This is a genomic window from Tardiphaga sp. GW822-FHT04G09 (genome assembly GCF_058800725.1).
Genome location: NZ_JBXAMO010000002.1, coordinates 340,003 through 396,884, shown reverse-complemented (window position 1 = coordinate 396,884; position 56,882 = coordinate 340,003). Strand labels below are relative to the sequence as shown.

49 protein-coding genes, 1 pseudogene and 1 riboswitch (2 of these 51 only partly in view) are annotated in these 56,882 nt (G+C 62.5%); of the genes and pseudogenes, 22 read left to right on the top strand and 28 right to left on the bottom strand.

Annotated elements, in window-relative coordinates:
- Positions 1-697: the 5' portion of an ABC transporter substrate-binding protein gene (locus tag AC1RLZ_RS05595; protein ID WP_371421833.1), read on the bottom strand. It extends 554 nt beyond the left edge of the window; only the first 697 of its 1,251 coding nucleotides appear in the window; its start codon is at positions 695-697; its stop codon lies off the left edge, out of view.
- Between the two features lie 81 nt (positions 698-778).
- Positions 779-1,597, bottom strand: a complete 819-nt coding sequence (locus AC1RLZ_RS05590) for a putative hydro-lyase (RefSeq protein ID WP_493187806.1) — start codon at positions 1,595-1,597, stop codon at positions 779-781.
- Between the two features lie 119 nt (positions 1,598-1,716).
- On the opposite strand from AC1RLZ_RS05590, the gene AC1RLZ_RS05585 reads away from it, so the two are divergent.
- From AC1RLZ_RS05585 to AC1RLZ_RS05575, 3 genes are read left to right on the top strand one after another with little or no spacing between them, the layout of a single operon-like run.
- Positions 1,717-2,649 (top strand): LysR family transcriptional regulator, encoded by a 933-nt coding sequence (locus tag AC1RLZ_RS05585; protein ID WP_371421831.1) that lies wholly within the window; start codon positions 1,717-1,719, stop codon positions 2,647-2,649.
- Between the two features lie 40 nt (positions 2,650-2,689).
- The gene (locus tag AC1RLZ_RS05580; RefSeq protein WP_493187805.1) at positions 2,690-3,937 is read left to right on the top strand and encodes a Zn-dependent hydrolase; all 1,248 of its coding nucleotides are present in this window, start codon (positions 2,690-2,692) and stop codon (positions 3,935-3,937) included.
- A 15-nt stretch (positions 3,938-3,952) separates the two neighbouring features.
- Positions 3,953-4,861, top strand: a complete 909-nt coding sequence (locus tag AC1RLZ_RS05575; RefSeq protein WP_493187804.1) for an NAD(P)-dependent oxidoreductase — start codon at positions 3,953-3,955, stop codon at positions 4,859-4,861.
- Between the two features lie 71 nt (positions 4,862-4,932).
- Here AC1RLZ_RS05575 and AC1RLZ_RS05570 read toward each other — a convergent pair whose 3' ends face one another.
- Entirely contained in the window at positions 4,933-6,009 is a 1,077-nt protein-coding gene (locus AC1RLZ_RS05570; RefSeq protein WP_371421828.1) for a tartrate dehydrogenase, read from the bottom strand.
- Between the two features lie 145 nt (positions 6,010-6,154).
- On the opposite strand from AC1RLZ_RS05570, the gene AC1RLZ_RS05565 reads away from it, so the two are divergent.
- The gene (locus tag AC1RLZ_RS05565; RefSeq protein WP_493187803.1) at positions 6,155-6,934 is read left to right on the top strand and encodes an SDR family oxidoreductase; all 780 of its coding nucleotides are present in this window, start codon (positions 6,155-6,157) and stop codon (positions 6,932-6,934) included.
- Between the two features lie 168 nt (positions 6,935-7,102).
- Here the strand turns inward: AC1RLZ_RS05565 and AC1RLZ_RS05560 are convergent, their stop codons facing one another.
- The 3 genes from AC1RLZ_RS05560 to AC1RLZ_RS05550 all read right to left on the bottom strand — a co-directional run bounded on the left by AC1RLZ_RS05560 (position 7,103) and on the right by AC1RLZ_RS05550 (position 11,777).
- Positions 7,103-7,990 (bottom strand): 4-(cytidine 5'-diphospho)-2-C-methyl-D-erythritol kinase, encoded by an 888-nt coding sequence (locus tag AC1RLZ_RS05560; RefSeq protein WP_493187802.1) that lies wholly within the window; start codon positions 7,988-7,990, stop codon positions 7,103-7,105.
- 40 nt (positions 7,991-8,030) lie between these two features.
- Entirely contained in the window at positions 8,031-9,818 is a 1,788-nt protein-coding gene (locus AC1RLZ_RS05555) for a tetratricopeptide repeat protein (protein ID WP_493187801.1), read from the bottom strand.
- Positions 9,819-10,118: 300 nt separating this feature from the next.
- The gene (locus AC1RLZ_RS05550; protein ID WP_371421824.1) at positions 10,119-11,777 is read right to left on the bottom strand and encodes an electron transfer flavoprotein-ubiquinone oxidoreductase; all 1,659 of its coding nucleotides are present in this window, start codon (positions 11,775-11,777) and stop codon (positions 10,119-10,121) included.
- Between the two features lie 155 nt (positions 11,778-11,932).
- Here AC1RLZ_RS05550 and AC1RLZ_RS05545 point away from each other — a divergent pair, with 155 nt between their 5' ends.
- Positions 11,933-12,760 (top strand): uracil-DNA glycosylase, encoded by an 828-nt coding sequence (locus AC1RLZ_RS05545; protein ID WP_493187800.1) that lies wholly within the window; start codon positions 11,933-11,935, stop codon positions 12,758-12,760.
- Between the two features lie 109 nt (positions 12,761-12,869).
- On the opposite strand, the gene AC1RLZ_RS05540 is transcribed toward AC1RLZ_RS05545, so the two are convergent.
- From AC1RLZ_RS05540 to AC1RLZ_RS05525, 4 genes are all read right to left on the bottom strand, one after another.
- Positions 12,870-14,378, bottom strand: coding sequence for a glycosyltransferase family 39 protein (locus AC1RLZ_RS05540; RefSeq protein ID WP_493187799.1), 1,509 nt, complete (start codon positions 14,376-14,378; stop codon positions 12,870-12,872).
- Between the two features lie 82 nt (positions 14,379-14,460).
- Positions 14,461-15,186: a ribonuclease HII gene (rnhB, locus tag AC1RLZ_RS05535; RefSeq protein ID WP_493187798.1), complete on the bottom strand. Its 726-nt coding sequence runs from the start codon at positions 15,184-15,186 to the stop codon at positions 14,461-14,463.
- Positions 15,187-15,261: 75 nt separating this feature from the next.
- Positions 15,262-15,720 carry a VOC family protein gene (locus tag AC1RLZ_RS05530; protein WP_493187797.1) on the bottom strand — a complete coding sequence of 153 codons (459 nt, stop codon included), beginning with the start codon at positions 15,718-15,720 and terminating at the stop codon, positions 15,262-15,264.
- A gap of 111 nt (positions 15,721-15,831) precedes the next feature.
- Entirely contained in the window at positions 15,832-16,995 is a 1,164-nt protein-coding gene (locus AC1RLZ_RS05525; RefSeq protein ID WP_493187796.1) for a PA0069 family radical SAM protein, read from the bottom strand.
- Between the two features lie 200 nt (positions 16,996-17,195).
- On the opposite strand from AC1RLZ_RS05525, the gene AC1RLZ_RS05520 reads away from it, so the two are divergent.
- Together AC1RLZ_RS05520 and AC1RLZ_RS05515 are read left to right on the top strand one after the other, a co-directional pair.
- On the top strand, positions 17,196-17,765 hold the full coding sequence (locus AC1RLZ_RS05520; protein WP_493187795.1) for a glycosyltransferase family protein: 570 nt from the start codon (positions 17,196-17,198) through the stop codon (positions 17,763-17,765).
- A 5-nt stretch (positions 17,766-17,770) separates the two neighbouring features.
- Positions 17,771-18,256: pseudogene (locus AC1RLZ_RS05515) on the top strand (GNAT family N-acetyltransferase); the annotation flags it as partial.
- A gap of 86 nt (positions 18,257-18,342) precedes the next feature.
- On the opposite strand, the gene moaB reads toward AC1RLZ_RS05515, so the two are convergent.
- Both moaB and ypfJ read right to left on the bottom strand, forming a co-directional pair.
- Positions 18,343-18,903 carry a molybdenum cofactor biosynthesis protein B gene (moaB, locus tag AC1RLZ_RS05510; protein ID WP_493187794.1) on the bottom strand — a complete coding sequence of 187 codons (561 nt, stop codon included), beginning with the start codon at positions 18,901-18,903 and terminating at the stop codon, positions 18,343-18,345.
- 5 nt (positions 18,904-18,908) lie between these two features.
- Positions 18,909-19,847, bottom strand: a complete 939-nt coding sequence (ypfJ, locus tag AC1RLZ_RS05505; RefSeq protein WP_493187793.1) for a KPN_02809 family neutral zinc metallopeptidase — start codon at positions 19,845-19,847, stop codon at positions 18,909-18,911.
- Positions 19,848-20,086: 239 nt separating this feature from the next.
- Between ypfJ and AC1RLZ_RS05500 the strand changes: the two genes are divergently transcribed.
- Both AC1RLZ_RS05500 and AC1RLZ_RS05495 read left to right on the top strand, forming a co-directional pair.
- Positions 20,087-21,220: a site-specific DNA-methyltransferase gene (locus tag AC1RLZ_RS05500; RefSeq protein WP_089262407.1), complete on the top strand. Its 1,134-nt coding sequence runs from the start codon at positions 20,087-20,089 to the stop codon at positions 21,218-21,220.
- Positions 21,221-21,366: 146 nt separating this feature from the next.
- On the top strand, positions 21,367-22,047 hold the full coding sequence (locus AC1RLZ_RS05495; protein ID WP_493187792.1) for a glutathione S-transferase family protein: 681 nt from the start codon (positions 21,367-21,369) through the stop codon (positions 22,045-22,047).
- A gap of 54 nt (positions 22,048-22,101) precedes the next feature.
- On the opposite strand, the gene AC1RLZ_RS05490 is transcribed toward AC1RLZ_RS05495, so the two are convergent.
- Positions 22,102-22,530: a nuclear transport factor 2 family protein gene (locus AC1RLZ_RS05490; RefSeq protein ID WP_493187791.1), complete on the bottom strand. Its 429-nt coding sequence runs from the start codon at positions 22,528-22,530 to the stop codon at positions 22,102-22,104.
- Between the two features lie 91 nt (positions 22,531-22,621).
- Between AC1RLZ_RS05490 and AC1RLZ_RS05485 the strand changes: the two genes are divergently transcribed.
- The gene (locus AC1RLZ_RS05485; RefSeq protein ID WP_493187790.1) at positions 22,622-23,545 is read left to right on the top strand and encodes a LysR family transcriptional regulator; all 924 of its coding nucleotides are present in this window, start codon (positions 22,622-22,624) and stop codon (positions 23,543-23,545) included.
- 156 nt (positions 23,546-23,701) lie between these two features.
- Entirely contained in the window at positions 23,702-24,037 is a 336-nt protein-coding gene (locus AC1RLZ_RS05480; RefSeq protein ID WP_493187789.1) for a hypothetical protein, read from the top strand.
- Positions 24,038-24,114: 77 nt separating this feature from the next.
- On the opposite strand, the gene AC1RLZ_RS05475 is transcribed toward AC1RLZ_RS05480, so the two are convergent.
- The 3 genes from AC1RLZ_RS05475 to AC1RLZ_RS05465 are packed head-to-tail and all read right to left on the bottom strand — an operon-like array spanning position 24,115 to position 26,093.
- Complete coding sequence (locus AC1RLZ_RS05475) at positions 24,115-25,440, bottom strand: methyl-accepting chemotaxis protein (RefSeq protein ID WP_493187788.1); 1,326 nt, start codon at positions 25,438-25,440, stop codon at positions 24,115-24,117.
- The gene (locus AC1RLZ_RS05470) at positions 25,403-25,939 is read right to left on the bottom strand and encodes a PAS domain-containing protein (RefSeq protein WP_371420721.1); all 537 of its coding nucleotides are present in this window, start codon (positions 25,937-25,939) and stop codon (positions 25,403-25,405) included. Before AC1RLZ_RS05470 ends, AC1RLZ_RS05475 begins: the two co-directional genes overlap by 38 nt.
- 22 nt (positions 25,940-25,961) lie before the next feature.
- The gene (locus AC1RLZ_RS05465) at positions 25,962-26,093 is read right to left on the bottom strand and encodes a hypothetical protein (RefSeq protein WP_493187787.1); all 132 of its coding nucleotides are present in this window, start codon (positions 26,091-26,093) and stop codon (positions 25,962-25,964) included.
- A 50-nt stretch (positions 26,094-26,143) separates the two neighbouring features.
- On the opposite strand from AC1RLZ_RS05465, the gene AC1RLZ_RS05460 reads away from it, so the two are divergent.
- Positions 26,144-27,433: a flavin-dependent oxidoreductase gene (locus AC1RLZ_RS05460; RefSeq protein ID WP_493187786.1), complete on the top strand. Its 1,290-nt coding sequence runs from the start codon at positions 26,144-26,146 to the stop codon at positions 27,431-27,433.
- Positions 27,434-27,568: 135 nt separating this feature from the next.
- Complete coding sequence (locus AC1RLZ_RS05455; protein WP_493187785.1) at positions 27,569-29,317, top strand: diguanylate cyclase; 1,749 nt, start codon at positions 27,569-27,571, stop codon at positions 29,315-29,317.
- Here AC1RLZ_RS05455 and mutY read toward each other — a convergent pair whose 3' ends face one another.
- Positions 29,318-30,430 carry an A/G-specific adenine glycosylase gene (mutY, locus tag AC1RLZ_RS05450; RefSeq protein ID WP_493187784.1) on the bottom strand — a complete coding sequence of 371 codons (1,113 nt, stop codon included), beginning with the start codon at positions 30,428-30,430 and terminating at the stop codon, positions 29,318-29,320.
- 27 nt (positions 30,431-30,457) lie between these two features.
- Here mutY and AC1RLZ_RS05445 point away from each other — a divergent pair, with 27 nt between their 5' ends.
- The 3 genes from AC1RLZ_RS05445 to AC1RLZ_RS05435 all read left to right on the top strand — a co-directional run bounded on the left by AC1RLZ_RS05445 (position 30,458) and on the right by AC1RLZ_RS05435 (position 32,101).
- Positions 30,458-30,937, top strand: coding sequence for a DUF721 domain-containing protein (locus tag AC1RLZ_RS05445; protein WP_371420717.1), 480 nt, complete (start codon positions 30,458-30,460; stop codon positions 30,935-30,937).
- Between the two features lie 106 nt (positions 30,938-31,043).
- Positions 31,044-31,700, top strand: coding sequence for a DsbA family protein (locus AC1RLZ_RS05440; protein WP_493187783.1), 657 nt, complete (start codon positions 31,044-31,046; stop codon positions 31,698-31,700).
- A 56-nt stretch (positions 31,701-31,756) separates the two neighbouring features.
- Positions 31,757-32,101, top strand: a complete 345-nt coding sequence (locus AC1RLZ_RS05435) for a DMT family transporter (protein WP_371420715.1) — start codon at positions 31,757-31,759, stop codon at positions 32,099-32,101.
- 563 nt (positions 32,102-32,664) lie between these two features.
- On the opposite strand, the gene AC1RLZ_RS05430 is transcribed toward AC1RLZ_RS05435, so the two are convergent.
- Positions 32,665-33,702, bottom strand: coding sequence for a hypothetical protein (locus AC1RLZ_RS05430; RefSeq protein ID WP_493187782.1), 1,038 nt, complete (start codon positions 33,700-33,702; stop codon positions 32,665-32,667).
- Between the two features lie 825 nt (positions 33,703-34,527).
- Between AC1RLZ_RS05430 and smc the strand changes: the two genes are divergently transcribed.
- The 3 genes from smc (at position 34,528) to AC1RLZ_RS05415 (ending at position 39,521) form a co-directional block, all read left to right on the top strand.
- A complete protein-coding gene (smc, locus tag AC1RLZ_RS05425; RefSeq protein ID WP_493187781.1) occupies positions 34,528-37,992 on the top strand; it encodes a chromosome segregation protein SMC in 3,465 nt (1,154 codons plus the stop codon).
- 88 nt (positions 37,993-38,080) lie between these two features.
- Positions 38,081-39,073: a small ribosomal subunit Rsm22 family protein gene (locus tag AC1RLZ_RS05420; RefSeq protein WP_493187780.1), complete on the top strand. Its 993-nt coding sequence runs from the start codon at positions 38,081-38,083 to the stop codon at positions 39,071-39,073.
- 67 nt (positions 39,074-39,140) lie between these two features.
- The gene (locus AC1RLZ_RS05415) at positions 39,141-39,521 is read left to right on the top strand and encodes a COG4315 family predicted lipoprotein (protein ID WP_493187779.1); all 381 of its coding nucleotides are present in this window, start codon (positions 39,141-39,143) and stop codon (positions 39,519-39,521) included.
- 298 nt (positions 39,522-39,819) lie between these two features.
- Here AC1RLZ_RS05415 and AC1RLZ_RS05410 read toward each other — a convergent pair whose 3' ends face one another.
- The gene (locus AC1RLZ_RS05410) at positions 39,820-42,804 is read right to left on the bottom strand and encodes an autotransporter family protein (protein ID WP_493187778.1); all 2,985 of its coding nucleotides are present in this window, start codon (positions 42,802-42,804) and stop codon (positions 39,820-39,822) included.
- Between the two features lie 284 nt (positions 42,805-43,088).
- On the opposite strand from AC1RLZ_RS05410, the gene AC1RLZ_RS05405 reads away from it, so the two are divergent.
- The gene (locus AC1RLZ_RS05405; RefSeq protein ID WP_493187777.1) at positions 43,089-43,649 is read left to right on the top strand and encodes a LemA family protein; all 561 of its coding nucleotides are present in this window, start codon (positions 43,089-43,091) and stop codon (positions 43,647-43,649) included.
- A 26-nt stretch (positions 43,650-43,675) separates the two neighbouring features.
- The gene (locus tag AC1RLZ_RS05400; RefSeq protein WP_493187776.1) at positions 43,676-44,830 is read left to right on the top strand and encodes a M48 family metallopeptidase; all 1,155 of its coding nucleotides are present in this window, start codon (positions 43,676-43,678) and stop codon (positions 44,828-44,830) included.
- Positions 44,831-44,838: 8 nt separating this feature from the next.
- Here the strand turns inward: AC1RLZ_RS05400 and AC1RLZ_RS05395 are convergent, their stop codons facing one another.
- The 7 genes from AC1RLZ_RS05395 to AC1RLZ_RS05365 form a co-directional block, all read right to left on the bottom strand.
- Complete coding sequence (locus AC1RLZ_RS05395) at positions 44,839-45,471, bottom strand: hypothetical protein (protein WP_493187775.1); 633 nt, start codon at positions 45,469-45,471, stop codon at positions 44,839-44,841.
- A gap of 111 nt (positions 45,472-45,582) precedes the next feature.
- On the bottom strand, positions 45,583-46,569 hold the full coding sequence (gene acuI / locus AC1RLZ_RS05390; RefSeq protein ID WP_493187774.1) for an acrylyl-CoA reductase (NADPH): 987 nt from the start codon (positions 46,567-46,569) through the stop codon (positions 45,583-45,585).
- A 140-nt stretch (positions 46,570-46,709) separates the two neighbouring features.
- Complete coding sequence (locus AC1RLZ_RS05385; protein WP_493187773.1) at positions 46,710-47,219, bottom strand: 6,7-dimethyl-8-ribityllumazine synthase; 510 nt, start codon at positions 47,217-47,219, stop codon at positions 46,710-46,712.
- A gap of 81 nt (positions 47,220-47,300) precedes the next feature.
- Positions 47,301-47,453, bottom strand: a riboswitch (FMN riboswitch).
- A gap of 65 nt (positions 47,454-47,518) precedes the next feature.
- Positions 47,519-48,769, bottom strand: a complete 1,251-nt coding sequence (locus AC1RLZ_RS05380) for an MFS transporter (RefSeq protein ID WP_493187772.1) — start codon at positions 48,767-48,769, stop codon at positions 47,519-47,521.
- Positions 48,770-49,034: 265 nt separating this feature from the next.
- Positions 49,035-50,456, bottom strand: a complete 1,422-nt coding sequence (locus tag AC1RLZ_RS05375) for a cell wall hydrolase (protein WP_493187771.1) — start codon at positions 50,454-50,456, stop codon at positions 49,035-49,037.
- Positions 50,457-50,996: 540 nt separating this feature from the next.
- Positions 50,997-53,969 carry a pyruvate, phosphate dikinase gene (gene ppdK / locus AC1RLZ_RS05370; protein WP_493187770.1) on the bottom strand — a complete coding sequence of 991 codons (2,973 nt, stop codon included), beginning with the start codon at positions 53,967-53,969 and terminating at the stop codon, positions 50,997-50,999.
- 118 nt (positions 53,970-54,087) lie between these two features.
- Positions 54,088-54,246, bottom strand: coding sequence for a DUF3096 domain-containing protein (locus AC1RLZ_RS05365; RefSeq protein WP_081421867.1), 159 nt, complete (start codon positions 54,244-54,246; stop codon positions 54,088-54,090).
- Positions 54,247-54,492: 246 nt separating this feature from the next.
- Here AC1RLZ_RS05365 and AC1RLZ_RS05360 point away from each other — a divergent pair, with 246 nt between their 5' ends.
- Complete coding sequence (locus tag AC1RLZ_RS05360; protein WP_493187769.1) at positions 54,493-54,858, top strand: DUF1236 domain-containing protein; 366 nt, start codon at positions 54,493-54,495, stop codon at positions 54,856-54,858.
- Between the two features lie 268 nt (positions 54,859-55,126).
- Here AC1RLZ_RS05360 and AC1RLZ_RS05355 read toward each other — a convergent pair whose 3' ends face one another.
- Both AC1RLZ_RS05355 and glyS read right to left on the bottom strand, forming a co-directional pair.
- Positions 55,127-56,224 (bottom strand): hypothetical protein, encoded by a 1,098-nt coding sequence (locus AC1RLZ_RS05355; protein WP_493187768.1) that lies wholly within the window; start codon positions 56,222-56,224, stop codon positions 55,127-55,129.
- A 319-nt stretch (positions 56,225-56,543) separates the two neighbouring features.
- Positions 56,544-56,882: the 3' portion of a glycine--tRNA ligase subunit beta gene (gene glyS, locus AC1RLZ_RS05350; RefSeq protein WP_493187767.1), read on the bottom strand. It continues 1,920 nt past the right edge of the window; the window shows 339 of its 2,259 coding nt (coding positions 1,921-2,259); its start codon lies beyond the right edge, outside the window; it ends in the stop codon at positions 56,544-56,546.

Sequence of the window (56,882 nt, the reverse complement as noted above, 5' to 3'; positions counted from 1 at the left end):
CTTCGGCGGTGAGCGACGGCGAATTGGCGCGATACTTGATGTCGGCGACGATCTTGTAACCGCGATCGGCAGCGAGCTTGAGCTGCGCATTGGCCGAGTCGGTACCGAAGATCGTGTCTTCATGGAACAGCGCCAGCGTTTCGATCTTCTGGCCCTTCTTCTTCAACGCATCGAAGAAGTCGAACATGGCAGTGGAGAACATCTCGTCATGCGGCGCGGCGCGGAAGTAATACTTCAAACCACGGCGATGCAGGCTCGGCGACGAGTTGTCGGCAGACAGGAACGGGATCTGGTAGCGTTCGCAGATCTGGCTGACGGTGACCGCGACGGCACTCTGATAGGTGCCGACGATGGCCGAGACTTTCTCCTGCGTGATGAGGCGCTCGGCTTCGGCGCGGCCCTTCTGCGGATCGGCCTGATGGTCGGCGAAGACGAGACGCACCTTCGCCCCGCCGAGGCCGGTGAAGCCTTCGCCCTTTGCCATCGGCAATGCGAAATCGTAGTCCTTGTTGATGATGTCGGCAGCAGTTTCAAAGGCCTTCTGCGCATCGACGCCGATCTGCGCGCTGGCGCCGGACAGCGGATAGATCACGCCGATCACGACTTCCTTGACCTGCGCGCGCGCTGGCTTGGCAAGAGGCAACAGCGCGGCAGAAGCGGCGCCTCCGAGCAATACGTTTCGGCGAGAAATCGTCATGTCTTTGTCCTTTGTGACCGGCGGCTATCGATGAAACTAATCAAGGTTACGGTAAAGCCCGAAAGATCGGCAAGCTGCTTCTTATAAAACAGCCAAATGCTTATTCTTGAGATCAGTAACGAGCATCACGCCCGGTGCATGTGTAATTGCGAACGGTACACGCGCTGCAGCAATGACGGCCTGAGGCGTGACGCCGCAAGCCCAGAACACCGGGATTTCGTCGTCGTTGATACGCACGGCATCACCGTAATCAGGCTTGTTGATATCCTTGATGCCGATCGACTGCGGCAAACCCAGATGGACCGGCGCACCATGCACTGCGGGAAAACGCGAGGTGATCTGGACGGCGCGGATCGCATCAGCCGGCTTCAGCGGTCGCATCGACACCACCATCGGCCCGGCGAACGGGCCGGCGGATTTGCAGGCGATGTTGGTGCGATACATCGGCACCAGCACATCCTGCTCGATGTGGCGGATCGGCAGGTCGTCGGCCATCATCGCTTCTTCGAACGAATACGAGCATCCGATGACGAAAGATACGAGATCGTCGCGCCAGTATTTCGTCACCTCGTAAGGGCGATCGATCGCCTCGCCGTCCTTCCAGACCACATATTGAGGAATGTCAGTGCGGATATCGAGATCGAGACCGAGCGCAGGAATGCCGGGATTGCCCACATCCGACATACCGATGATCGGACACGGCTTCGGATTGAGCTGGCAGAAGCGATGGAAGGCCGCGGCCTGGGCTTCTGGCAGGATAACGAGGTTACCTTGGACATAACCGGGGGCGACGCCGGCGGTGCTGCCATATTTGCCGGCCCTGTAAGCGCGGCGGGCTGCGGCGCTTGGCAAATCCGAGGATCGATTGTCATTTTGCTGCGGTGCCGAAGAAATAGCCATCTTACCACCCTGCCTAATTCTGCCTCGACACGCACTGAAACTCAGGGCTAGTATAATGTCTAATCGTTGTTTTTAATCAGCATGCATAAATTCTACTTATCGAAAGCCGGATCGCATCCATGGCGGACTTCAAGGCGCTGGAGACCTTTCTCTGGGTGGTCAATCTCGGCAGCTTCCGCGGGGCCGCCCAGAAGCTCAACACCACCCAGCCGGCGATCTCCCAGCGTATCGCGCAACTTGAACACGAGATGGGGGTGCGGCTTCTGCAGCGCGATCGTCGCATAGCGTCGCCCACCCCGTCAGGCCGCCAGATGCTGGTCTATGCCGAGAAGCTGATCGGCTTGCGCTCGGAGATGATGGCGGCAGTCGGTGATCGCTCCGCGATGCGCGGCGTGTTGCGGCTCGGCGTCGCCGAAACGATCGTGCACACCTGGCTGTCGAAGCTGATCAAGAGCGTCAACGAGGCCTATCCCAACCTGTCGCTTGAGATCGAGGTCGACATCACGCCGAACCTGCGCGCGCGGCTGCTGGCGCAGGAGATCGAACTCGCATTCCTGATCGGCTCGGTTGCGGCATCGAACGCCCAGAACAGGGTGCTGTGCGACTATGAGGTCGGCTTTCTCGCCAGCCCGGCACTCGGCCTCAGCGGCAAGACGCTGACCGTGCACGATCTCGCCAAGCATCCCATCATCACCTTCCCGCGCAAGACGCAGCCTTACGAGATCGTGCGCTCGCTGTTCAATCTGCCGGAACTCCCGCCGATCCGCCTGCATGCCAGCGCCTCGCTCGCCACGGTCATCCATATGGCGATCGAAGGCCTCGGCATTGCCGTGATCCCCACCGCCATCGTGCAGAACGAACTGGCCGACGGACGCCTGCAACTCCTCACCACCAACCTGCAGATGCAGCCGCTGACTTTTGCGGCCAGCTGGCTCAGCTCGCCGGACACGGTCGCCATCGAACTCGTCGCCGGGCTTGCCGCGAAGCTGGCGCAAGAGAGCGCCTTGCAGGGCCGCCATTTGGTTGACGTTGCGGCATCGCCGCGTCATTGAAAAGAAGCCTCCTCAACGCGAACTTCTCGGGACAGACCGCATGACCAAGCTTGGCGACAACCTCAAAATCAATTCCGCGCGGCTCTGGGACACGATCAACGAGACAGCGAAATTCGGCGGCACACCGAAAGGCGGCGTGCGACGCCTGACGCTCGGGCCTGAAGACAAACTCGTGCGCAACTGGTTTCGCAAGGCCTGCGAAGACGCCGGTCTGGAGGTGCATGTCGATGCGCTCGGATCGATGTTCGCGCTGCGCAAGGGCCGCGACATGTCGAAGGCGCCGATCGGCATCGGCTCGCATCTCGATACCCAGCCGACCGGCGGCAAGTTCGACGGCATTCTGGGCGTGCTCGGCGCGCTCGAAGTGGTCCGCACGCTGAACGATGCCGGCATCGAGACCGACGCGCCGATCTGCATCGCCAACTGGACCAATGAAGAAGGCTCGCGCTTCGCGCCCGCGATGATGGCCTCGGCCGCCTATGTCGGCGACTTCACCACCGACGATATTCTGTCGCGCAAGGACATCGCGGGCGTCACCGTTGGCGAGGCGCTCGACGAGATTGGCTATCGCGGCGATGTCCCCGTCGGCACACAAAAGTTCTCCGGCTTTGTCGAACTGCACATCGAACAGGGGCCGATCCTCGAAGCTGAGAGCAAGACCATCGGCGTGGTCGAAGCCGGTCAGGGCGTGTTGTGGTTCGACGGCAAGATCACCGGCTTCGAAAGCCATGCCGGCTCGACTCCGATGCCGCTGCGCAAGGATGCGCTGGCGACCTTGTCCGAGATCGTACTGGCCACCGAACGCGTGGTCACCGACGTCGGCGCCCTCGGCACCATCGGCGAGGCCGTGATCGCCAATCCCTCGCGCAATGTGATTCCTGGCGAGATCGCTTTTACCATGGATCTGCGCAGCGCCGATGAAGGCAAGCTCGACGCCATCGAGAAGGGCGTGCGCGAAGCGATCGCAACCATCGCCGCGAAGCGCAAGGTCGAGGTCGCCTTCGACAAGGTCTGGCACAAGCCGCCGACGCACTTCAACAAGGACTTCGTCAACGCCGTCGAAAGCGCTGCGGAATCCCTGGGCTACTCGCATCGCCGCATCACATCCGGCGCCGGCCACGATGCCTGCAACCTCAACAACATCATGCCGACGGCGATGGTGTTCATTCCGAGCAAGGACGGCATCAGCCACAACGAGCTGGAAAGCTCCACCCAGGACGATTGCGCCGCCGGCGCCAATGTCCTGATGCATACGGTGCTGGCGCTCGCCGGCGTTTCGTCGAAGTAATCAGGGAACATGACAATGCGCGGCGTATTCGTCGATGCCAGCGAAGAACTGGCAAATATCCTGGAGCGGCTCACGCAGCCGGGCGACATCGCGATCAAGATCAATCGCGACGAGGACATCAAGTCCACAGACCTGCCGAAGGTGCTGGACGGTGCCGAGATCGCCATCGTCGATCACACCTATGTGCCGACCGATGTGGCCAGGCAGTGCACCGGCCTGAAGCATATCGTATTTCTCGGCACCGGCGCGCGCAGCTACATGCATATCGAAGAGCTCGCTGAACTCGGGATCGAGGTGCATTTGATCCGCGGTTATGGCGACACCGCTGTCGCTGAATGCGCCATCGCGCATATGTGGGCTGCTGCGCGCGGCCTTGCCCAGCAAGACCGTGAAATGCGGGCCGGCAACTGGCTGCGCGATGAAGGCATGGAGCTGACCGGCAAGACCATCGGCCTGATCGGCTTCGGCGGCATCGCTGCGGAAGTCGCACGCATCACGCTCGGCTCGGGCATGAAGGTGCTGGCATGGAACCGATCGCCGAAGAGCTATCCCGGCGTCGAATTCGCCGCCATGGAAACGGTGTTGGCGAAGAGCGACGTGGTCTCGATCCATCTGCTGCTGAACGACGAAACCCGCGGCATGATCACGCGCGAACGCATCGCGCAGATGAAGAAGGGCGCGATCCTCGTCAACACCGCGCGCGGCGCGGTGGTCGACGAAGCGGCGATGATCGATGCGCTGAGGTCAGGCCATCTGCGCCATGCCGGTCTCGACGTTTTCGAGATCGAGCCGCTGCCGGCAGGCCATGTGCTGACGACGATCCCCAACGTGACGCTGTCGGCGCATTCCGCATTCCGGACGCCGGAGGCCAGCATCAATCTGATCGCCGCGGCGTGGAAGCATTGCCGGCGGATTGCAGGTTAAGCGCTACGAACTCCCAAAATGAAAATGCCCGGCACAAAGCCGGGCATTTTTTGCACATCAGTAACTGCAGCTTATTCGATCATCTCCGCGACAGCCTTGCCGCACGCGCCCGTATCGGCCTGACCGCCGAGATCGCGTGTGCGCAGCGTGCGTTCCCCGAGCGTGCGCTCGATCGCCTTGACGATGGAATCCGCAGCTTGCTTCTCGCCGAGATGCTCGAGCATCATCGCGCCCGACCAGATCATGCCGATCGGGTTAGCGATGCCCTGCCCGGCGATATCCGGCGCCGAACCGTGCACCGGCTCGAACACCGACGGGAAATCGCCGGTCGGATTGATATTGCCCGACGGCGCGATGCCGATGGTGCCGGTGCAGGCCGGACCGAGATCGGACAGGATATCGCCGAACAGGTTGGACGCCACCACGACGTCGAACCAGTCCGGATGCATCACGAAATTCGCGGTGAGAATGTCGATGTGATACTGGTCCCACTTCACGTCGGGGTAGTTTTGACCCATCGCCTTCACGCGTTCGTCCCAATAGGGCATCGTGATCGCGATGCCGTTGGACTTGGTCGCGGAGGTCAGGTGCTTCTTCGGCCGCGACTGCGCGAGGTCGAACGCAAATTTCAGGATGCGATCGACGCCGGTGCGGGTCATCACCGTCTGCTGGGTGACGAATTCACGGTCGGTGTCCGGGAACATGCGGCCGCCGACGGATGAATACTCGCCCTCGGTATTCTCGCGCACCACCCAGAAATCAATATCGCCGGGCTTGCGGCCGACCAGCGGACAGGGCACGCCGGGCATCAGCCGCACCGGACGCAGGTTGACGTATTGATCGAACTCGCGCCGGAACTTGATCAGCGAGCCCCACAACGAAATGTGATCCGGAATCTTCGCTGGCAGGCCGACGGCGCCAAAATAGATCGCGTCGTGCTTGCCGATCTGTGCCTTCCAGTCGTCCGGCATCATCTGGCCGTGCTTCTCGTAATAGTCGTAGGACGAGAAGTCGTAATGATCGAAATGCACCTTCACGCGGTGCTTCTTCGCCGCCGCTTCCAAAACGCGCAGGCCTTCCGGCATCACTTCCTTGCCGATGCCGTCGCCGGGGATGACTGCGATCCGATATTCTTTTTGTGCGCTCACGAGCAGGTTTCCTTCGCCAGTAATTCAGGCCCAGATGTGGACCAATCCCGGCCCGCGATCAACGCTGCACTGCAACGTTGACCGGTTTCGCCGCAGGGGCCTAACTCTGTCGCAGACACTCCATCCAGCAATCCAGAGGCATTCCATGGATCTTCATCTGCGCGGCAAGCGCGTCCTGATCACCGGCGCATCCAAGGGCATCGGCGCAGCCGCCGCTGAAGCCTTCGCCGAGGAAGGCTGCGATCTCCGCCTCGCCGCCCGCAATGTCGAGCAGATGCAGGCGCTCGCCGATCGGCTGCGATCCAGCCACCAGATCGATGTTGCCGTTCATGGCGTCGATCTCCGCAAGCCCGAGGACCTCGCCGCACTGGCGGCTGCCGCCAGCGATATCGACATTCTCGTGAACAATGCCGGTGATATTCCCGGTGGATCGCTCGACAGGATCGACGAGCCGACCTGGCGTCATGCCTGGGATCTGAAGGTGTTCGGCTTCATCAATCTCACGCGACTGGTCTATGCGCAGATGAAGGCCCACGGCCACGGCGTCATCATCAACGACATCGGCGCGGCCGGCGAGAAATTCGACGCCAGCTATATCTGCGGCAGCGCCGGCAATGCCGCGCTGATGGCCTTTACGCGGGCGCTGGGCGGAAAGAGCCTGAAGGACAATATCCGCGTCGTCGGCATCAACCCGGGTCCCGTGGAAACCGAGCGCCACATCACGCTGATGAAGACCCGCGCCAAGGCACAGTTCGGTGACGAGAACCGGTTCCGGGAATTGCAGCAGGGCCTGCCGCTCGGCCGCGCCGCGAAGCCGCGCGAGATCGCCGACTTGATGACGTTCCTGGCGTCCGATCGTGCAGGCTATACGACCGGCGTGATCTATACGGTGGATGGCGGCTACAGCGCTGGATGGGGCAGCTAGTCGCTTTTCTTAACCTCGCCCCGCTTGCGGGGAGAGGTCGGAGCACGAGCGGCAGCGAGTGATCCGGGTGAGGGGGAGCCAGTGTTTCACTCGCTGGCTCCCCCTCACCCGTCGCGGACTTCGTCCGCGCCACCCTCTCCCCGCAGGCGGGGCGAGGGGAAAAGCGCGCTAGCTCAGCGCGCCGGCATGCACCCACCACTGCGGGTAAGCGAGTTGGATGGCGCCGGCCGCGCGCTGCGCGTCGGCGTCGTTGCCGAACAGCGCAAAGCAGGTCGCGCCCGAACCCGACATGCGGGCCAACCGAACACCTTCAGCAGCGCGCAAGGCCGATAGCACCGTGTTGATCACAGGCTCGACCTTCAGTGCGGGCGCTTCAAGATCATTGGTTCCGGCATTGAGCGCATCGATCCATGCATCGAGTGAGCCGCCTTCATTCGGCCAGGTGGCGCGCTTCAGCACATCCTTGACGCCTACACGCAGCTCGCCATTCTTCAGGCCTAGCTCCTTGAACACATCCTTGGTCGCCACCGGCACGCGCGGATTGACCATCACGCAAGGCAGACGCGGCAGGCTGAGCGGCAGCAGGTTTTCGCCTACGCCCGTCATCACGCAGGCCTGCGACTGCACGCAAACAGGCACATCGGCGCCGGTCAGGCGCGCTACTTCGAGCACGCGGGGATCGTCCATTTCGAGATTGTTGGCGCGTACCAAGAGGCGGAGCGCTGCGGCAGCATCGGCTGAACCGCCGCCAATGCCGGCGGCAACCGGCAAGTGCTTGTCGAGCGCAAAACGCCCGAATGTGAGACCCTCGACACGCTCGCCGAGCAGCCGGGCGGCCTTGATAACGAGATTGTCGGCAGTATCACCGCATTCCAGCGCGCGCGGACCGGTAGCGGTCAGCGACAGATCGCCGCCGGCATCCAGCGTCAGGCGATCAGCACAATCAGCAAAGGCCACGACGCTTTCGAGATCATGATAGCCGTCAGCCCTACGGCCGATGACGCGCAGGGTCAGATTGACCTTGGCGCGCGCATCTTCTTCGAGAACCGGACGCATGGAGCCGGACTCGTTCGCAGACTTGCCCCCAATCATTGAATCAGCCGCCCTTGCCGTCTTCTTTTTTCTTGTCGTTGGACGCAGCCGACGACGATGGCTCGTCCGACAGACCGTTTTCCATCTTGGCTTCGATCTTCGGAATCTCTTCGGCTTCCGGCTTCAGATCCTTGGCGTGCTGCCACTGGAACTTGGCTTCCAGTTTGCGGCCGACGCGCCAATATGCATCGCCGAGATGGTCGTTGATGGTCGGATCTTCCGGCTTGAGATCGATGGCACGTTCGAGCTGCTTCACGGCATCGTCGTAATTGCCGATGCGGTAATAGGCCCAGCCGAGGGAGTCGACGATGTAGCCATCGTCCGGACGCTGATCGACGGCACGCTTGATCATCTTCATGGCGTCGTCGAGATTGATGCCCTGGTCGATCCAGGAATAACCGAGATAGTTCAGCACATGCGGCTGCTCGGGCTGCAACTCGAGTGCCTTGCGCATATCGACTTCAGCCTTGGCCCACTGTTTGGACCGCTCCAGGCAGATTCCCCGGAAGTAGTAATACACCCAATTCGGCTTGTCCTGGTTCGCAGCGATGACGTCGATGCCCTTGGTATAGGTCTCGCTACAGTCAGCAAACTTCTTGCGGCCACGCTCGATATTGCCGAGCGCCATAATGGCTTCGAGATCCTTCGGATCGTCGGCGACGACGCCCTTGAGAATCTTGATGCCTTCGTCGCTGCGATCCGCCGCATCGAGATCGGTGGCCTGCTGGATCTGGGCGTTGCGCTTCAGCGCTGAATTGGCAGGCACGCGCTCATAGACCTTGATGGCCATCTGCGGCTTCTTCACCGACTCATAGAGATCGGCAAGCGACAGCAGCGCCAGCGAGTGATCCGGCTTGAGGAAAAGCGCGAGCTGCAGATAGACCAGCGCGAGATCCTCGCCGCCGCGGCGGGTCAGCGACGCACCGATGCCATAGAGCGCTTCGGCAGCGCCGGCCTGCGGGCTGTCCACCAGTGGCGCCAGCTTCTTGCCGGCCTTGGTCTCGCGGATGCCTTCCAGCACCAGCGGGTGACGGGCGAGCTTCTTGTTGAAGGTCTCGTAGATATTCAGCGCGGCGGCATCGTCCTTGTTGCGCGATGTCCAGCGGCCATAGGCATCGACCACGCGCAGCGCGGAATCGTCGAGCTTGTAGGCGCGCTCGAACCGGGCGCCTGCATCCTTCTGCTTGTTGGCAAGATCGAGGATCAGGCCGGCATGCAGATCCTTGAATATCGGATACCATTCCGGACCGGCCAGCTTGTCGATATTGGCAATCGCCGTCTTGCTGTCACCGGCGCCATAGCCGGCCCAGGCCGACAGCAGCGTCGCCACGAGGTCGGTGATCGGGCCGCGCACCGACTGGTTGATGTTGGTTTGCGCAGCCGAATATTTCTTCAGCTTGAGATCGCGCACGCCCACGACGAGACGGGCAACGCGGTTCGACTTGTCGATGGTCAGGATGCGATCCGCGAGCTTCACGGCCTCGTCGATATCGCCATCGGCGAGCGAGGAGATGAAGGCGCGATCGAGCAGTTCGTTGTTCTTCGGATCGGTGCGCAGCGCGGAGCGGTAAAACGCCGCAGCCGAGGTGGCGTCGCGCTCGACGCTGGCATGGCGGGCGGCGAGATAGCTGCCGGCGGTGGTGAGCGACTTCAGATCGCGGGAGGTAGGGAATTGGGCAGCGGAGCTATCGCCGGTATGATCCGGGGTTTGCGCCAGCAGCTGGCCGGGCATCGCGAGAACGGCGAGCGTGGCGGCCGCGAGCGTCAAACGATTGAAACGGATGGACAACATAGGGTTCGCCTAGCTCCAGGATTTACGGGCAGGATATCGAGCGGGACTGCGAGACAGGCTCGGATGCGCAGCCGACCCGGCAATAGCGCGCACGCCGACAATGCCGCGTTTGGCGGTCAATCGCAAGGATCGGGCGCGCGGTCACACCAGTGGCACCTTGAAGCCTGTCAGCAATTGGGGCCGCCGGATTGCGCCACTATCCCTGAAAACGCTCGCACTGTGGCGTTATCGTGACCTCGACCCGGAGTGGCGGCCAGCCGACAGGCGTGGCCGCTCACACAATCGTAATCGAAGCGCTGGTTACATCGCCTCGTAGTTCGGGCCGCCGCCACCTTCCGGCGGCACCCAGGTGATGTTGCCGTTGGGATCCTTCACGTCGCAGGTTTTGCAGTGGACGCAATTCTGCGCATTGATCTGGAATCGAACGCCGCTCGCCTCTTCCACCCACTCATAGACGCCTGCCGGGCAATAGCGATTCGACGGGCCGGCGAATACGTCGTGCTCCGACGACTTCTGCAGCGCCATGTCGGCAACCTTGAGATGGATCGGCTGGTCTTCCTCGTGGTTGGTGTTCGACAGGAATACCGAGGACAGGCGATCGAAGGTGATCTTGCCGTCCGGCTTCGGATAGACGATCGGTTGATACTGCTTGGCGGGCTTGAGCGTCTTGCGGTCCGGCTTCTCATGCTTCTGGGTGCCGAACAGCGAGAAGCCGAACGTGTTGCACCACATGTCGAAACCACCAAGCGCGTTGCCCAGCAGGGTCCCGAATTTGGACCACAGCGGCTTGGCGTTGCGAACCGGATAAAGATCCTTGCCGATCGAGGACGAGCGCCAGCCGGTCTCGTATTCCATCAATTCGTCATTGGCGCGGCCTGCGGCCAGCGCGGCGGAGACGTGTTCGGCGGCCTGCATGCCGCTGGCCATGGCGTTATGCACGCCCTTGATGCGCGGCACGTTGACGAAACCCGCGGCGCAGCCGATCAGCGCGCCGCCCGGGAAGACCAGCTTCGGCACCGACTGGTAACCACCCTCGGTGATCGCACGCGAACCATAGGCCAGGCGCTTGCCACCCTCGAAGGTGTCGCGGATCAGCGGATGGGTCTTGAAGCGCTGGAATTCCTCGAACGGATAGAGATAGGGATTTTCGTAGTTCAGATGCAGCACGAAGCCGACAGCCACGAGGTTATCGTCGTAGTGATACAGGAACGTGCCGCCGCCGACGTCATTATCGAGCGGCCAGCCGAACGAGTGCTTCACCGTGCCCTTCCGGTGCTTGGCCGGATCGATCTGCCAGACTTCCTTGATACCGATGCCGAACTTGCCGGGCTCGCAATCCTTGTCGAGGGCGAACTTGGCGATGATCTGCTTGGTCAGCGAGCCACGCGCGCCTTCGGCGAACAGCGTGTACTTGCCCAGGAGTTCCATGCCGCGGGTGAATGAATCCTTCGGCTTGCCGTCGCGGCCGATGCCCATGTCGCCGGTGGCGATGCCACGCACCGCGCCGTTCTCGTCGTACAGTGTCTCGGCAGCCGCAAAGCCCGGATAGATTTCGACGCCCAGCGCTTCAGCCTTGGCGCCGAGCCAGCGGCAGACCATGCCGAGCGAGGTGATGTAGCAGTGATGATTGTTCATCAGCGGCGGCATCAGGAAGTTCGGCAGCTTGAAGCCACCGGTCTTGGTCATGAAATAGAACTGGTCATCCTTGACCTGGGTCTTCAGCGGGCAGTCCGCATCCTCGCGCCAATCCGGGATCAGCTTGTCGAGATTGACGGGATCGATCACCGCGCCGGACAGGATATGCGCACCGACTTCGGAACCCTTTTCGACCACCACGACGGACAGGTCCGCATTGAGTTGTTTCAGCCGGATCGCAGCCGACAGGCCCGATGGCCCCGCGCCGACGATCACGACGTCAAATTCCATGGACTCACGCGGCGGTAGTTCTTCAGTGCTCATGATATTGATCTCAGACCCGTTTCCAACCCGATCAGAACGCTTCTAAGGGTGTTGTTTCCCATTTTTGAGGTAAGAACAACCACCGAAATGCACAGGGGCCGTTTCGCTGGGCGGCGATCCGGCCTAGATTGCTGGCATGCCTGTGATCCCCGGCCATGACGCCTGAGCCCCACCCCAGTGTTGCGCAACTGCTCGCCTTCTATCTGGAGGCCGGGGTCGATTGCGCATTGATGGACGAGCCGGTGAACCGGCTGTCCGACGACCTGCCGGTGCCTGCCCGGGAGCTGTCCGATGCCGGGCCGAAGCGGCCGCCGCTGACCGGCATGCCCCCTCCACCGCCGCGCCCACCTGCCCGCGTCGAGGTCGCCCCCGACGTGGCGATTGCTGCCGCCCGCGACGCTGCCCGCACCGCGCCCTCGCTCGAGGTGCTGCGTGGCATGCTGGAGACATTCGACGGCTGCGCGCTGAAATCGACCGCGACCCAACTGGTGTTTGCCGACGGTAATCCACAGGCACGGATCATGTTTGTCGGCGAGGCGCCGGGCCGCGACGAGGACATCGAGGGCCTGCCCTTCGTCGGCCGCTCCGGCAAATTGCTCGATCTGATGATGGGGGCGATCGGGCTGAAGCGCACCGACGTCTATATTGCCAATGTCATTCCGTGGCGGCCGCCAGGCAACCGCACGCCGACGCCGCAGGAAACGCAGATCTGCCTGCCCTTCATCCGGCGCCAGATCGAACTGGTGAATCCGGACATCCTCGTCACGCTCGGCAATCCGTCGACGCAGACGCTGCTGCAGACCCGCGACGGCATCATGAAGTCCAGGGGACGCTGGGTCGACTACGACACCGGGACGCGCAAGATCAAGGCGCTGGCGACGTTCCACCCCGCTTATCTGCTGCGCTCGCCGTCCTACAAGCGCATGACCTGGATGGATCTGCGCTCGATCGCCAAGGCGCTGGAAGCGCCGTCGGGGAAATAGGCCCAGTCCTCATCCCAGCCTAAACCTAAGTGGGTTTAGGCGAGATGAGCCAAGCAACTCATGGTTCGAGACGGCGCAAGAGGCGCCTCCTCACCATGAGTGCCTGAGACTAAAGGGTCTTCGGCCGCACGATCGCCCAGCCGATCCGCAACAAGGGCTGCCGGCCGTTCACCAGACGCTCAAAGGCGCGCGGCACTTCAGGCACGAGATCGGGGAAACGCTGCGTGATCTCGGCAGGCGGTGTGCCCACCGTATCCGCTGCGCGCCACACGACAACACCGCCGCTCTCGGCGAACTTCGCTGGCGTGATCCACGGCGTGCGCGAAGGCACGGCATCATTCAGCAGATGCGGCCGTGACGCGCTCATGCCGATCAATGCGGCGAGTTGCGCATCGCCCGCGACCGCCGACAGTGGACGATTGGTGCGACGCTCGAAACTTTCACCGAAGAAGCGCCCGATCTCGCGTGCGGGAAGCGCTGTGACATCTTCGGGACCATCGACCCAGGGCAGAATCACGAGGCTTGCGAAAGCTGCCAGTGCCGGAGCGATAATCGCAAAGGCCCAGACCTTGCGCAGGATCCGCTGGCGCCGCAACGCAATCAGGTCCCCCGACGCCACGACGACGGCGAGACCCGACATGACCAGAGCGATGCCGGCACCGCCGACCACGCGATCGAGGCCGTAGAGGGCCGCAAACAAGCTGCCGAGCAGTCCCGGCGCGAGCGCAAAGAAAAACACATAGCCACGCGCCAGCGGATCGACCGGCGGGCGGAAGATGATCGGAGCTTCCTCGCTCTTCGGAACGATGCGGCCCCAGTTCATCACCGTGAGCACTATTGCGCCGGTCATTGACGCAAGCAGCCAGGCCATCAGCACGCCCCACTGCCGTGCTTTGCCGGCAAGATCATCCAGTTGCGGAAGGGCTGGCAAGACCGGTGCACCGGCCCGGATAACCCACATCGCCCATGGCAATGTCAGCACCGCGATGACCAGCAACGCATAGAGCGGGTCGAACGACGTCAGGTTACGCCGGCCGCGCGATGTCGCCAGACCGAAGATGAGCGGCAGCGGAAGCAACCACATGGCATGGGGCGTCGTCAGCAACAGCAGACCTGCCTCGATGGACAGCGCGAACCAGGCATTGCGTCGACCCTGCCCGATCGCCAGCCAGGCATGCAGCAGGAACATCGCCCAGAGCGGACGCGCGAGAATCAGCGGGCCGAACTCGATGCCGGGCGTGCTGAAAGCCGTAACAGTCATCGTCAGCAACACGGCGATCACGGCCTGCGGGCCGCCAACGATAGTCCTGCCCAGCTGATAGACCGCACGGAAGGTGAGGACGGCGCAGATTTGCGCCAGCACATAGACACCGAAGACGTGATTGCCGGCGGCCCGGAACGCGATGTCCGCCAGCCAGAACGCCAGCGGCGGCCCCAGATGGGTGCCGACCTGATATTCCCGGCCATAGGCCAAGACAGTGGCGAGATCGCCGGGCGGACCGCGATAGAGCAGCAGGGGGACAAACAGCCAGATCGCCGCCTGACACAGCACGACGATCCAGAACACCAGCCGCGGCCGGGCGCGGATCAGTTCGACGATCAGGGAGGTGAAACGCATTGAACGTCTGAACCGGCCAGCAGGGAATGAAGCGTGCTCAGGTGATACGGCGCGGAGCCGGGAGAGGCAACCGCCTGTCGGCTCAGGCAGATATCTCGATATCGATGGTAGTATGGACCTCGATCAGGCCTGCAGCACGGACGCCAGCCTGATGACGCGCACGCGCCGCAGCAACGGGAGCGAACAGGCTGCGATGATGAATGCTGGGCCCCAGTTCATTCAGCGCGGCCATATGCTGCGGCACGCCATAACCCTTGTGCACCTCGAAACCGTAGCCCGGGCAATCCTCGGCAAGCCGGCACATCAGCCGGTCGCGCGAGACTTTTGCGATGATCGAGGCTGCTGCGATGGACACGACCAGCGCGTCGCCACCAATGACGGCCTCGCAATCGGCCATCGTATCGATCCTGTCGCGGCCATCGACGAACACATGCTTCGGCGCATCCGGCAGCGACGCGACTGCGCGGGCCAGCGCCCAGAGCGAGGCCCGCAGGATATTGTCGCGGTCGATCCGGGCGGGTGACGCATAGGCAACGGCAAATGACGACGTGGCGCAGATTTCCTCGAACAGCGCCTCGCGCTTGCTCTCTGTCAGCTTCTTGGAATCATCGAGGCCCCTGGGGATGTTTTTCGGGTCGAGTATGACCGCCGCCGCCACCACCGGGCCGGCCAGCGGACCACGGCCGGCCTCATCGCAGCCCGCCACCGGCCAGATGCCTTTCTTGAGCAACGCGCGCTCGCGCGTGAAGCTCGGCGCTACTGCTATCTTGCGCGGCTTGGCCGGCGCTTTCTTCTCATCCCGAATCATCGGGGGATCGTGCTGAAGCAGCTCTCGGGGTGCAACCGGGAACTCAGGATCATGCCCGCTATTCAGGTCGGGCCTTCAATCGTCCAGATGCACCCGCCGGTCGTCGCCGACCTCGATACCTGGGGCCACAACCACATCCCAGGCGTGTCCGTCCGGATCGGCAAAGTAGCCTGAATAGCCGCCGTAGTCGGTCTTGCGCGCCGGCTTCAGCAGCGATCCGCCACAATCGACGGCGAAAGTGAGGACCGCATCGACCTCGTCTTCCGAGCGACAATTCCACGCCAGCGTACTGCCGCGAAACGCCTGCGGCCTTGGATGGTCAGGCAATGTCGCATCCTGCGCCAGTTGTTCCCACGGAAACAGCGCGAGAACGCTGGCGCCGGTGTCGAAAAAGGCGATGGCGTCGCCAGAGGCACGGGCCTTTCGCGTAAAGCCCAGCGCTTCGTAGAAGGCAATGCTCCTGCGCATATCCGCGACGCCCAGCGTGATCACCGTCATGCGCGCGATCGGCGCGGCTGGTTTCTTCGTTGTCATGCGCGTCGCTCCTGGACCCACTCTATAGATCGAAAAGAGGGACGCTGGCAGGCTCTGGTTTCCTGCCAACGTCCCCTCTCCACCACTCCGTACGCTGCGAGACCTGCGGAGTTAGAACAGATTCAATTGCTTCCCAGCACCGGCCGGCTTCTCGAAATGATCGAGGGTCAATTTCGAACGACGCTTGTTGAGACCAAGCTTCGTGCAGGCTATCTCGAAGCGGCGGCCAATCATCCAGGCCATCGGTCCGGTGCCCTTCATGCGGGTGCCCCATTGCGAGTCGTAATCGCGGCCACCGCGCATTTCGCGGATCAGCGTGAAAACATGCCGATAGCGGTCCGGATAATTCGCGATCAGCCACTCGCGAAACAGGTCGCGCACTTCCATCGGCAGCCGCAGCAACACGTAGCTGGCTTCCTTGACGCCGGCATGAGCGGCGGCATCGAGGATGCGCTCGATTTCGCTGTCATTCAGTGCGGGGATCACCGGCGCCACCATCACCGTGGTCGGAATACCAGCCTCGGATAGCTGCCGCAAAGCTTCCAGCCGCTTCGACGGCGTCGACGCGCGCGGCTCCATGGTGCGCGCGAGCTTCGGATCGAGCGACGTCACCGACAGCGCCACCTTGACCAGATTCCGTTTCGCCATCCGCGCCAGAATATCGATATCGCGCGTCACCAAAGCCGACTTGGTGACGATGCCGACGGGATGACCGGCCTTCTCCAGCACTTCGAGAATGCCGCGCATCACCTGACGCTCGCGCTCGATCGGCTGATACGGATCGGTATTGGTGCCGATCGCAATCATCTTCGGCTCGTATTCGGCGGCGGCCAGCTCCTTCTCGAGCAGCGCCGGCGCATCGGGCTTCACGAACAGCTTCGACTCGAAATCCAGCCCCGGCGAGAGCCCGAGATAGGCGTGGGTCGGCCGGGCGAAACAATAGACGCAGCCATGCTCGCAGCCGCGATAAGGATTGATCGAACGGTCGAAGCCGATATCCGGCGATTCGTTACGTGTGATGACCTTGCGCGCCGTGTCAGTGGCAACCACGGTCTTGAATGGCGGAAGCTCGTCTAGGCTCTGCCAGCCATCGTCGAAGGCGACCCGGGCCTCGGCCTCGTAACGCCCGCTGTCGTTGGACTGGGCGCCGCGCCCCCGTCGCCGCTGCTTGTCGATCGCCACCGCGATCTCCGGAAAAGGGGAAAGCGCACCCGCCGGTTTATCGGAGGGCGCCGGGACCGGCGGGTGCTTGAGGGCAGCGATCTGGCGACTCATGAAGCCACGATAGCGCAGACATAGAACAAATCAAGAACATAAATGGGGATGGCGCACAGGGCAGGCACTGTGCATTCTCCGACCGCCCTTTGGACGACCGCGCGGGCTTGCCCCAAATTGCCGCGGCTGACAGTGCTGCGTAGAGTATGACGAAATGATAACGCAGTTGGGTGCTTGTTAGAGGTATCAACCCGAAATCCATGCTGAGCGTGATTATCCCCACCGAAGGCATCGAACAGCCCGCTGTTGCGACACTGGCAGCGCTGGTGCCGGGCGCGGCTGCCGGCGTGATCCGCGAAGTGCTGCTGGTCGATCGTGCCGGCACCGATGTCATCGAACGCGTCGCCGATGTCGCTGGCTGCGGCTTCCTGACCTCGCAGGGCTCGCGCGCTGCGGCGATGGCCGCCGGCGCCAAGCAGGCGCGTTCGCCGTGGCTGATGTTCCTGCTTGCGGGTGCCGTGCTCGATGCCGGCTGGATCGAGGAGACCCAGCAATTCATCCAGCGCGTCTCGACCAGCAATCGCCCCCGAGCGGGCATTTTCCGCTATGCGCGCTCACCCTATGATGAGTCCGGATTTGGCGATGGCCTGAAACATATGATCCGCGTGATCACTGGCCCCAAGGCCGATCAGGGACTCTTGATCGCACGCGACCATTACGACCGGCTTGGCGGCTACGCCCCCGATGCCCGGCGCTCCGAGGCCCGGCTGCTGCGTCAACTCGGGCGGTCGTCACGCACCCTGCTGCGCAGTCGGATCATCGTCGCCTGACCATGCCAGCGGTGTTACGCGATCTCCAGCCCGGCGATATCGACTGGGTCATCCGCAGCCACGGCGAACTCTATGCGAGTGAATACGGATTCGACGCGTCCTTCAAAGCGCTGGTGGCAGACATCGCCGCAGAATTCGTCGCATCATGCGATCCTGCGTGGGAGCGATGCTGGATCGCCGAGATGGATGGCGCGCCCGTCGGCTCGCTGTTTCTCGTGAAGGCATCCGACGACATCGCCAAGTTTCGGCTCCTGCTGATCGATCCCAAGGCGCGTGGACAAAAGCTCGGCCAGCACATGGTGACGGAAGCCATCGCCTTTGCGCGGCAATGCGGTTATCGCAGGATCACCCTGTGGACCCAGAGCAATCTCGGCGCGGCGCGAAAAATCTATCAGGATGCCGGCTTCGCATTGGTCGCCACCGAGCCGCATCGCAGTTTCGGGCAGGATCTGATCGGCGAGACCTGGGACCTCGACTTGCAGGATGGGTAGAGCGCGGCGCATCGCGCCGAAGCAAAGCCATCAATCAAGCGCCGGAGGCGATGGGTTTCGCGAAGACGCTCTACCCATCCTACAGATCAGGCCGACGCGCCCTTCGCTTTCGGGCGTCGCAGATGCTCGTCCAGCCGCGGCATGATCTCGACGAAATTGCACGGCCGCGTGCGGTAATCCAGTTGCGCCGCGAGAATGCCGTCCCAGCCGTCGCGGCAGGCGCCGGGCGAGCCCGGCAGGCAGAAGATAAATGTCGCGCCGGCAGTACCGGCGGTCGCGCGGCTCTGGATCGTCGAGGTGCCGATCTTGGCGTGGCTCAACATGTGAAACGCAATCGAGAAGCCATCCATGCGCTTCTCGAACAGAGGCTCGATGGCTTCCGGCGTGACGTCGCGGCCGGTGAATCCCGTGCCGCCGGTCGTGATGATGGCGTCTATGCCGGGATCGGCAATCCATGCGCGCACGATCGTCCGGATCGCCTCGACATCGTCCGTGACGATCTCGCGCTTCGCCAGCGTGTGCCCGGCCGATGTCAGCCGATCGGCCAACGTCGCGCCGGACTTGTCGTCCTCGAGCGAGCGGGTATCGGAGACGGTCAGTACCGCAATGTTGAGCGGCACGAAGGCCTTGGTCGCATCAGGCTCCATCGTCGCTACAGCCGATCTGTTGCAAATGTATTGCAGGCCTGCACGGTGCCCTGCTGATAGCCGGTCATGAACCAGCGCTTGCGCTGTTCGGCAGAGCCGTGCGTGAACGAGTCCGGCACGACGCGGCCCTGTGCCTGACGTTGCAGCGTGTCGTCGCCGATGGCGGACGCGGTCTGCAGCGCGGCATCGATGTCGCCGGCTTCGAGGAAACCGGGGCGCTTCTTCGATTCGCGATTGACCCAGACACCGGAGAGGCAATCAGCCTGCAATTCGACGCGGACCTGCAGCAGATTGGCTTCCGCCTTGCTGCCCGCCTGCTGCTGCAGCCGTGTCACACGCGGAATGATGCCGAGCAGGTTCTGGATGTGATGGCCCGCTTCATGCGCAATGATATAGGCCGCCGTAAATTTGCAGGCATTGCCCGAACAACCACGGAAGCGCGTTTCGACCTGACGGAAGAAACTGGTGTCGAGGAAGATCTGCTTGTCCGGCGGACAATAGAACGGCCCCATCGCCGACTGCGCCATACCGCAGCGGCCGCCATTGGTCGCGTTGCGAAACAGCACGATGCGTGGCCCTGTATATTTCTGTCCGCTCTCCTTGAAGATTTCATCCCAGCGATCGTCGATCTCGCCGAGCACGCCGGAGATCATGCTGCCCATCTCGTCGGTGGGTGCACCTGATTTCGTCGGGGTCGAGCGTCGGTCGGTCTGATAGGTCGGCGCCTGCTGTCCGCCGGTGAGAATCTCTGCGCCGCCGATCAGGATGCGCGGATCGATGCCGAACGCCCAGCCGACCAGGCCGAGTACAATCACCGTGCCGATGCCGAGGCCACCGCCCCCACCGGGAATGCCGAAACCGCCACCCCCGCCGCCATATCCGCCACCGCTATCGTCACGACGGTCGTCGATATTGTCGCTGCGACGGAAGTCATCGTAACGCATGGGGCAATTCCTTCATTTCAAGTCGCAGCTTTTGGACGGGTTTGGCGCGATCCGCCGACCATAACGCAATCGCAGCGCAAAATTTCCATTCCATTAAGCATTAACCTGCCCGGCAAAACTTGCCTAGTTCGATCTCGTTACCAATTAAGTCGATTTTTACTTTGCGCCGTCAATGTCTGCCTGTCGGTTGTTTAGTCCCGCGTCGCCGACAGCGTCGCCTGAGTCAGAGTAATTGAGTCATGGTTGTTTCGCGTCGCGGGGCGTCTGCAAGGGCGCCCCGCTCTCACTTCGAAACCTCTCCGAGCAGCAGCATCGTCATCGGTGATTGCGTCGCAGAGATGTCAAAACTCCCGGCAGGGTCGGTCGATCTGGTGTTCGCAGATCCGCCGTACAATCTGCAGCTGAAGGGCGATCTCAAACGCCCTGACGAATCCCATGTCGATGCGGTGAATAATGACTGGGACAAGTTCTCGTCATTCGCCGCCTATGACGACTTCACGCGCGCGTGGCTCCTGGCCGCACGCCGCATCATGAAGCCGTCGGCGACATTGTGGGTCATCGGCTCCTACCACAATATTTTCCGCGTCGGCGCGATCATGCAGGACCTCGGCTTCTGGGTCCTCAACGATATCGTGTGGCGCAAATCCAACCCTATGCCGAATTTCCGTGGCCGTCGTTTCACCAATGCGCATGAGACCATGATCTGGGCTGCGCGCGATGAAAACGCCAAGGGCTACACGTTCAATTACGAAGCCCTCAAGGCCGCCAATGAAGACGTGCAGGCGCGTTCTGACTGGCTGATCCCGCTCTGCACCGGTGACGAACGCCTGAAGGGCTCGGACGGCAAGAAGGTTCACCCAACCCAGAAGCCGGAAGGCCTGCTGGCCCGCGTGCTGCTGTCATCGTCGAAGCCCGGCGACCTCGTGATCGATCCGTTCAACGGCACCGGCACCACCGGCGCTGTCGCCAAGCGACTCGGCCGCAATTACATCGGCTTCGAGCGCGACCGTGACTACGCCGCTGCTGCCGAAGCCCGCATCGCTGCAATCGAGCCGCTGCCGGAAGCCACGCTGGCCCCGTTCATGACCGCACGCAGCGCACCCCGCGTGGCGTTCTCCGAACTGGTCGAGCGCGGCATGATCTCGCCCGGCACCAAGCTGGTCGATCTCAAGAAACGTCATGGCGCCCTGGTGCGCGCCGACGGCGCCATCATGTTCGGCGACAAGGTCGGCTCGATCCATCGCATGGGCGCGATGGCCCAGGGCTCGGCCTCCTGCAATGGCTGGACGTTCTGGCACGTCGAGACCAAGAAGGGCCTGCGCCTGATCGACGAATTGCGTGCCGAAATCCGCAGCGAGATGGGCGCGGGATAGACCCCGCTCATTCGGTCGGCCGGACGCATGCCCGGCCTTCACCAAAACGTCGCTTGCACTCCCCCTGAATTCCAAGCACGAGACGATGGTCCGCATCGGCGGCCCACGCCTCGCGCTTTGACGTATAAAATCCAGGGAGTTTTGAGATGCTGAAATTTTACTTCAACGGATCGCCGAACCCGACCAAGGTCGCGCTGTTTCTGGAAGAAGCTGGCCTCGCCTATGAGCCCATCGCCATCGATACCCGCACCGGCGCACAGTTCAATCAGGAGTTCCTCAAGGTCAATCCAAACGGCAAGGTGCCGGCGATCGACGATGACGGCGTCAAGGTCTTCGACAGCAACGCCATCCTGCTCTATCTCGCCGAGAAGACCGGCAAGTTTCTGCCGCCGGCCGCGCAGCGCGGCGAACTCCTGTCCTGGCTGATGTTTGTCGCTACCGGCGTCGGTCCGTTCTTTGGCCAGGCCGTGCACTTCAAGCATTTCGCGCCGGAGAAGATCGATTACGCGCATAACCGTTATCAGTTCGAGGCCAGGCGCCATCTCGGCGTGCTCAACGAGCGCCTCGCCGGACGCCATTATATGGTCGGCGACACCTATACGATCGTCGATATGGATGTATGGGGCTGGGTGAGGATGACCAATTTCATCCTGGGCGACGAAGCTTTTGCCCAATTCCCGAACGTGAAACGCCTGCATGACGAGATCTCGGCGCGCCCCGCCGCGGCGAAGGCTGTCGCGCTGAAGGACACGTTCAAGTTCAAGGCCGAGATGGACGACGAGGCCCGCGCCGCCATGTTCAAGCATCTGGCGACCAAGGTCGCCTGAGCACGAGCCATTCGACGAATGCCGGGCGCAACACTGCGCCCGGCATTTTTTGTATCAGGCAGGCACGCGTGCCATTTCGTCGGGAAACGGCCCCAGCACGCGCTCGACCAATACCGTGTCACAATATTCCTTGATCATGGTGATCTTGCCGTTCTCGACACGCCACACCATGCAGTAGTCGTTATCGTAACGATCGCCGGCTTTGGTGACGTTGTCGCCCTTCGCCTCGACAACCACCAGATTGCCTTCCGCAATGAAGTTTGAAGCGACCGTGCGCGGTCGAATGTCGAATAGCGATCTGAGATGCCCCATCAGGCCGTTCAGGATCGCATCCTTCCCCTTGAACATACGCCCCCAGGAATATTGACCGACGACGATCCAGCACGCGTCATCGGCGAGATGATCGGCGAAGGTCGTGCCGCTGCGGTTGGCTGAATCGCTATAGACCTGCTGGATAAGTTTCTTGTTGTCTGCGGTGCTCATTGTTCTGCTCCATCGCTTGAACGATGGCGCAGTATGGGTTGGAGAATGCCCATTCTTCCAATCGATAGTCTATATGGTATATATTCGTTCCATGAATTTGGCTGCGCTCGACCTGAACCTGCTCGTCGCGCTCGATGCATTGCTGCGCGAGAGCAATGTCGGCCGCGCCGCGATGCGGATCGGCCTGTCGCAACCGGCGACGAGTCATGCATTGCGCCGGCTCCGCGACATTCTCGGCGATCCGCTCCTGGTCCGTGTCGGCGCCCGCATGGAGCTAACGCCGCGTGCGCAGGCGTTGCGCGGTCCGCTTTCCCAGACACTCGAGCAGGTGCGCGGACTGTTCATCCCGGATGTCTTCGATGCCGGTCAGAGCGACCGGCATTTTCAGCTGATGATGCCGGATCTCGCCGTCGAACTGCTGATGCCGCCGCTGATGAAGAAGCTCGACAACATTGCGCCAGGCGTCCGGATCAATGTCGTGCCCTGGCGCGGTCCGGCGATCATGACGGCGGAATTCGCCCGCAGCCTCGATATGGTGATCAGCATCGGCAACGCCTTCAAGGGTTTCCATCGCCAGTTGCTCTATGTCGATTCCGACGCCCTCGCCGTCCGCAAGGGCCATCCGGCGGCATCGCGCCTGAAGACGACCGAGGGCTTTCTCAAAGCCCGCCATATCGCCGTGGTGCTCCGGGGCCAGAGCGAAGACCTCATCGACGACTGGCTGCGCAGCAGGGGACTGGAGCGACAGATCGCCCTCGTCGTGCCGAGCTATATCGAGGCGCTGCATGTCGCGGCACGGACCGATCTCGTGGCCTTTGTGCCGCGACGCCTGATTGCCGCATTGGCGCAGCCGCTCTCGCTCACGACAATTGCGCCGCCATTCGATCCCGGCAACGACGAACAGTTCATGTTCACGCCGACACGCGCGCAATTCGATTCCGGATCGATCTGGCTCCGCAAAATCATGCTGGAGACCGGCCGCGAACTCGACCCGCAAAAGCGCCGCACGGCCTGACGCTGCGCTCCCCGGTCAAATTTGCCGGCAAAGCTTGCCGGGAGGCAACGCCGCGCCGCACCGCCAAAGGCCCAAGTGCCTATGATGTCAGAATATTTCTGATGGCCCGGTTTTTGCGTCGTCGATCGCAAACATCTTGCAGCAAGAGAAATTCAGATGTCGAACTCCATCATCTCCAGCATGCAGTCCTTTACGCTTCCGATCAGACTGCAGCCATCCGACAAGGCCGAGGGCGGCCTCGGCAAGGCACAAGCGCCAGCACAATCGCCGGAAGAGAAATTTCTCGACTACGCGAAGAAGACGCCAGCGGAAAAGATGCGCGACGCGCTGCTGTCGAGCATCGGCGTGACGGAAGAAGAATTGAAGAACATGTCGCCGGACCAACGGCGGGAGGTCGAGCAGAAGATTGCCGACAAGATCAAGGAGGCCGTGAACAAGAAGACCGAGAACGGCGGCAACGCCAGCGGTTTCTTCACGGATATCAGCGCCTGACAGGCGCACTCTTCACCGCAAAGGAAACTGGCGCCGCAAGGGCGCCAATTCCGGATCAACAGGGCGCAAGGAAGCGATTAGCTCGCGGCGGCCTGGCGCACCAGATTTTGCCGGGCGTCGCCGAGATAGCTGCGGATTTCCTTGGTCAGCAATCCCGACTGCGACGACAGATCGCCCGATGCCACCATGGTCGATGTGGCGAGCTGCTCGGTGTCCCTGGCGGTGGTTGCCAGCTGCTGGATGTTGGTCGAGATCTCGCGGACGACGGCGAAGGCCTCGTCAATATTGCGCGCGATGTCGGCCGTTGCTGCCGATTGCGCTTCCGAAGCACTCGCGACCTTGCCGGTGATCTCGTTCACTTCCGCAATCACGGTGCCGATCTCGGTGATCGATGAGGAGACCTTGTCAGTCGCCGACTGAACCTGGCCGATTTCCTTTTCGATCTCGGCGGTGAAGTTGGCGGTCTGGGTCGCCAGCGCCTTCACCTCGTGCGCGACCACGGCAAAGCCGCGGCCGGCATCGCCAGCGCGGGCCGCTTCGATCGTTGCGTTCAGCGCCAGCAGATTGGTCTGGCTGGCGATCACGTTGATCGAGGTCACGACTTCACTGATGCGTACGGCGACAGCGCGAAGCACGTCGACATTGCTGGCTGCATCGGCGACGCGTTCGACGGCCCGACCGGCAATCGCGGCCGAGCGATTGACGTCGGCGCCGACTTCGCTGGCATTTGATGACAGTCGCGCCGTGGCCGAAGCCACCGATTGCATGTTGGCAGAGGCCTGTTCGGATGCCGCCGCCACCGACGTGACGCGGGTCAATGTCGAGGACGCGCCGGTCCGCAGATTGCCTGCCGTGCTGCTCATCTCGACCGCACCGCTATCGAGTGCCGACACGATGCCGCCCACGGTGGATTCGAGCTGGCTGGTCTGGCGCTCGAAATTCCTGATGCGGTCGGCGATGTTGTCGGTCGCCGCATTCATCGCCTTCGCGCCGTGCAGCAGGCCGCCATGCAATCCGCCCGGCAGGATGCGCCGGTAATACTTGTTGTCGTTGAGCGCCGCTATCGCCGCGGTGGATTCGCGCACGAAGGCATCGCAGCCATCGATCATGTCGTTGACGCTGTGCAGCAGTTCGCCCGTGACGCCGCGCACCGGGATTCCAAGGATGCGGGCCTCGAAGTCGCCCTGCGCAATGCGCTGGCAGGCGATGCGCGCCTTCTCGATCAGACGCGCCGTCTTGCCCATCAGGACAAGCGCGACAACGGCCGCTGCGATCGCGATGGCCTGACAGATCATCGCCGCGACCGGAAGGCTGAAGAATTGAAGCAGCAAAGCAAGCGCAGAGCCGGCGATGACGACGAGCGTGCTAAGCTGCGCTCTTGAGAGAAAACATAAGTTCGTCATAGCTGACTTTCTGGGATGCAACGAAATCGGTAAGGGCCTTGTAGCCGGCGGCAAGGGATTCCTTGCCGTTCACGTGTCGCTTCTCGATCGCCAATACATCGGCATAGAGCGGCGCGATCGTCTTCTTGATGAGATCCGGCGGCGGCACACGGCGGTTGGAATGATAGCCGGCGACCTTGCCGTCGAGGCCGTAGGACGGCGTGACATGGGCGAAGACCCAGTAGTGATCGCCATTGCTCGCCATGTTTTTCACAAAAGCGAAGATCTCGCGGCGCTCCTCGACCGTGTCCCAGAGCAGCTTGAAAACGCTGCGCGGCATATCGGGATGACGAATGAGGTTGTGCGGCTGGCCGAGCAGGTCGGCCTCTTCGTAACCGGCCATCTTGCAGAACAGACGGTTCACATAGGTCATGCGACCCTTGAGATCCGTCTTGGATACGATGAGCTCCGATGCCGGAAAGAAGGTCTCGCGGCCGCTCGGCTTGATCTGGTTGGACATTATTGACCTGTCGGTGACCGATTCACCCAAAAGTAGTGTCACCGGTATTAGGGAACGCGGCTGAATTTTGCGTTAAGGTTCCGTCCACCATGAATTCGCCGCCGGCGACGATCCGGGCGACATTTTCCATGGCGATCGTCCCAGTTGCCGCCATCGCCTCTCCCGTGCCATGACCTCGATCAAATCGAGGGGGAGGCAGCAAAAATGACCGTTCTCATTGCAGGCGGCGGAATTGGCGGACTGACACTTGCGCTCAGCCTGCACCAGATCGGCGTGCCATGCCGCGTGTTCGAAAGCGTGCCGGCGCTCAGACCGCTCGGCGTCGGCATCAATGTGCTGCCCCATGCGGTGCGCGAGCTGATCGAGCTCGGCCTGCACGACCAGCTTGGCGCATCGGGCGTACGCACCCGCGAGCTCGCCTTCTTCTCCAAACACGGCAAGCCGATCTGGAGTGAGCCGCGCGGCATCGAGGCCGGATACAAATGGCCGCAATTCTCGATCCATCGCGGCAAGCTGCAACAGATCCTGCTCGACACCGCCATCGCGCGGCTCGGCGCCGAGAATATCCTCACCAGCCATCATTTGACCGGCTGGACGGAAACGCCGGACGGCATCCGCGCCGACTTCATCGACAAGGCCACCGGCAAATCCGCAGGCAGCTATGACGGCACATTGTTGATTGCCGCCGATGGCATCCATTCGGCGATCCGGCAGAAGCTCTATCCGCAGGAAGGCGCGCCGCTATGGAACGGCCGCATCCTGTGGCGCGGCATCACCAGGAGCGATGCGTTCCTGACCGGCCGCACCATGATCATGGCCGGCCATGAGATCCTGAAATTCGTCTGTTACCCGATCTCGCAGGCGCCCGACACCAACGGAAAATATGACATCAACTGGGTGGCCGAACGACACATGCCGCCGACCTATGAGTGGCGCCGCGAGGACTACAACCGCGCCGCACGGCTCGACGAGTTTCTGCCCTGGTTCAAGGACTGGAGATTCGACTGGCTCGACGTGCCGGGCCTGATCAGCAATTGCCCGCACGCCTATGAATATCCGCTGGTGGACCGCGATCCGGTCGATCGCTGGACCTTCGGCCGCGTCACGCTGATGGGCGACGCCGCGCATCCGATGTATCCGATCGGCTCCAACGGCGCGTCGCAAGCCATTCTCGACGCCCGCGTGCTGACCCGCGAGATTCTTGCACTCGGCGAAGTGCCGGCTGCGCTCGAAGCCTATGAGGCCGAACGACGCCCCGCGACCACCGACCTCGTGATGCTGAACCGCCGCAACGGACCGGAACAGGTCATGCAGATCGTCGAGGAGCGCGCGCCCGAGGGCTTCGACGTCGTCACCGACGTGCTGTCGCAGCAAGAACTCGAAGACATCGCCGCCAATTACAAGCGCGTCGCCGGGTTTCAGGTTGAGGGCCTGAATGCGAAACCGCCGATCGTGACAATGCCGGAACCATCGCAACGCTCAAGCGGTGGCTGATGGAACCTGCGTCTTTACGGGCATTCGACCTTGCGGATTCACCCGTGATTCAACATGAAACTAACGGAGGCTCCTCCCGTCAGGAATTGGCAATCGCAGCGTGGCAGGAAGGCCGGAGAAACCCTGAGCCTTTTGATGCGCAACCTGTTCCAGAAGCTGGCCGACCGACTGCAAACGCTCAAGGACGGTCTCTCTGTTCGCACGCAGATTACCGCTGCCGTTGCGGCCACGGTCATCGCGCTCGTCGGCGCGCTCGCAACTGGCGCGGCATTCGTCAGCTATCGCAACACCGCAGAACTGGTGAACACGGCACTGGCCAGCGTCGCATCGACCACGGCCGAACGGCTCGATCGTTACATGGCGCTCCGCCAGCAGGAAGTTCACCTGTTCTCGAAGCTCGAACCGATGCGGCCGCTCTGGCAGGGCGATCGCGCTTCGCTGCGCAAGGCACTCGAACAGTTACAGAGCTCGTTCAGCGATTTTGCCTGGATCGGCTTCGCCAAGCCTGACGGCACCGTCGTCGCATCGACAGGCGGCTTGCTGGAAGGTGCATCGGTCGCTCAGCGGCCATGGTTCAAGACCGGACTTCACGATCCCATCGTCGGCGACGTGCATGAGGCCGCATTGTTGTCATCGCTGCTGGCGAAGCGCGCCGATGGCGAGCCGCACCGTTTCATCGACATCGCCCTCCCCGTGCGCGACCACGATGGCAACCTGCTTGGCGTGCTCGGCGCGCATCTCGACTGGCAATGGGCGCGCAACCTGATCGCCAGCGCAGAAGCCAATGACGGCGACACCGACACAACGCTGACGGTCCTGTCACGCACCGGAACGGTTCTCGTCGGGCCAGGCATGACCACCACCAAATATGCGGGCGATCGCCTCGACGACATCCTGCGCACACGCACCGGCGCCTTCACCGAGAAGCCGGCCGACAAGATTCTTCTCACAGCCTACTATGTCAGCCGAGGCCATCGCGACTATGAGGGTCTGAACTGGGTCGTCACCGCGAGCCAGCCCAGCGACGTCGCACTCGCCGCGGCTGTCCGTTCGGCCAAGACCATCCTGATCATCGGCGCGATTGCGGGCCTCGTCGGCGTCATCATGGCGTTCTTCATCGCGCGGCAGATCGCACGTCCGATCCACGCCATCACGCTGGAAGCCGATCGCATCGGCCGCGCATCGGGCCCGACCATGCTGCCGCGCCAGAACGGCTCGCTGGAAGTGGTGCAGTTGACGCGCGCCTTGCGCTCGCTGCTGCGCCGCATCGGTTTCGCCGAGGAGCGCACCAAGGAAGCCGAGTTGCGCGCCACCGAGAATGCCATGCAGTTCAAGGACGACCTCACCAAACTGCGCCGGCTTGCCGAGACCGACTATCTGACCGACCTGATGAACCGTCGCGCGTTTCTCGCCGCTGCCGACGATGCCATGGAATTCGCGCATCGCTACAAGCGCAGCATCGCCACGTTGATGATCGACATCGATCACTTCAAGAAGATCAACGACAATCACGGCCACCACGTCGGCGACATCGCGATCAAGCGCATTGCCGAGGTCATTTCGGGCAATATCAAGAGCACCGACCGCGCCGCGCGTTTTGGCGGTGAGGAATTCGTGGTGCTGCTGCGTGAGGCCGATGAACTGACCGCACAGATGCTGGCCAATCGCATCCGCAATGCCGTCGAGCTTGCGATCATCGGCGAAGGCGATATCCGGATTGCTGCCACCGTCTCGATCGGCATCGCATTGATCGCCGACAGCGACCGCGACGTGCAGGACATGATCGAGCGCGCCGATCAGGGTCTCTATGTCGCGAAGAACACTGGCCGCAATCGCTGCTTCTTCATGCCCGCAAGCGAGGACCGCAGCATTCGCGTCGCGTGATCAATCGAGCCCATGCGCAATGACCTTGCGCATGACATTCGGCAGAGCTTCGTCATCCAGTGTTGCGATCGGGACCCAGCGCATCCCCTCCGGGGGGCGGGTGCGGGGCGGCACATGCGCCGTATAGACGGTGAGTTCCAGCGGGAAGTGCGTGAAGATATGGGTGACCGCGCCCACTTTGCGATGCCACGCCGTCAGATTTTTCAAAGTCGGCGCCTGCTTCAAGGCATCCTTCTCGTCATGACCGGCGAGCCATTCCGATGACGGCACTTCGGTCATGTTGCCCAGCAAGCCCTTTTCCGGGCGGGTGCGCACCAGCAACTCGTTGCCGCGGGTGACCACGAAAGCTGCCCCCTTGCGCAAGGTGCCGGCCTTCTTCGGCGCCTTGCGCGGAAACGTCTCGGCATCGCCGCGGGTCTTTGCCGCGCAATCGTCGTTGATCGGGCACAGCGAACAGGCCGGCTTCTTCGGCGTGCAGATGGTGGAGCCGAGATCCATCAGCGCCTGGGCGCTGTCGCCTGCCCGCGTCGGACCAAGCAACGTTGCGGCCAGCCCCACGATCACCGCCTTGGATTTCGGCAGCGGCTCTTCCACTGCATAGAGCCGCGACGTCACGCGCTCGATATTGCCGTCCACCGGCATGCACTGGCGGCCGAAGGCAATCGCGGCGATGGCCGACGCCGTATATGGCCCGATGCCCGGTAGCGCGCGCAGGCCCTCCTCTGTATCCGGAAAGACACCGCCATGGTCGCGCAGCACGGTGACGGCACAGGCATGGAGATTGCGCGCGCGGGAGTAATAGCCGAGCCCGGCCCACATCCGCAGCACATCGTCCTGCGAGGCGCTGCCAAGATCGCTCACCGTCGGCCAGCGCGCCAGGAACTTGGCGAAATACGGCCCGACAGCTTGCACCGTGGTCTGCTGCAGCATGATTTCGGACAGCCAGACCCGATAGGGATCGATGCCCTCGCCCGGCAAAGGCCGCCACGGCAAGCGGCGGCGATGTTTGTCATACCAGTCGAGCAGTTGGGCCGGACGCTTTGCGGCAGCGCTTTCCCCGCTATCCCGCGCAGGGAGTTTCTTTCGTCTGGTGGCGGCGGCTGATAGACTCATGCCGACATGTATCCAAAAGCCACGTTCATGAACAAGCCCGGCCCGATCTCCGCCAAGCCGCTTTCCGTCCTGCTCGGCGGGGTGTTTGCTGATGCCTATGCCAAACAGGGCTTTGCCTCGCGCGAACTGGTGACACGCTGGGCGGAAATTGCCGGCCAGCAGGTGGCGAATTTCTCCGAGCCGTTGAAGATCCAGTGGCCGCGCCCTGTGGAAGGCCAGCCGCAGGAGCCGGCGACGCTCATCCTGCGCGTTGAGGGCCCGATGGCGCTGGAGATCCAGCATTCGTCGGATGCGATCCTGCAGCGGGTGAACCGCTTTTTCGGCTGGAATGCGGTCGGCAAGATCGCGCTGCGCCAGGCACCGCTGTCACGGCCGCAGCCGCGCCGCACCGTGAAGCCGCCGGACGCCAAGGCCATCGCCGAGGTCGCGGAGACCCTGCCCGAGGTCGAGGACGAGGCCTTGCGCGAGGCGCTGGCGCGGCTCGGTGCATCGATCAAGCGAAGTTGAGGCTTTCGAGCCCCGCCGGAACCGGCGCGTGCTTGCCACATTTGTGGTTTCAAGTTAGCGAAGCGAACCTTTTCCCGGCGTCCTGCCGCCGCTTTGGAGCATTCCTTTGATCATCACGCGCCGTGACTTCACCGCCGCCCTTGCCCTCACCGGCGCCGCCGCAGCGATCGGCCTGTCGCCGCTGCAGCTGATCTCCGAGGCCTTTGCGCAGAATGCGGCCGACGTCGCCAAGCCGGTGTCGCTACCCGACATGGTGCTCGGCCCGAAGGACGCCGCCGTCACCGTCACCGAATATGCCTCGATGACCTGCCCGCATTGCGCGGCCTTCACCGAGCAGGTGTTCCCGAAGATCAAGGAAGCCTTCATCGACACCGGCAAGATCCGCTTCGTGTTCCGTGAATTCCCCCTCGACATCAAAGCCGCCGCCGGCTCGATGCTGGCGCGCTGCATCGCCAAGGACGACTCCGGCAAATACTTCGCCGTTGTCGACATGCTGTTCAAGCAGCAGAACGACTGGGTGATGAAGGACACCGCCGCGACCCTGACCCGCATCGGCAAACAGGCCGGGCTCAGCCAGCAGGCCGTGGAAGAATGCCTGAAAGACCAGGCGCTGCTCGACAAGATCGCCGCCGACCAGAAATACGCCAATGAAGTGCTGAAGGTGAACTCGACGCCGACCTTCTTCATCAATGGCGAAATGCTGAAGGGCGAGCAGTCGTTCGAGGAATTCTCCAAGAAGATCACCCCGCTGCTGAAAAGCTGAGGCCTTCTTGTCCCTCCCCCGTTTTTGCGCGGGGAGGGATTCCGCCGAGCCCTTTGATGACCGCGTCTCTTCTCAACTACGCCGCCCTTGGCTGCGCCATCGTGCTGGAGACCATCGGCACCGCGCTGCTGGCGCAGTCGCAGCAGTTCACGAAGCTCTGGCCGAGCCTCGGCATGGCCGTCTGCTACATCCTGTCGTTTTATTTTCTGTCCCATGCGCTGAAGGCGATGCCGGTCGGGATCGCCTATGCGATCTGGAGCGGGCTCGGCATCGTGCTGATTTCGGCGGTGAGCTATTTCGCGTTCCGGCAGGCGCTCGATCTCGCCGCCATTATCGGCATCGGCTTCATCCTGACCGGCGTGGTCATCGTCAACGCGTTCTCCGCCAGCGCGTCACATTAGCGCACTGCCGCGTCGTCGTATTGTCTGCGCTGCATCTGATGCCTGCCGGGCCGAAGACCCTGTCCAAGATGGTTGAAAAGACCTGGATCGCGCCGCAGGCCGGCTCGCCCACGCTATTGCATCACGCCCGAAGGCGAAGCCGCGTTGAAGGCCGAAATCCCGATGCCGCGCAGCGCCCAGGCCCGCGCCCGCTGACACCCTGCGATAGCAGTCCGGCGACAGCCGCGCTTACGCGCCCGCCGGATATTAACGGATGACGCGCCTGCGGATTAACTGTGTTTCCACACATGACCGAAGCGTAAACGCGCGTTAAGGAACGCTTAAGCGCCATCTCCGCATTCTCGATACATCTTTAAGAGGTGCATCATGTTTGAAAATTTCATCTGCGAGATCATCGGCCTGGCATTTCTCGGCCTCTGCATTGCCGTGCTCGGCGCGCCGCAGCAGCGCCGCCCGGACGGATATGCGCGGGACGTGTGAGCAAGCTCGGCTCGGATCGTCAACCTTCAGCGGCACCGCTGACATCCAAATTAATGTCAGCGGCATCCTGAATTTCCCCAGTATCAACGAACTGTAGAAAGATTTTCGGGCCTCTTATCGGCAACCACGTTTGCAGGATTGGCAGTTGCTGGTTGAGCGACAGGAGGGGTAGGGCCAACGGTCGCGCGAATAACCGGGGGCTTGCGTAGAGCCAGTCGAGACGCGGAATACTGAGAGTACCTGCCATCGGGATCCGATTCGGTCAGAATTGACGCTATTAAACTGGTTCCACACGCCGATTTATCTCCTTTGTCAGCGTCCGCAGTGGCAGCCGTTTCCACAGCATCTTTCTGGTTTTGCTTAGCCTCAGGTGTCGCTGTCGGTCCCGCGACATCGTCCGCCCCCTTGGTCTTCTTTTCTTCAGCCGTTATGGCTTGCGTAAGACGAAGAATGCCACTTTCAACGCTGCCAGCACGAAAATAGCTCTCGACGTCCGACATTCCCAAGCCGAACGGATAGAACGCCGTAGGGCAAGTCATTCGAGACCTTATAACCGCTCTGCGTTCGTGCCTCGCAGCTCTCATCGCCGCGACTAAGTTTTCGATCAGTTGCTTCCTGAAATAAGCGTCGGTGTACGTCGAAGAAGCCAAGTTCAAGCCCGTGGCAATTGCATTCAGCTGCTTCACCGTAGATGCGGCCGGGACAGCAGCCGTTGCCGCCGTCAAAGTGTTGCTACCCAATTTGGTCCAAAACTCTACTGATTGGCCCTCGATGCTGAGCTCATGTTCATATTTCGTATAGTTCACATCGATTGCGTACATGCGTGCCGCCATCATTTCATTTCGAATACCCATTCGGCCCTTTTCGGGTGTGTTCAGATATTCCCGCCAATTGTCGCCGGTGACTCTTGAAAACTGCTGTAGACTTGTCATTTCTGCGCTCGTGTCATAGAGCCGATCTGGGCCGGCTATGGTGGGTGGCGACCAACAGCCCGCAGTTACAAGAGAAGCAGAGAGAACAGGCGCCCAGCTAGCCGCAAGGCGCAGAGATCGCTTCAGTCTGACGGTCATTACTTTCGCAAACGATTTTCGCGCAACGATAGAAAATCCAGCAATAGACATTCTCGTCCCCCACAACCAAAAAGCGAAAATTGATGGGTCGCCAAAGGCGAGGCAATATCGATTGTGCTTGAACTGCGTTGGTTTTAGGCGGGGCAGAATTCACCTGTTGAGCGCCCTGTGAACAACACGCCGTCCCGCATTGATTACTCACCTAAAATCGCAATCGGAATCATTTTGGAGTTCGATTGTGGATAGTGGGAACTACGTCGCTTCAAACAAACCCGGGCCATTTTCGCTTTTGGTTGAGCGCACTCTGACGCGATCTTGCATCTCCAGAGATTGCACAGCGCGTCATTCCCTGCAGCCACGTGCATAATTTTAGTATGTACTTTTGTATGATGGCCCAGCTCATCGGCTGATTTTCGTCTCTTCGCGAGAAAATCCGCTAGCCGCAAGTCCGATCCGCGCTCAGAGACAACCAGCGTGTTCAGCAGCAGCGGTAAATCCGCCTGGCTGGCGTGAGCAAATGGAGCGATGAGATTCCTTATCCGTATTGGATCCGTATTGGCCGGTTAGTTAGCGCGGCAACGGATAGTGAAGGCTTCGCGGGGAGACGAGCATAGCGCCCTCCTCCCCCATCCCCCTTAAAACAAGCCCTTTTTCACGCGCTCTCTCACCTATCCCCCGCAAAACCCTTGGGAAAAGCGGGGTTCCGCGGTTGCGCGGCTGCCCTCGTCTCGCCATTGTCCGGGCCAATGAGAGCCGCGACCAGCGAGTCTCCACCGCGCGGCAGCTGCATTTATGCTATTGTTCGTGCTGGGGATTCGCGATTCTCGGGGCTTTTTCGATAAAGTGGCCTGTTCGGCTAACCAGAGTACCGTATCCATGAAACTCACGCGCCTGCGCCTGCACGGATTCAAGTCGTTCGTCGAACCGACCGACTTCATGATCGAGCCCGGTCTGACCGGCGTCGTCGGCCCGAACGGCTGCGGCAAGTCCAATCTGGTGGAAGCGCTGCGCTGGGCGATGGGCGAAACCTCGCACAAGTCGCTGCGCGCCGCCGACATGGACGCGGTGATCTTCGCCGGCTCCGGCAACCGCGCCTCGCGCAACCACGCCGAAGTGGTGATGACGATCGACAATACCGATCGCACCGCGCCGGCCATGGTCAATGACGCCGAAATTCTCGAAATCTCCCGCCGCATCGAGCGCGAAGCCGGCTCGCAATACCGCATCAACGGCCGCGACGTGCGCGCCCGCGACGTGCAGATCCTGTTTGCCGACGCCGCCACCGGCGCGCGTTCGCCCGCCCTCGTCCACCAGGGCAAGATCGGTGAAATCATCCAGGCGAAGCCCGAGCAGCGCCGCCGCGTGCTGGAAGACGCCGCCGGCGTCGCCGGCCTGCATGCGCGCCGCCACGAGGCCGAGCTGCGCCTGAAGGCCGCCGAAACCAACCTCACCCGCGTCGAGGACGTGATCGGCCAGTTGTCGGGCCAGATGGAAGGCCTGAAGAAGCAGGCCCGCCAGGCGATCCGCTACCGCGAAGTCGCCGGCAAGGTGCGCAAGGCCGAGGCCATGCTGTTCCACCTGCGCTGGCTGCAGGCGCATCAGGACAATGCCGAAGCCGCAACCCTGCATGACCAGTATGTGCGCGATCTCGCCGAGCGCACCCGCGAACAGGGCGAAGCCGCGCGCATCCAGGCGATCCGCGCATCTGAACTCCCTGCGCTGCGCGAGGCGGAAGCCGCCGCCGCTGCCGGCCTGCAGCGCCTGACCAACGCCCGCGACATGCTCGACCGCGAGGAAGAGCGCGCCAAGGAACGCGCCGCCGAGCTCGATCGTCGCCTCACCCAGTTCGAGAGCGACGTCGCGCGCGAGATGAAGCAGTCGGAAGACGCAGAATTCGCGCTGCTCCGTCTCGAAGAAGAAGACGCGATGCTCAAGGAAGAGATCATGCAGCGCGTCGAGCTGCGTGGTGGCGTCGATGACCGCGTCTCCGAGGCCGAGGCCGTACTGGCCGCCGCCGAGCGCACCTTCACCGAACTCACCACCGCCCATGCGGACATGACCGCCAAGCGCAACCAGTTGCAGTCCAACGTCCGCAGCCAAGCCGATCGCCTCGCGCGCCTCGGCCAGGAAATCGCCAGCGTCGAGGCCGAGATCGAGGCGCTGACGGCGCAGACATCGGGCTTCGGCGATCTCGACGAACTCGCAGCCCTGATGGAAACCTCGCAGGAAATCCTGCTGCAGGCGGAAATGGCCGTCAGCGACAACGAGGCCGCCCATATCGCCGCCCGGCAGACGCTGGAAGCCTCGCGCGCGCCGCTCAACGAAGCCGACAAGAAGGTGCAGCGGCTGGAGACCGAAGCCCGTACCATCTCGAAGATCCTCAACGGCGAAACCAAGAATCTCTGGCCGCCGATCATCGACGGCGTCAGCGTCACCAAGGGCTATGAAAAGGCGCTGGGCGCCGTGCTCGGCGACGATCTCGACGCGCCGGTCGATCCCTCGGCGCCGATGCGCTGGACCAATGCGGGCGAGCACGCCAACGACCCGGCTTTGCCGGAGGGCGTGGAGTCGCTGGCATCGCACGTCAATGCGCCGGCCGAACTCGCGCGCCGCCTCAAGCAGATCGGCGTCGTTTCCAAGGATCAGGGCGCAGCCCTCGTCTCGCAGTTGCAGACCGGCCAGCGGCTGGTGTCGCTGGAAGGCGACGTCTGGCGCTGGGACGGTTTCGTCGCCGGCGCGCATGCGCCGACCGGCGCGGCCCGTCGTCTCGCCGAGCGTGCACGCCTGACCGATATCGAAGCCGATCTGGAAAACGCCAAGATCGACGCCATTGCCAAGCGTGAAGCGCTTGAAAGCGCCGAGCAGGCGCTGAAGGCCGCGGCTTCGGCCGAAGGCGCCTCGCGCGAGGCGCTGCGCAATGCCCGCCGCGACGTCGACCAGGCCCGCGAGCGCCATGCCAATGCCGAGCGCGAGATCAATCGCCACGCGGCGCGCCGCGCGACGCTGACCGAAGCGCAATCGCGCCTCTCCAACGATCGCATGGAGGCGGAAGCGGCGCATGAGAGCGCGCATGCCGCGCTGGAATATCTGCCGGAGAGCTCCGACGCCGAGGCCCAGCTCGCCACCGTGCGCGCCGAGATCGAAGGCCATCGCCGCGGCGCGGCCCAGGTGCGTGCCGAAGCGCAGGCGCTGGCCCGCGAGGCTGAACTCGCCGACCGCCGGCTGCAGGCGATCATCGCCGAGCGTACCGACTGGACGAACCGCAAGACCTCCGCCGCCTCGCAGATCGAAACCGTCGCCGCGCGCGTCGCCGAAGTGACCCGCGAACGCGCCGAACTCGAAGACGCACCGGCGCTCTATCTGCAGAAGCGCCGCGCGCTGATCTCGGAAGTCGAGAGCGCCGAACAGGCGCGCCAGCTCGCCGCCAACGCCCTCGCCTCGGCCGAGAACGCCATGCGCGAAACCGACCGCGATGCCCGCGGTTCGCTGGAGGCCCTGTCGGCCGCCCGCGAAGCCTGCGCCCGCGCCGAAGAGCGCATGGAAAGCGGCAAGCGCCGCCTGGAGGACATCGAGCGCGAAATCCGCGACATGCTGGAGGTCGAGCCGGAAGGCGTCGCGGCCCTGGCCGAAGTCCGCCAGGACGACACGCTGCCGCCGCTCGCCGATATCGAAGCCGATCTGGAAAAGCTGCGCCGCGATCGCGAGCGTCTCGGCGCCGTCAACCTGCGCGCCGAGGAAGAGCTCAACGAAGTCGAAGGCACCCATAACGGCCTCGCCACCGAGCGCGACGACCTCGTCGAAGCCATCAAGAAGCTGCGCACCGGCATCCAGAGCCTCAACAAGGAAGCCCGCGAACGGCTGATGACCTCGTTCGACATCGTCAACGGCCACTTCAAGCGCATGTTCGTCGAACTGTTCGGCGGCGGCGAAGCCGAGTTGAAGCTGATCGAGAGCGACGATCCCCTCGAGGCAGGTCTCGAAATCGTCGCCAAGCCACCCGGCAAGAAGCCGCAGACCCTGTCGCTGCTGTCCGGTGGTGAGCAGGCGCTGACCGCGCTGGCGCTGATCTTCGCGGTGTTCCTGACCAACCCGTCGCCGATCTGCGTGCTGGACGAAGTCGACGCACCGCTCGACGACCACAATGTGGAGCGCTTCTGCAGCCTGTTGCATGAAATGTGCGCCTCGACCGAAACGCGCTTCATCACCATCACGCATAACCCGATCACGATGGCGCGCATGCACCGCCTGTACGGCGTGACGATGGCCGAGCGTGGCGTGTCACAGCTGGTCTCGGTGGATCTCGAAAACGCGGTGAAGATCCTCGATCAGGAAGTGGCGTAGTTAATACTCCGCCGTAAATGGCCTCCCTCCCCCGCGCGACGCAAAGCTTCGCGAGGCGGGGAGGGATAAGAAAGGGCGCGCTTCACTCATGACCGCCCCCGAGCTCCCCGCCGAACTCACCGCGGCCCTCAACGCCCGCCTGCACGGCTTCTCGCGCAACGACGCGGCTGAGCGCTCCGACGCCATCTCAAGAACCTATCGCTCCGGCGGCGGCTCCACGACCATCCGCAATGAGAGTGACGCGCTGGCCTATGCGCTGGCGCGGATGCCGGCGACCTATGCTGCGGTCATCGCCAGCCTCAATGCACTGCAGGCGACACGACCGGACTTCGCACCGACCACGCTGCTCGATTGCGGCGCCGGGCCGGGAACGGCGACATGGGCCTGCGCGGAGGCGCTCGTATCACTGCAATCTTTCACGCTGCTCGATGCCAATCCCGCTCTGCGCACGCTTGCGCTCGGTCTGGCACAGGACAGCCACCGCATTCCCGCGATGAGCTACACGCTGGGCGACGCCGCCGCGACGATCGCCGACGCCCCATCCGCCGATCTCGTCATCGCGAGCTACGTCATCAACGAGCTCCATGATGCCGCGCGAACGAAACTCGTCGCAGCAATGTGGGCAAAAACAAACGATACGCTGCTCATCGTCGAGCCCGGTACGCCGGCGGGATATCAACGCATCCTCGATGCGCGTGCACAGCTCATCAAGGACGGCGCGCATGTGATCGCGCCCTGCCCGCATGACGAGGCGTGCCCGCTGGCAAAGCCGGACTGGTGCCACTTCAGCCAGCGGCTGCAGCGCTCCCGTGTGCATAAACAACTCAAATCCGCAGAACTTCCCTATGAGGACGAAAAATTCAGCTATGTCGCGCTGTCGCGCGCACCGGTCGCACAGCGGCCATCGCGCGTGCTGGCACAACCGGTGACAACCAAGATCGCGATCACCGCAAAACTCTGCACAGATGAAGGCGTTATCGCCGCAAACGCACCGCGCCGCGACAAGGCGCTGTACGCAAAGTTCCGCAAGCTTGACTGGGGCGATGCGGTATTCGGTTCACCGGACCCATCCGCGGAATAATCCCGCGCACCTGGCGTTTGTTCTCCTGACGCGACTGCGTCGCCCAATCATCAGGAGTAACGCTGCAATGACCAAATCATTCGCCGCTTTCGCGGCTCTGACTCTCATGCTCGCTTCATCCGCCGCCTCGGCGCAGATGCTCAAGACCGCCGATACCGCGAAGGGCAAGACCTTCGTCGATGCCAAGGGTATGACGCTCTACACGTTCGACAAGGACGCCGGCGGCAAGTCGATGTGCAACGGACCCTGCGCCGAAAACTGGCCGCCGCTGTTCGCAGCGGACGATGCCAAGCCCACCGCCGACATGACCATCGTGGTGCGCGACGACGGCAAGAAGATGTGGGCCTATAAAGGCAAGCCGCTCTACACCTTCAAGAAGGACATGGCCGCAGGCGACACCAATGGCGACGGTTTCCTGAACGGCACCTGGCACATCGCGAAGCCGTAAGGCACTCCTGCGTTAGTACGAGCCGCGGATTGCGAGCTTGCCGCTCGCTCACTGCACGGCCCCGCACCCGACCGGCCTCGCTGCGCTTCGCCGGTCGACCTCTCCCCGCAAAAAGCGGGGCGAGGTTAAGGAAGGTGGCGCCGTGCTTACCTCTCCCCGCACCCGTGCGAAGCGAAGCTTCGCTAGGCGGGGAGAGGTCGACATGCGCGCGTAGCGCGGATGTCGGTGATGGGCATGGCAACCGCCCTCACCTGTATTCGGTGTCAGTGATCTCGTTTTTCCTGCGGCTAGACCGCTCTCAGAACGAATGCCGGATCCGGCCCATCACCTGATGTGCGACGGCATCGTTACTGCCGACGATCGCATCATAGTTCACCGACAGCACCGTGAGCGGTGCCAGTTTGCCGGAGACGCCCGCGCCGATCACACCGCGATCGCGCAGCGCGCTGCCGGTCGCGATGATGAACGAGCCTGGCAGTGTCGTATCGGCGAAGCTTGCATTGATCCCGCGCACGCCGTCGCTGAATTCATGCAGCCAGGCCAGCCGCAGTTCCGGCGTCAGCACGCCGCCATTCAGCGCATAATCGTAAGCGAAGCGTGCGCCGACGCTGGAGCGCAGCGATTCCGAACTGTCCGAACCGACCACGAGAGCCGCCGCACCGCCGCGTTCGGCGAAGCCATCGGTCGTCACCCGTGTGTATTGCAGACCGATCTCCGGTGTGACAACCCAGCCGCTGACATGCAGGTCTGTGCCGATGGTGCCGCGGATCGAATAGTGATCGCCACTGAACGTGGCCGTGTTGGCTGTCCCGAGCGCCATGCGCGTGGTGTCGTAGTCGCTGAAGCCATAGAGGCCCATGGCGGTCGCGAACCAGCCCGGCGCCTGATATGTGCCATAACCGCCGATCGTGCCGGTCGAAATCTTGGTGTGGCTGCCGACATTGTCGATATCGCCGCGGGTCAGCGCATAGCCGCCGAACACGCCTGCAACCAGACTGTCGGTGATGCGGTGGTCATAGCCCGCAAGCACGTTGACGGTGTTCGACTTGAAGCCGGGCGCATCAGTTCGTGCGCCTTCGCGGGCGAAGCTCGCGCCCGAGGTGATGAACAGGCCCTGTTCGGCCGCGACGGCAACCGGGCGCAGACCGGGCAGAGCCTTGGTCGCCGGCGCATAGGCCATCGCATCGGCGGCATTGCTGCCCCAGCCGGCATCGGCCAGCGCAGAACTCGCACTGCCGGGGAAGCCCGTCACCGCGGCCAGCGCACGATCGGCACCGAAATTCCTGTCGAACATGCCGCTGTCGAACATCGCCAGTGCATTGCCAACACCGGACATGTCGTTTCCGAGACCGCCGAGGCGGTTCTGTGTCAGATGCTGGCCGAGCAGCGAGGTTGTCTGGAACGCATCGTTCATCGTCATGCGGCCGAGGCCCTGATAGGCCGCGGGCGAGAGCTGTGCCAGGGCCGCCCCGACATCGGCTGCACCGGCAACGCTGTCGAGCAGATTGACGACCGAGCTGCTGGTGGCATTGGCCGGCAGATTATCGAACAGCGAGGCCACGCCCAGCGACCCTGCGCTCGCAAAAGACGAGAACGACTGTGCCGCGCCATTGACGATTTCAAACGAGGTATAGAGCGTGCCACTGATATTTACGGTCTGGCCGCCCTGCAGCGCCGCACGCTTGGCCTCGGTGAGACCGACCTTGTTGTAGTTCAGCGTGTCGGTGCCGACGCCGCCATCCACCAGTCCGACGATGCGCGAGCCCTTCATGATGTTGACGGTGTCGTTGCCACCTTCCATGTTCACAGCGCGGCCGTTGTTGCCGATGATGGTGCCGTAGTTCGTCAGCACGTCATTGCCCTCGCCCATCTGGATGGCGGAACCGTCGCCGCGGATGAAGCGCGCCGAGCCGGCGGCGTAGGTCACGCCGTTCAGCGTGCCGTTGGCGGGGTCAACACTGCCGTTCTGCAACAAAATAATGCCATTCGGATCCGGGATGGCGCCGTTGCCGATAATGGTGCCATAGTTGACGATGGTGTCGTTATTGATTGCCGGCGTCGCCGTGCTCTTGTTCTCGAGCCGGATCGCAAAACCGTTCTGGCCGATAATGGTAGCGCCTGCATAGTTGGTGATCGTGGTGTCCGCGACACCGCTGCGGCTATTATCAGCATTGGAGTCGTTATTGACGACGATGCCGTAGGACGCGCCGCTGATCATCCCATAGTTAGCGATCGTGCCGCCGCCAATCGAGATGCCTTCACTGTTGTTGGCACGACCGCCGCTGTCGAAACCGCCAGCGCCGGTACCTTCAATAATGCCGTAATTCGTGATGGTTGCCTTGAAATCGATATCGACGCCGTCGCCGTCACCATTGATCTGCGCAACACCGTCTGAATTGAAGATGTTGCCGACGCCGGCATAAGCACCGGTGATGCGACCGTAGTTGGTGACGGTGCCGGTGCCGTCGGAGCCGATGCCCGAGCCATTGCGTCCGATGATCGTGCCGCCAGCTTGATTGACTACAGTGATATCGGTGTCGGCGGTGATACCGTGGCGGGCACCGGAGATCAGACCGCCGGCCTGGTTGGTGACAACGATGCCGGTTCGTGCTCCGGCATCGATGCCGTCTGCAGTGCCATTGGCTCCGCCAGACGTATTGGCGCCGAAGCTGCGGATGATACCGAAATTGCTGATATTAGCATTCTGACCGGGGCGAAGCGCGTCGTCGGTAAGAGCCTCGATGATACCTGTCGCGCGATTGATGATAGTCAGCGTTACGCCGGAGGTCGCAACGATCGTACGAAGATCTAGCGCTTGGCCAAGTCCCGCATACCCCGCTCCGCCAGCCTGAATCAGGCCCGCGTTATCGATAAGGATTGTGCCGCTCGTCGCCGCCGAATTGATGCGAAAAGCATCGTTTTGCGCGGTACGCAGGATCGCACCAATATTATTCAAGAATATGTAGGTACGAGGCGTCGTCGTACCATTCGTGCCGGTGTCGATCGCGCGGCCCGTACCCGTGTTTTCGATGATTCCGGAATTGGTGATCACGACGCCCGTCGAGGCACCGTCCAGTGTTACAGCAACCGTGCCGCCGCTTGTCCGCACTGCGCCGCCGCTCGCAACGGTCCCCGTTTGCGCCCCGGTCAGCGTCTGTCCCGCCGTGATCGTCGTACCGGTCAGCACATCAAACGACGCCGCTTCCGCCGCCATCGGCGCGAACAGCGCCGCCACAGCCACACCCAACGCAAGCCGACTCGCGCCGTTACGCCACTCCAACATCAGAAGTCCCCAGCCTCAAAAATTAGGGGTTCATTAGGTTTTGGGGATGACACCGGGATGACGAGGGAGTGCGACGCTAACCCGCAGGCGCCACACGCGCGTTTTGTTGAGTGATGCATTGCTGCAACGACACGGATCGGGACGGCTGCAACCCGGCAACGCCTTTTGAACGTATTCCATTCCCGCGACGACCAATCCGTGCCGCGACATGCCTGCGGCCCCTGCCGTGTGGCCGCATGATCGGCTAGGCTGCGGGTTTGGTAGCTTCTTTTGGGGGTTCTTACATGTCGACCGGCTGGATCGTTCTTGGCGTTATCGTTGTCCTGATCTTCGTTGCATTTTCCGCCTACAACCGGCTGGTGGCGCTGAGCCAGCGGGTCAACCAGTCCTTTGCCGACATCGACGTGCAACTCAAGCAGCGCCACGATCTGATCCCGAACCTGATCGAGACCGTGAAGGGCTATGCGGCGCATGAGCGCGGCACCCTCGACGACGTCATCAAGGCGCGCAATTCGGCGATGAATGCGCAGGGCCCCGCGCAGGTCGGCGCTGCCGAGAACCAGCTCTCCGGTGCCCTCGGCCGACTGATCGCGCTCAGCGAGGCCTATCCGGACCTCAAGGCCAATGCGAACTTCCAGCAGCTGCAGAGCGAACTCTCGGACATCGAGAACAAGATCGCGGCGTCGCGCCGCTTCTTCAACAATGCCGTGTCCGAATACAACACCGGCATCCAGCAGATGCCCGCAACTTTGTTCGCCGGCACCTTCGGCTTCCACCCGAAGGAGTTCTTCGATCTGGGCGAGACCCGCAAGGAGGTTGAAGCCGTGCCGCAGGTCAAGTTCTGATCGCAGCCTGAACCGAGCAGCGCATCATGGCCGCCTATGGTCTCTATACGCATATTGCCTCGAACAAGACGCGTTCGATGCTGCTGCTCGCAGGGCTGTTCCTGCTGATCTATGTGATGGTGTTCGCCGGCGCGCTGATCGGCGAGGTGGTGGTCAACAGCAACGGCACAGTTGCGTATTACATCAACGCGGCAACGCGCGACCTGATCAAGGCCTTGCCGATCGCCTCCATCGGCGCGGTGCTGTGGATCATCATTGCCTATTTCTTCCACCAGAAGATGATCGACGCCATCACCGGCAGCGAAAGCGTGACGCGGCAGCAGCAGCCGCGGCTCTATAACCTGCTTGAAAATCTCTGCATCTCGCGCGGCATCCCGATGCCGAAGCTGAAGGTGATGAACAGCGACGCACTGAACGCCTTCGCCACCGGCCTGAACCCCAGGCAATATGCGATCACCGTCACCGCCGGCCTGATGCGCGCACTCAACGATGACGAGATGGAAGCGGTGCTCGGCCATGAGCTGACGCATATCCGCAACGGCGACGTGCAGTTGATGGTGGTGGCCGTCATCATCGCCGGCGTGGTCGGCTTTGCAGCCGAACTGTTCTTCCGGATATTCATCAATTCCGGCTTCGACTTCGGCAGCAGCCGTTCGTCGCGATCGTCATCCTCATCCAGTGACAACAAGAATTCCGGGGGCGGAGCGATATTCGTCATCATCATCGCCGTGGCACTGATCGCGCTGGCCTGGGGCCTGTCGCTGGTGGTGCGCTTTGCGCTGTCACGCTCGCGCGAATTGCTGGCCGATGCAGGTTCGGTGGAACTGACAAAGAATCCCGACGCGATGATCTCGGCGCTACGCAAGATCGAGAATCACGGCGAGCTGCCCGGCGCAACATCGGCTGTGATGGAGATGTGTATCGACAATCCCCGCGAGGGATTTGCCGACCTGTTCGCGACGCATCCGTCGGTGGATTCGCGTGTCGCGGCTCTGGTGAAATTCGCAGGCGGGCACGATCCCGGCCGGATGGCGCTGCCGTCCGATACGGACGCGCCCGGAGAGGCCAACGACATACTGCCACCGCAGTCCGGACCATGGAGCAGCGACACGCCGCCTGCAGGCGGCTCACCGGACCCGTTACGCGGTCCGCTCAAAGGTCCCTGGGGCCGTCACGCCTAAGACGTGTCTCAGTTGGTGGATTTGCGCAGTTCGAGCGCTTCGGTCTTTTCCGGCTCCGGCGTCTTTGCAATTTCCTTCGCCGGCTCGGACTTGATCGATCCGACGGCGTCGATCTTGCTGCTCTCGACGCGCGGGGTCGAGACGCGGGTCACCGTGTTGTCGGCGCCAGCGGAGGCGTCGGCCGAACGGGTAGTGGACGGGGCGCGCAGCGAGCGCGGCGCCGACAGCGAACGGGCCATCAGCATCTGACCGCGGCCGCCCTGGTGGCGGAAATCGCAATAAGCGAAGCCCATGCCGGAGACCGAGCCGCGGAAGCTGCGTTCGTCATTCTTGTTGAGATTGAAGCACGGCTCGAACGGGATGCCCTTGATCGAGGCGCAAATGGCATCGCCGCGGACCTGAAGCGTATTGCCTGGCAGGCGCATGTTGCGCGCAGGGCCGGAGCCCGAGAACTGCACCGCGCCCGCTGCACCGCCATCGTCGAACACGCGGCCTGCGCCGCGCGTGCCGTCGAAACAGGTAAAGGCAAAGACCTTGCCGGCAACGAACTTGCGGGCCTCTTCGGCCGTCATCGACCCGGCCAGCACGGGGGTCGCCACCGTGGCGGCAATCACCGCTCCCAACACATAACGCGCAACCATAGGATACTCCGAACAACTGAGCGCGGATGACCGCCAGATGTCTTTACCCGCTGCTTACCATACCAACCGTGGCAACAATGGAGCAGGTTGGTTGGTAAAGTCTGAACGTCGTTAGCCGATCTTTACCACGATTCGCCCGCGGACCTGCCCGGCCAGAACCTTGGCGCCGGCGTCGATCACCTGATCCAGTGGAATTTCATGAGTGATTTCAGCGAGTTTTGTGTGATCAAGGTCGGTCGCCAACCGCGCCCAGGCCTGCTTGCGCAGCTCGATCGGGCACATGACAGAATCGATACCGAGAAGACACACGCCGCGTAAAATGAACGGTGCAACCGACGATGGCAGGTCCATGCCGGCCGCGAGGCCGCAGGCGGCGATGGCGCCGCGGTACTTCGTCATGGACAGGAGATTCGCCAGGGTGGTCGAACCGACGCTGTCGATGCCGCCGGCCCAGCGTTCTTTCGCCAGCGGCTTGGCAGGTCCCGAGAGCTCGTTGCGGTCGATGATCTCGCTGGCGCCCAGGCCCTTGAGATAGCCCTCCTCGGACGTGCGCCCCGTCGAGGCGATGACCTGGTAGCCGAGCTTCGACAGCACCGCGATCGCCACCGAGCCGACGCCGCCGGCCGCGCCGGTCACAACGATCGGGCCATCGGCCGGCTTCAGCCCGTGCTTCTCCAGCGCCAGCACGCTGAGCATCGCCGTGTAGCCGGCGGTACCGACCGCCATGGCGTCGCGGGTGGTCATGCCCTCAGGGAGCCGAACCAGCCAGTCGCCCTTCACGCGGGTCTTTTCGGCATAGGCGCCAAGATGGGTTTCGCCCATGCCCCAGCCGTTGCCGATCACCTTGTCGCCGGGCTTCCAGTTCGGATTGGATGACGCTTCCACCGTGCCGGCAAAGTCGATGCCGGCGATCATCGGGAACCTGCGCACCACCGGCGCCTTGCCGGTGACGGCCAGGCCGTCCTTGTAATTCACCGTGGACCATTCGACCCGCACGGTGACATCGCCGTCCATCAGTTCGGCTTCGTCGAATTGCGTCAGTGCAACCGTGGTGCCCTTGTCAGCCTTGTCGATGCGGACAGCCTTGAACGTTCCCAACACACGTCTCCTGAGTTTTTGCTTGTGGTTTCTGCGGCCGAGTTATGCCGTAGCGTGGCGAGAAACGCCACCCGCGCCAGCCGGTCAGGAGCCTTGCAGCCCTGCCCGGCCGTAGCGGCATAACGCGGCGTTGGTGGCGATCAGGCGGCGAGTTTCCGCGTCGCCGCAATATTGGCGATGGTGGTCGCACAGGCCGTCGCTGCCTCGGTGCCCTTCACGACGAAATGCTCGCGGAAGAATCTGACGTGCTCGGCATGTTCGTGGAAATGCTGCGGCGTCAACACGGCCGAAATCACCGGCACATCGCTGTCGAGCTGCACCCGCATCAGACCGTTGATCACGGCCTCGCAGACGAATTCATGGCGATAGATGCCGCCATCGACAACGAGCCCCGTGGCGACGATCGCGACATAGCGTCCGGTGCGTGCCAGCAATTTTGCCTGCAGCGGAATTTCGAAGGCACCGGGCACTTCAAAGAAATCGATCTGACTGTCGGGCACGCCGCGCCGCGCGAGTTCGGCTGTGAAACCGACACGGCATTGATCGACGATGTCCTTGTGCCAGCACGACTGGATAAAGGCGATGCGCCCGGTCGCTGGTGCGGAATTGAAGGAAGAGGAAGCTTTGAAGTTAGTCACAGGCTGATTCATGGATGCTCTCGCGGTTTTGAGACCAGAATCAGGACGTACGGTCACACGCCGAGCATCCGCCGAGGCGGTGACCCTGCGCATACCCGTTCTCTTTCATCCGGACTATGACCGTCGGCTCCGGCATCGCACCGGATCTGCTGACCCCGCTGGAGCAATCCAGCAGGCGCTCGCGGGCTTCTGAGCTGACGCTCAGTTACCGCCGGTGGGGATTTTCACCCCGCCCTGAGAACGAAGGCCGCCCCGACTGGGGCGACCGAGATCAATTTTTATCGCTGGAAGTCAGCGAGTCAACAACCGGCTCATGCCGGCTGCGCAACCGGACGCACGACAGGCTCTTCCACGATCGGCAGGTTGATCAGCGCCGACAGCACGCCGAACAGCACCGACAGCCACCATACCGGCGTGTAGGAGCCGAACTTGTCGAACACGATGCCACCGAGCCAGGCGCCGAGGAAGCCGCCGACCTGATGGCTGAAGAAGGCAAAGCCATACAGCGTTGCCAGCCAGCGCGTCCCGAACATCAGCGACACGAGACTTGATGTCGGCGGCACGGTGGAGAGCCAGGCAAGCCCGCTGATGGCGCCGAACACGAGCGCCGAGGTGGTGGTCAGCGGCAGCATGATGAAGGCCACCGTGGCCAGCGCGCGCGTGAAATAGATGAAAGAGAGAATGTAGCGCTTCGGCAGCTTGCCCTGCACATAGCCGACCGTCAGCGAGCCGATGATATTGAACAGGCCGATAATGGCAATCACCCAGCCGCCTACAGCCGCCGGCAAGCCGCGATCCACCAGATAGGCCGGCAGATGCATGGTGATGAAAGCGAGCTGGAAGCCGCAGGTGAAGAAGCCGAGCACCAGCAGCACATAAGAACGGTGGCCGAAGGCTTCCGTGAGTGCGCTCTTGAACGACTGCTTCTGCGCTGCCGGCGCGTCGGGTGCGGCACCAGCGGTCGGGGTCGCCAACGCAAGCGACAACGGGATCACCAGCAACATCAGTACCGCGAACACGGTGAGCGTCGCCTGCCAGCCGGTGTTGTCGATCATCGCCACCGTGAACGGTGCGAAAATGAACTGGCCGAACGAGCCCGCCGCCGTGCCGGCGCCCAGTGCAACGCCGCGCCATTCCGGCGGCAGCAGCTTGCCGAAGGCCGAGAGAACGAGATTGAACGAACAGCCCGACAGGCCGAAACCGATCAGCAGGCCGGCGCCGATATTGAGTTCAAGCGGCGTCGAGGAATAGCGCATCATCAGCAAACCGGCCGCATAGAGGAAGGCGCCGACGCAGATCACGCGTACGCTGCCGAACTTGTCGGCGACGGCGCCGGCGAAAGGCTGGCCGATGCCCCAGAGCAGGTTTTGCACGGCGAAGGCGAGCGCGAAGACGTCACGACCCCAGCCGAACTCCTGGCTGAAGGGCTGCATGAAGAAGCCGACGCTGGAACGCGGGCCGAAGGTCAGCATGCCGATCAGCGATCCGCAGATGATGATCACCAGCGGCGTACGCCAGCCAAAACCAGATGCCGGACGCGTCGCGCCCTCGATTGCCGCCATGTCGTTTCCCCGGATCAGATTCGGATTGAAAATTCAGCTGGCCCAGGAGCGCAGGCCCGGGCTGGATCATGCGAAGATTAATGCATTCGCATGGAAATCCCAATGGGGATGATCGGGATTTGGGAGAATGCATTGCAGGGATGCAGGGCCCGGCAGGCGTCATCACCGCCCAGCGCCGGGATGACATTTTTCGGAATCCGGAATGCAAGGAGCAATGCCGGGCATGGCATCGCTCCTGGCAGGCTTGGAGGTAAAGTCGCGGCTGCTACGGCTTGATTTGTGAGAGTTTGGCGGAGATTTCCGCCGTCTGCGCCGCCGTGCCCCAGGTCGGCGCCTCGCTGCCATCACCCCAGGCGCGCGGACGGTAGAAGGAGTGCACGCCGGTCTTGTACATCTTCTTCATCTCGCGAACCCATGACGGGTGCACCCAATAGGCATGGTAATGCGTGGACTTGGCGACTTCCGGCAGCCAGATCCGGCCGTCGAGCGTCGCCTTCGCGATCTTGCGGGCACGCTCCCACATGTCCGGCTCTTTCACGACATCCGGAATGCCGTCGCAGGCGAAGGTGAACTGGCAGGCCAGGCGGCGATGCTTGTTCTGATAGACCACACCGCAAACGGTGGTGGGATAGAAGCCTGAGAACACGCGGTTCATCACCACCTGCGCCACCGCCATCTGGCCGCGCACCGCTTCACCGCGGGCTTCGAAGTAAACGGCTTCCGCCAGGCACTTCTCCTGCTTGCCGCGGGTCTGCTCGGTGAGGCCCATCCGTTCGGCCGGCGTCTTCACGCGCTGATTGGCACTGTTGACCTCGCCCTTGCTGGCAACGCTTTCGCCGCTATCACTCGGGCCGATCGTCGCCTTCGGCAATGCCGCCGTGGCCTTCATGTCCGGGTCGAGGCTCGAGCCCGGCACGGCGATGCCGGGCATAGGCATGCCGGGCATTACGATGGTCGGCTCCTCGCCGGGCTGCCAGCGCTCCATGGTCTCGACGGACGCGCCGAGCGACGAGCTGCCGAAAAACAGGCTTGCGGTCTTCACCGAGAAGCCGTCCTTCGCCGGCGCCGGCTCGACGGGGATCACCGCCGCATCGGTCTTGGCATCTTCGGTGGGTTGCACCGGCTGCGACGCATCATATTGCGCGAGCGGCGGCGCACGCAGCGCTTCATCGAGCTCGGGATCGAGAGGGGTGTGCCGCGCGGATGGCAGCACATCGACGGTCTTTGCGCCCATCACCGATCTATTGTCGTCGAATGAATCCTGCCTGCCGGGCTCATCGGGCACCATGGTCTCGGGCGCACGAATGGCCAGGCGATCCCCCTTCAGCGAGCGATCCACTTTGGGGAAATCGGCGGCCTCATAACGACGTGGCGGTTGGGTCAACGGATTGCGCGTCAGTGCACCGGCAAAGTCGATGCCGGAATTGTCGAGGCTCGCGAGTTGCAAGGTCGGATTGCGCGAGGCCGTGCCGATCGGGCGGCCGAACGAGAACGTCGCAACCTGGATGGAGGAGACGGCGGGCGCGAAGACGCGCTTCTGCCAGCGTTCGGTCACGCCCGGCTGGCGAGCCAGCAGCGAGGCGATGTCCTGATAGCCAGATTCTGTCGGGGTCAATGCGAAAACGCAGAGACCGAAGCCGAAGAACGCGCCACGCGCGCCCTTCGGCCGGTTACGCAGTACTAACATCGATACGCTCACGCAACGCTTACACCAGCATCGTCCCGCACGGCACTAATCAGCACATCCGTACATTTCGATCTGTTTCGTTAGTACGAAATCAAAGTTGCCGCGGAGTTAATCGGCGATGCGTAAACGTCACACGCAAGATGTACGCGCGCAGTGCAAAATCATTCGAAAAGCTTGGTAAACCGGGGCTCCACAAAAGTAGTAAACATCGCGTTGACGAAGATGATGAAGAGAAATCTGCGCGCGCGTAAAAATATTCGCGGGTTCCATTCCGACGCACGCTCGTCATTCCCCGACACACCAATTGGTGTGCCTGAGGGCGGAACCGAAGCCGTAGCCGAAGGGACCGCCCCCGGAATCCCGACATGAGAGTCTTCGACAGTGCAAAAGCATATCGAGACTCCGTGTTCGCGTTCGGCAAGGGCCGACCGCGCCCTCAGGCAAACCAATTGGTTTGCCTGGAAATGACGGTGTAGTTCGAACAAAAAATGGCCGGGGAACTCCCCGGCCATTTTTCAGATCATGAAATCAGCGAAGCACTTACGCCTGGCTGGAGATTTCCTTGCCGAGCGCAGCCTGTGCCGCTGCGAGACGTGCGATCGGCACGCGATAGGGCGAGCAAGACACGTAGTCGAGACCGATCTCATGGCAGAAGGCTACCGATGCCGGATCGCCACCGTGCTCACCGCAGATGCCGACCTTGATATCCGGGCGTGTCTTGCGGCCGCGTGCGACACCGATCTTCACAAGTTCGCCGACGCCATCGCGATCGACCGAGATAAACGGATCGACCGGCAGAATGCCCTTGGCGATATAGGTACCGAGGAAGCTTGCTGCGTCGTCACGGCTGATGCCGAAGGTGGTCTGCGTCAGATCGTTGGTACCGAACGAGAAGAACTCGGCGGTCTCGGCGATCTCACCGGCCAGCAGACAGGCGCGCGGCAGTTCGATCATGGTACCGACCGAATAGTTCAGCTTGCCGCTGGTCTCCTTCATCACCGCCGCCGCAGTGGCATCGATGCGCGCCTTGATGAGGTCGAACTCCATCTTGGTGACGATCAGCGGCACCATGACTTCGAGGCCGACCTGTTCGCCTGTGCGCTTGCCCGCTTCGATCGCGGCTTCGAACAGCGCGCGCGCCTGCATCTCGGCGATTTCCGGATAGGCGATCGCAATGCGCACGCCGCGGAAGCCCAGCATCGGGTTGAATTCGGCGAGATCGCGCGCACGATCCGCAAGCTTGCGCGGATCGGTGCCCATGACACGCGCCACTTCCTCGACTTCGCCCTGGGTGTGCGGCAGGAATTCGTGCAACGGCGGATCGAGCAGGCGGATCGTGACGGGCAGGCCCTTCATGATCTCGAACAGTTCGACGAAGTCGGCACGCTGCATTGGCAGCAGCTTGGCGAGCGCGGCACGGCGGGCCTGCTCGTCTTCGGCGAGGATCATCTCGCGCACGGTGCGGATGCGGGTTTCTTCGAAGAACATGTGCTCGGTGCGGCACAGGCCGATGCCCTCGGCGCCGTACTTGATGGCGGTGCGCGCATCTTCCGGCGTGTCGCCGTTGACGCGGACCTTGAGCTTGCGGACCTTGTCGGCCCAGCCCATCAGCGTTGCGAACTCACCCGACAGTTCCGGCTCGATCATCGGCATGCGGCCGGCCAGCACATGGCCAACCGAACCGTCGATGGTGATGACATCGCCTGCCTTGAACACGCGGCCGCCGATCGACATGGTGCCGCGACCGTAATCGACGCGGACGGTGCCGCAGCCGGAGACGCAGGGTTTGCCCATGCCACGTGCGACCACCGCGGCATGCGAGGTCATGCCGCCGCGGGTGGTGAGAATGCCTTCGGCGGCGTGCATGCCGTGAATGTCTTCCGGCGAGGTTTCGACGCGAACGAGAATGACCTTCTTGCCATCGGCCTGCAGCTTGGCGGCTTCATCCGACGAGAACACGATCTCGCCCGAGGCAGCGCCCGGCGAGGCCGGAAGACCGGTGGCGATGACGTCGCGATTGGCTGATGGATCGATGGTCGGATGCAGGAGCTGATCCAGCGAAGCCGGATCGATGCGCGACACCGCGTCCTTCTGCGAGATCACGCCTTCATTGGCGAGTTCGACCGCGATGCGGATCGAGGCCTTGGCCGTGCGCTTGCCGTTGCGGGTCTGCAGCATCCAGAGCCGGCCCTGCTCGACCGTGAACTCCATGTCCTGCATGTCGCGATAGTGCTTCTCGAGCTGCTTGTAGATACGGGTCAGCTCGGCAAAGGCTTCCGGCATGGCAGCTTCCATCGAGGCCTTGTCCGAGCCGGACTCGATGCGCGCTTCCTCGGTGATGTCCTGCGGCGTGCGGATACCCGCCACAACGTCCTCGCCCTGCGCGTTGATCAGGAATTCGCCATACAGCTTGCTCTCGCCGGTGGACGGGTTGCGCGTGAACGCGACGCCGGTGGCCGAGGTCTCGCCCATATTGCCGAACACCATGGCCTGCACGCTGACGGCAGTGCCCCACGACTCCGGAATGTCATGCAGGCGGCGATAGGTCACCGCGCGGGCGTTCATCCAGGACGAGAACACGGCGCCGACGGCGCCCCACAGCTGCTCGTGCGGATCCTGCGGGAAATCCTTCCCGGTCTCGCGCGCGACGGCTTCCTTGTACTGGCCCACGAGCTTCACCCAGTCGTCGCCATCGAGATCGGTGTCGAGCGTGTAGCCCTTGTTGTCCTTGTAGGTGTCGAGAATGTCTTCGAAGTGATGATGTTCGAAGCCGAGCACCACGTCGGAATACATCGTGATGAAGCGGCGATAGCTGTCATAGGCGAAACGCTTGTCGCCGGAGAGTTCGGCCAGCGCTTCCACTGTTGTGTCGTTGAGGCCCAGGTTGAGGACCGTGTCCATCATGCCCGGCATCGAGGCGCGGGCGCCGGAGCGCACCGAGACAAGCAGCGGATTTTTCTCGTCGCCAAAGCCCTTGCCAGTGATCTTGCCGACGGCCTCGAGCGCCTTTTCCACCTGCGCCTGCAATTCCTTCGGATAGGATTTGCCGTGGGCGTAGAAGTAGGTGCAGACCGAGGTTGGAATGGTGAAGCCCGGAGGCACCGGCAGACCCAGATTGGCCATTTCGGCGAGGTTCGCGCCCTTGCCGCCGAGCAGGTCGCGCAGACCGGCCTTGCCCTCGGCCTTGCCGCCGCCGAACGAATAGACCCACTTGCCGGCCTTGATGACATCGGTCACCGGCTTGCCGGTGGCCTTCTTGACGGCCTTTGTCGCTGAAGTCTTGGCTGTGGAAGACTTGGCTACAACCGCTTTCTTGGATACGGGAGCCTTCGCAACCGGCTTCGGAGCAAGCTTTGCTTTCACAGCCGTCTTGGCCTTCGCCGCGGATTTCGCTGCAGTCTTCGCAGCTGGCTTCTTGAGCGCCTTGCGGGCCGCCGAAGCTACTTTGGGCGCAGCCTTGGAGACCTTTGACTTCGCAGGGGCTTTCTTGGACTTCGAGGCGGTTTTGGCCATGGTTCTCAATCAATCCGCGAGAGGAAACGACAGGGAAATGTGCCGCGTTACACCACGTTTCAGGGACGTGGCGCAAGCAGCCCGGAGGTACCCGTGTAGGTAATAGCCGTGTCAGAATTTAGCCGATTTTGAGCAGCTTGAAGACGCCAAGCCCAGCCAGTCCGATGAAGATCAGATAAATCGCCACCACCAGATTCAGAAACCGCGGCATGATCAGAATCAGAACGCCGGCGATAAGCGCGACGATCGGCTGGATGTGAGCTGCCGTGATGACCATGGATTATCTCCGTGAAGGAATTGATTCGGCGCGATGCGCCGCGGCGATTTAGCAGCATAAAGACCCCCTGCACATCAATGGGTTCCCGCATAGTTGCGGGCTTTGCACCAAAAACCGGCAACTGCGCGTGGAAAAATTCCGGAACGATCGCTGGCGGCATGCATTGGCGGACGGTGAATAAATCAGACCGGGGGCTGGATGGGGCATCCCGGCATGCGCCGGTCACCGTTCACGAAGGAGACGATCATGCGAAACAAACTCATTGTGGCTGCGGCCCTTGTCGGCACGCTCGGTGCTCCACTGACCGTGCAGGCTCAAGGCGTCACCGTGGGCGTATCAGGCGGCGATCGTGTGATCGTCGACAACAACGATCCCGATGGCATCACCGTGCTGCAGCGCCCGGCATTTCGTGAATATGTGGTGCGCGAACACGTCCCGACCTTCACCGTGCCAGATCGCATCGTTGTAGGCACCATACTGCCTGAAGCCGGCGTGACTTATTACGACGTCCCGCAGACGGTCGCAACGACGCCATATCGCTACACGGTCGTGAATGGTCAAACGGTGCTGGTCGAGCCGCGCTCGCGCCGCATCGTGCAGGTCATCGACTAGCACCTCTCACGACTGAAAGATTCGCTCGGGCGCCGTGAATGGCGACTGGGTGAAGAAGCCCCGACCCGGTTCATCCCCCCACCGGGCGGGGCTTTTTTTGTTTGCGCATGACGCCACAAGCTCCGCCTCATGGTGAGGAGCGCGACTTCGCGCGTCTCGAACCATGAATGGGTGAGCCCCGGCGTTTGCAGCCATCCTTCGAGACGCGGCGAAGATGCCGCTCCTCAGGATGAGGACGGAGGATTGCAGCACCTTCCTGTATCGACGCTTATCCGCTCTTCAGCAGTGACAGGATGTGGTTGGTCGATTTGTAGCTGGCCACCGCATTATCGCGGAAGCTCGGCGTCCAGTTTGACGCGGTGCGTTCCTCGTCGCTCATCGCCGAATAGCTGTTGAGAATGCCGAGGCTGAACTGGCTGGGATCGCCGCTCTTCTGGCTGGCCTGTAACGCTTCGAGAATGCTGGTGCGATTACGTGAATCGAGCACCTGCTTGGCGGCGAAGCTCTCCTCCTTCGAGAACAGTCCATTCTGGTTGAGCGAGATCGCCGAGAGCGAACGGTTGTCGATGGCCGAGAAATCCGCGAGCTGGCCGGTCTTGCGGCGACTGTCATAAACGAGTTCGCCCTTGCCGGCCTCCTGCGCCGCCTTGGCCTGTGCATCCAGCAGCGCACGCACGCTCTTCGCCACGGCGGCGATATCCTTGACGGGCACGGTCGTATCGGGCTGCGCGAGATAGGCGGCGACGGGGTCATTGGCGATGCCGGACGGCATCCTGGTCGGGTTCTGCTGCGTCGCCTGAATGCCCTTCACGACCGCGTCGCGCTGCGCCGACCAGGTGGCCGAGGCTTTCTCTTCGCTGCCCGCGGCATCGAGATAGTCCAGCGCGGCCTTGTAGATGCCGCTGAAATCGCCGGTGAGCTTGGCCGTGCCGGTCGCCGGCGCCAGCGCCGCATTGAAGCGATTGCCCAGTTCGGTCTTGGCCACGCTCTGTTCGTCGGCGGTGAAGGTTCCGCCATTGTTGGTGGCCATGGCATAGAGCGAGCGGCGATCCAGCGTCGAGAGATCGATGGTCAGCTTGCCACTGGCATCCAGCGGCCCGGTTGCCTTCGCAGCAACATAGAGACCCGCCAGCTTTGCCCTGAGATCAGTGACAACAGTCGCGATATCCTTGTCGGAGCCGGAGCTCGCCAGCTTTGCCCGCGCGGCATCCGACAGCGTCAGATTGGTCGCCGCGTCCGACGACGACGATGCGCTCTCATTGGCATTCAGCGCATTGGCCAGCGACGGCGGCGCGGTGGCGGCGGCGCGCGCATAGGCAGAGCCGTAATTGGCATAGGGATTGAGGCCGTTATTGACCGAGGTCATGATCAGTCCTGTCCGCGCTTGGAATGCGACGGTTAAGAAACCGTTACAGGACGGGACCATTTCAAGTTGTGGTTAATGGAAGGTAAATGTTTCCGGAGATGTCATGATATTTCTGACGAGCTCAGAAAGCTTGGCCATCCTCCGTCCTCATGGTGAGGAGGCGGCACTTCGGCGCCGTCTCGAACCTTGAGTTGGGCAAGCACCAGCGCCCGCGGCCATCCCCGGCGAATGGAATTCCATTCGCTGGAGACGCGGTCGAAGACGACCGCTCCTCAGGATGAGGGACTGTGCGTGCGGTCGATTTAGGCGTCTTCCGGACTTAATCCTGAATCTTCGAGAAATCCGCCACCGCGCGTGTCGCGGCGCGGATCTCGTTCAGCAGCTTCAGGCGGTTCTCGCGCACGGCCGCGTCGTCGTCATTGACCTTCACCTTGTCGAAGAATGCATCCACCGCAGGACGCAGCTTGGCCATGGCGGTCATCGCACCGGCGAAATCTTCCTTGGCGACAGCCGCGCTCGCTTCCGGACCGACCTCGGCAATCGCCTTGGCCAGTGCCTTTTCTTCATCGAGCTTGAACAGCGCCGCATCAGGTGCGCCGTCGAACTTGCGTTTGTCCTTCTTCTCCTCGATGGCCAAAATATTATTCGCGCGCTTGGT

Excerpts from the sequence above, each read along its gene's own strand:
- AC1RLZ_RS05590 (WP_493187806.1), bottom strand. The coding sequence starts at position 1,597 with ATGGCTATTTCTTCGGCACCGCAGCAAAATGACAATCGATCCTCGGAT.
- AC1RLZ_RS05585 (WP_371421831.1), top strand. The coding sequence starts at position 1,717 with ATGGCGGACTTCAAGGCGCTGGAGACCTTTCTCTGGGTGGTCAATCTC.
- AC1RLZ_RS05580 (WP_493187805.1), top strand. The coding sequence starts at position 2,690 with ATGACCAAGCTTGGCGACAACCTCAAAATCAATTCCGCGCGGCTCTGG.
- AC1RLZ_RS05575 (WP_493187804.1), top strand. The coding sequence starts at position 3,953 with ATGCGCGGCGTATTCGTCGATGCCAGCGAAGAACTGGCAAATATCCTG.
- AC1RLZ_RS05565 (WP_493187803.1), top strand. The coding sequence starts at position 6,155 with ATGGATCTTCATCTGCGCGGCAAGCGCGTCCTGATCACCGGCGCATCC.
- AC1RLZ_RS05560 (WP_493187802.1), bottom strand. The coding sequence starts at position 7,990 with ATGCGTCCGGTTCTCGAAGAAGATGCGCGCGCCAAGGTCAATCTGACC.
- AC1RLZ_RS05555 (WP_493187801.1), bottom strand. The coding sequence starts at position 9,818 with ATGTTGTCCATCCGTTTCAATCGTTTGACGCTCGCGGCCGCCACGCTC.
- AC1RLZ_RS05550 (WP_371421824.1), bottom strand. The coding sequence starts at position 11,777 with ATGAGCACTGAAGAACTACCGCCGCGTGAGTCCATGGAATTTGACGTC.
- AC1RLZ_RS05545 (WP_493187800.1), top strand. The coding sequence starts at position 11,933 with ATGACGCCTGAGCCCCACCCCAGTGTTGCGCAACTGCTCGCCTTCTAT.
- AC1RLZ_RS05540 (WP_493187799.1), bottom strand. The coding sequence starts at position 14,378 with ATGCGTTTCACCTCCCTGATCGTCGAACTGATCCGCGCCCGGCCGCGG.
- rnhB (WP_493187798.1), bottom strand. The coding sequence starts at position 15,186 with ATGATTCGGGATGAGAAGAAAGCGCCGGCCAAGCCGCGCAAGATAGCA.
- AC1RLZ_RS05530 (WP_493187797.1), bottom strand. The coding sequence starts at position 15,720 with ATGACAACGAAGAAACCAGCCGCGCCGATCGCGCGCATGACGGTGATC.
- AC1RLZ_RS05525 (WP_493187796.1), bottom strand. The coding sequence starts at position 16,995 with ATGAGTCGCCAGATCGCTGCCCTCAAGCACCCGCCGGTCCCGGCGCCC.
- AC1RLZ_RS05520 (WP_493187795.1), top strand. The coding sequence starts at position 17,196 with ATGCTGAGCGTGATTATCCCCACCGAAGGCATCGAACAGCCCGCTGTT.
- moaB (WP_493187794.1), bottom strand. The coding sequence starts at position 18,903 with ATGGAGCCTGATGCGACCAAGGCCTTCGTGCCGCTCAACATTGCGGTA.
- ypfJ (WP_493187793.1), bottom strand. The coding sequence starts at position 19,847 with ATGCGTTACGATGACTTCCGTCGCAGCGACAATATCGACGACCGTCGT.
- AC1RLZ_RS05500 (WP_089262407.1), top strand. The coding sequence starts at position 20,087 with ATGGTTGTTTCGCGTCGCGGGGCGTCTGCAAGGGCGCCCCGCTCTCAC.
- AC1RLZ_RS05495 (WP_493187792.1), top strand. The coding sequence starts at position 21,367 with ATGCTGAAATTTTACTTCAACGGATCGCCGAACCCGACCAAGGTCGCG.
- AC1RLZ_RS05490 (WP_493187791.1), bottom strand. The coding sequence starts at position 22,530 with ATGAGCACCGCAGACAACAAGAAACTTATCCAGCAGGTCTATAGCGAT.
- AC1RLZ_RS05485 (WP_493187790.1), top strand. The coding sequence starts at position 22,622 with ATGAATTTGGCTGCGCTCGACCTGAACCTGCTCGTCGCGCTCGATGCA.
- AC1RLZ_RS05480 (WP_493187789.1), top strand. The coding sequence starts at position 23,702 with ATGTCGAACTCCATCATCTCCAGCATGCAGTCCTTTACGCTTCCGATC.
- AC1RLZ_RS05475 (WP_493187788.1), bottom strand. The coding sequence starts at position 25,440 with ATGACGAACTTATGTTTTCTCTCAAGAGCGCAGCTTAGCACGCTCGTC.
- AC1RLZ_RS05470 (WP_371420721.1), bottom strand. The coding sequence starts at position 25,939 with ATGTCCAACCAGATCAAGCCGAGCGGCCGCGAGACCTTCTTTCCGGCA.
- AC1RLZ_RS05465 (WP_493187787.1), bottom strand. The coding sequence starts at position 26,093 with ATGGCGGCAACTGGGACGATCGCCATGGAAAATGTCGCCCGGATCGTC.
- AC1RLZ_RS05460 (WP_493187786.1), top strand. The coding sequence starts at position 26,144 with ATGACCGTTCTCATTGCAGGCGGCGGAATTGGCGGACTGACACTTGCG.
- AC1RLZ_RS05455 (WP_493187785.1), top strand. The coding sequence starts at position 27,569 with ATGCGCAACCTGTTCCAGAAGCTGGCCGACCGACTGCAAACGCTCAAG.
- mutY (WP_493187784.1), bottom strand. The coding sequence starts at position 30,430 with ATGAGTCTATCAGCCGCCGCCACCAGACGAAAGAAACTCCCTGCGCGG.
- AC1RLZ_RS05445 (WP_371420717.1), top strand. The coding sequence starts at position 30,458 with ATGAACAAGCCCGGCCCGATCTCCGCCAAGCCGCTTTCCGTCCTGCTC.
- AC1RLZ_RS05435 (WP_371420715.1), top strand. The coding sequence starts at position 31,757 with ATGACCGCGTCTCTTCTCAACTACGCCGCCCTTGGCTGCGCCATCGTG.
- AC1RLZ_RS05430 (WP_493187782.1), bottom strand. The coding sequence starts at position 33,702 with ATGTCTATTGCTGGATTTTCTATCGTTGCGCGAAAATCGTTTGCGAAA.
- smc (WP_493187781.1), top strand. The coding sequence starts at position 34,528 with ATGAAACTCACGCGCCTGCGCCTGCACGGATTCAAGTCGTTCGTCGAA.
- AC1RLZ_RS05420 (WP_493187780.1), top strand. The coding sequence starts at position 38,081 with ATGACCGCCCCCGAGCTCCCCGCCGAACTCACCGCGGCCCTCAACGCC.
- AC1RLZ_RS05415 (WP_493187779.1), top strand. The coding sequence starts at position 39,141 with ATGACCAAATCATTCGCCGCTTTCGCGGCTCTGACTCTCATGCTCGCT.
- AC1RLZ_RS05410 (WP_493187778.1), bottom strand. The coding sequence starts at position 42,804 with ATGTTGGAGTGGCGTAACGGCGCGAGTCGGCTTGCGTTGGGTGTGGCT.
- AC1RLZ_RS05405 (WP_493187777.1), top strand. The coding sequence starts at position 43,089 with ATGTCGACCGGCTGGATCGTTCTTGGCGTTATCGTTGTCCTGATCTTC.
- AC1RLZ_RS05400 (WP_493187776.1), top strand. The coding sequence starts at position 43,676 with ATGGCCGCCTATGGTCTCTATACGCATATTGCCTCGAACAAGACGCGT.
- AC1RLZ_RS05395 (WP_493187775.1), bottom strand. The coding sequence starts at position 45,471 with ATGGTTGCGCGTTATGTGTTGGGAGCGGTGATTGCCGCCACGGTGGCG.
- AC1RLZ_RS05385 (WP_493187773.1), bottom strand. The coding sequence starts at position 47,219 with ATGAATCAGCCTGTGACTAACTTCAAAGCTTCCTCTTCCTTCAATTCC.
- AC1RLZ_RS05380 (WP_493187772.1), bottom strand. The coding sequence starts at position 48,769 with ATGGCGGCAATCGAGGGCGCGACGCGTCCGGCATCTGGTTTTGGCTGG.
- AC1RLZ_RS05375 (WP_493187771.1), bottom strand. The coding sequence starts at position 50,456 with ATGTTAGTACTGCGTAACCGGCCGAAGGGCGCGCGTGGCGCGTTCTTC.
- ppdK (WP_493187770.1), bottom strand. The coding sequence starts at position 53,969 with ATGGCCAAAACCGCCTCGAAGTCCAAGAAAGCCCCTGCGAAGTCAAAG.
- AC1RLZ_RS05365 (WP_081421867.1), bottom strand. The coding sequence starts at position 54,246 with ATGGTCATCACGGCAGCTCACATCCAGCCGATCGTCGCGCTTATCGCC.
- AC1RLZ_RS05360 (WP_493187769.1), top strand. The coding sequence starts at position 54,493 with ATGCGAAACAAACTCATTGTGGCTGCGGCCCTTGTCGGCACGCTCGGT.
- AC1RLZ_RS05355 (WP_493187768.1), bottom strand. The coding sequence starts at position 56,224 with ATGACCTCGGTCAATAACGGCCTCAATCCCTATGCCAATTACGGCTCT.